Genomic DNA, 57,671 nt, shown 5'->3' on the forward strand with positions numbered 1-57,671 from the left:
CCGACCCGCTTCCTCGTGCAGGAGCGCGTCGCCGATCAGTTCCTCGACGGCTTCGTCGCCGCCTCGAAGACGATCAAGGTCGGCAACGGTCTCGAAGCCGGCGTCGACATGGGGCCGCTTGCCAACGAGCGGCGCATCCCGGCGATCGAAAGCCTGGTTGCCGACGCGGTCGAGCATGGTGCCCGATTGGCGACCGGCGGCCATCGCATCGGCAACCGCGGCTACTTCTTCGAGCCGACGGTTCTGGCGGACGTGCCGCTTTCCGCCCGGATCATGAACAACGAGCCGTTCGGCCCGGTCTCGATCATCAATCGCTTCCATGATCTCGACGAGGCGATCAACGAGGCCAATCGCCTGCCCTTCGGTCTTGCGGCCTATGCCTTTACCGGATCGGAGCGCAGCGCCCATAGGCTGGCAAGCGAGGTCGAAAGCGGAATGATTTCGATCAACCATCTGGGTCTGGCGCTCCCCGAAGTCCCCTTCGGCGGCATCAAGGATTCCGGCTACGGCACCGAGGGCGGATCCGAAGCGATCGAGGCCTATCTGGAAACACGCTTCGTCACGCGAAAGAGCGTCTGACACCGGCCGCAGGCAACTGCCTCGCGACCGAGAAGCAACAGGGGACGGCGCCCGATGGCGCCGTCCCCTGCTTAAAATGCGTTGCTGATCCAGTCCTCATGCCCATGACGGACGCGAACGACGAGGATGTCGCCGTCCGCCTCGACCCGGTAGACGACCAGATGCGCCTTGAACGGATGGATGCGCATCGGCGGCGACAGCTCCGTGCGTTCGCGCGCCATGCGCGGGTTGGCGGCAATCAAGGCGAATACGGCGAAGAGTTCATCGTGATATCGCCGCGCCTGGGCGGAGCCGAAAAGGCGCACCCCATCTGCGGCGATCGCGATGATGTCTTCTTCTGCCGCGACGGAAAGCCGAAACGCCATTATCCGCGCGGCACTTCAGCGCGCGTAAGCGCCGCGGAAAAGAGCTCGTCCTTGGAGCGGGACCCGACGCCGCTCTTCAGACCGTCGTCGACAAAGCGTTGCATCACCGCAACCTTGTCATTTCGCTCCTGATCCCTGCGGATGAGGTCGCGCACATAATCGCTGGCGTTGGCATAACGGCCCGTGCGCGTTTGCGCTTCCACCCAATCCTTCATCGGGTCGGGCAAGGATACGTTCATCGTCGCCATGTCGGTCTCCATTTCCTGCGGGCAAGCATGGCATACTTTGGCAAAGTTTGTCAAATCAGCAAGCCCAGGCTGCCGGTTTTCGCCCCGCACAGCCCCGCATCCTGCTACGCTCGTGCAGACCATCGTGCGGTGCATCGGAGGCGCCGGTCCGGTCTGATCGCCAAGGCGGTTGACTATCGGCATGCCAGCCTTTCTGAATGCCGTCGGCACTACTAAACGTCGGATTGCAATCAGGCCGCAAGAATGACTGAGACGCTTCATCGAAATGCAATGGCAGCAACGGGGTCCGCCCTTTCCGAGCCGGAAAAGAACGTCATCATCGGCGGCGTTCTTCTCTCCATGCTTCTGGCCGCGCTCGACCAGACGATCGTGGCGCCGGCGATGCCGACCATCGGCAAGGCGCTGGGACATAGCGACTACCTGCCCTGGGTCGTGACCGGCTACCTCCTGACCGCGACGGCCATGGCGCCGCTTTACGGCAAGATCTCGGATATCTACGGACGGCGGCCGACGATCTTTGCAGCCATCATCATCTTCCTTGCGGGATCGCTGATCAGCGCGCTGGCACCCAACATGCTGACGTTGATCGTCGGCCGCGCCGTCCAGGGCCTGGGTGGCGGCGGCCTGTTCGCACTGGCGCAGACCGTCATCGGCGACCTCGTTCCGCCCAAGGAACGGGCGCGCTACGCCGCCTGGATATCGGGAACCTGGGCGGTCGCGAGCATCGCCGGGCCGCTGCTCGGCGGCACCTTCGCCGAGCATCTGCACTGGTCGCTGATCTTCTGGATCAACATCCCGCTGGGGCTGGTGGCGATGGCGATCATCAACAAGCCCCTGAGGAAGCTGCCGACCGTCGCCCGCGCGCATCGTATCGACGGGGCCGGAGCCCTATTGCTCGTCGCTGCGACTTCGCTATTGCTGCTTGCGCTCAACTGGGGCGGCAGCCGCTACCCATGGCTTTCCGCCGTCATACTCGGCTTGCTTGGCGTTTCCGTCGTGCTCTGGTTCGCCTTTGCCATGCGGCTGCGCAGGGCAAGCGAACCGCTGATCTCGCTGGAAGTGCTTGCCAATCCCATAGTGCGCTACGGAACGCTCGCGATGTTTCTGGCGCAGGGCGCCAATGTCGGGCTCTCGGTCTATATCCCCGTCTATGCGCAAACGTTCCATGGCCTGTCGGCCAGCAGTTCGGGCGTGGTGATGCTCGGCCTGCTGCTTGGGACCGTCTGTGGAGCGACGACCAGCGGGCGGACGATACCGCGCATCGTTCACTATAAGAGCATGGCGCTGGTCGGCGGCGCGCTGGCCTTCCTTTGCCTGGCGGCCCTTGCTGCTCTCGCCGGTCGGACCTCGCTCGTCGTCCTCGAAATGCTGACATTCGCCGCCGGTTTCGGCTCGGGCATGACCTTTCCGGTGGCGACGATTTCGGTCCAGAACGCCGTCGCCCAGGCGCATCTTGGCGTCGCAACCGGTGTTCTGACGTTCCTGCGATCGCTCGGTGGCGCCCTCGGCGTCGCGGCATTCGGCGCGATCGCTCTTGGCAACGGACTGCCGCTTGCTGGCGAAGGGGTGGGACCGCTCGGCACGACGGTTACGTCGGCCGTGCCCTTCACCTATATCTTCATCGCGAGCGCCGCAGCGATGGCGGCGGCGCTCGTCTTCTTTCATCTCATGCCGGAAAAACCACTGCGAGGCCGTGACGAAAATCCTGTCGCCGCAGTCGTCGAATAGCTGGCCGCGCCGGCGCCGGCGCGGTCATGAACGGCATGCGGTTCGCGGGCTCAGAACTCCGCCTTCAACGACGCGTAGAAGGTACGTCCCGGGCCGGGCTGCTGCACCAGGCTCAAGGGATCGACATAATAGGCGTCGGTCAGGTTCTCGATGCGGAAGGCCGCCGTCAGGGTCTCGTTGATCCGGTACTCGGCGAACGCGTCCACCAGCGTATAGGGCTTCCAGTCGATCAGCGAGATGAACTGGGAAGCGCCCTGCGCGGTCACGTCGCCATGACCGATCGCGCGCGATCCTGTGCGAGAAATCCGCCCGCCAACCGTCAAGGCGTCGTCGAGGAATGTCTGCGACAGCGTCAGCGCGACCGTGTATTCCGGCGGCACCTGGTTGGTGGCGTAGTCGGCATAGAGCGACTTGTGTCCGCAAGTGGTCGCTGTTCGGCAGAACTCGACGTCGGTGTAGTAGTTGGCGGCGAGCTCGGCGGTAAAGCCGCCGCGTTCATAACGACCGGACAGTTCTATGCCCTGGAAGTGCGCGCCGGCAATGTTGTGAATGCGCATGCCGGAGATCCCGCGCGGATCGGTATACCATTCGCGCGAGATGTAGTTGTCGACATTCCAGTCGAAGAAGCCGAGCTTCATCATCGCCTGGTCGTCGGCCGAAAATACGCCTTCGCGCCTCAGGTTGGTGCCCACCTCCCAATTGCTCGACCGTTCCGGCCGCAGGTTGGAATTGACGTTCATGGTGAAGGCCGAAACGCCCTCGAAGATGCTCGGCGAGCGCAGTGCGTTCGAGTAGTTCACATAAAATTGAGTGCCGTCGAAAGGCTCCAACGTCACGCCCACCGAGGGGCTGAAGCCGCCGTCGCTGAGGGCCGTGTCGTAGGTGTAGCCCGGTCGGGCCTGTTCGGGGGCATTTCGATCCTCGGTCCAGTAGTGCTGGTAGCGCAGGCCACCATTGATCGTCAGCCAATCGGTGGCTTTCCAGGCAGCCTTGGTGAAGGCCGCCGCCTCCTGCCGCGTGCCATCGCGAAGGTCGAGCCAGGTCTCCAGTTCCGGTGTGAACTTGCTCGGTCGCGTATCCTCGCTCAGGAACGACAGGCCGTAGGTGAGGTCGAGCCCGCCGTAGTCGGTCGACAAGACCGACGTGTTTGCGACATCGGCGCCCCACATGAAGGTGTCGGAGCCGGTGCGGAAATCGGCCGGCAGGCCGAAATCTCCGGGCTGCGGATAGAGCACGCCGCTCCGCCGGGGATTGCGCAGCTCCAGCCGCGTGGCCCAGAGATTGGCCGTGAGATCGATGAGGTCGTTGTCGTCAGGCTTCCAGCCGTATCGAAGCGTGCCGGCATCGACCTTCGTTCCCGCCGTCTGGCCCTGCTGCATCGCCTGACCCCGATCCGAGGTCAGGCGCGACGCCAGGAGGTCGCCGGCCTCGCTGCGAAAACCATTGTAGCCGAACTGCAGGCTGTGACCGTTCTCGAAGCGAACGGTGCCCTTGGCGAGATAGGACTTTGTCTGGAGCTGGGTGTTCAGCACCTCCTCGCCGGCGCGGTAGTTGGCGATGCCAATATTGTCGATATAGTCTTTCCAGCCCCGGGCGGGCGGCAGGCATACGCCGCTCTCATAGCAGAAGGGTCGCGGTCCCATGCTGACCGGTACTGCCGAGGGTCCGTTGGTGCCCGCGTGATAGTTGCCCTGCCGGCGATAGGCGTAACCGGCAAGGAGGTCGACGTTTTGTTCCTGCATCGCACCGACGATGCTGCCCGAGCCGCTGGTCGGATCGAAGAACGAGGGGCGGTCCATTCCGTCGCTTTTTGCCGTTGCGACCGGAGGCGCCCAGGTGCCCCCCGGCCAGGCATAGCCCGCCGTGGTGCCGGCCGGCGGCGGCGTGGATGTGTTGGTGCCAAAGCCGCCTTTGACCCGAAGGCCGAATGTGTGCCCCTCCTTCACGATGTCGCCGGCGTCCAGCGTGCGCATCGCCACCGTGCCGGCGATACCGCTCGATGCGACGTCCGAACCCTTGGTGATATCGACGCCCCCCAGGAAATCCGGATCGACGAAGGTCCGGTTGGAGATGCCCTGATAGCCCTGATAGACCGTGGCCGAATTGGCGGCTCCGTCGACGGTGACGGCAACGCGGCCCATACCCTGCATGCCGCGGATGTTGACGTCGACGGCGCCGGCGCCGTTGCGCGCTTCGCCGGAAAGCACGCCCGGCGTGCCGCGGAAAATGTCGGCTGGGCTCGATCCGCGGAAGCGGTCGATGTTTTCTTGCGAGATGTAGGCGGTCGGCGCAGCCGTTTCATAGGGCGCATCCACCGGATTGATGATGCCGCCGCCGGCGACGATCGGCGCAAGCATCGTCTCGCCGTTGGCCGCACCGACCGCGTGCGCACCGGAAACGCGCTCGGTGATCGTGACGGTCCCGCCGTTCAGGCTATAGGAGAGGCCGCTGCCGGACAAAAGCTGCGAGAGCGCCTCTGCCGGGGGGATCGGTCCGCTGACGGCAGGCGCGGATTTCCCCTGGGTCAGCGATGCCGAATAGGCAAGTCTCAGCCCCGACTGCCGCGCAAATGCCGTAAGCGCCGCGGTCAGGGACTGCGCCGGTATGTCGAAGGTGGTGGCGCCGGAACGGGCAGACCGTTCCTGTTGTGCCAGAGCCGGCATTGCCGTTTGAAGTGAACCGACCGCCGTGGTTGCGACCACGACCGCGCCAAGAAGTTTGTTTCGCCCCGTTTGTCTGGACATCTGATCCCTATTCCCATGCTTTGAGCGAGGGATCGTTCTTCCTGCTGGCAGGACACACCCCTCAAAAGCCGAGACGAGGCGTCACCCAAAAACCCGCAACGATGTTCGAAAAAAAAATGAAACCGGCTAGACCGCCGAGATCAATGTCACGAAGCGCGTCATGCGCGTGACCCGGATCGGCAGGCCGGACGCAAGTGCTGAAAGCGAGGCGTCAGGGGTTCTGAGATCCAGCACCGCGCTGACCAGCGTCGACTTCAAGCGGTCGTGGCTGAAGACGATCCAGCCGCCGTGATAGCGGCTAAGGGCAGCGACGACGTCGCCGAGCCTGCGGTTTTCGGCGACATACATGCCGGACTGCCATGCGAGTGCGATTGCCGGATCCTGCACGACAGGGTTACCGATGGCGCCGTCACTCCCGACCGACACGCGCTCTCCCTCGGCGATCGTAACGCCCATGAGGTCCCCGCCTGCCATTGGCGATACGCGAACGGAATGGCGGGTGACAGCAATGCCGAGCGAACCATCGGCGGCATTGGCGTCCACGTCGAAGGCGGTTCCAAGGGCCTTGACGATGGTTTCACCTGAGGCAACCTGAAAGGGTCGTGCGTCCGCCGCCACGTCGAAGAATGCCTGGCCTTCCTTCAGAACCACCCGGCGCGCCCGTTCGTCGAAATCCACGTCCATCGCAGTGCGCGCGTTGAGGACCACCCGTGACCCGTCGGGCAGGTCGATCGAACGCGTCTCTGCCGTGGTGGTCGCATAGTCGGAGCCGAGGATGCGCAGCCAGGGGCGCGAAGCGGCAAGCCCGCCTCCCAGAACAGCGATGCCGAACGCGCCGGTCAGAAGACGGCGGCGCGAAAGGAGCGCGGTGTCGCGGCCGGGATAGACGAGACCGGTTTGGCGATCGCGGCGCAGGTGTGCCGCATCGTCCCACAAGGCTTCCGCTTCGATCGCCGCCGCCTCGTGCTCCGCACTTTGTCCGCGCCACGCATCATAGGCGCGTTGATCCTCGCTGGTCGCCTCGCCGGAATGCAGCCGGACGACCCAGGCGAGCGCCGCGTCGGAGATGTCCCTTGCGGGACATTGCGTTGTCGCTGATGCCGGTTTCATCGCCGCCCCTTGTCAGACATGGTCCAGCTCGCGCCGCACGTCGCGGCAATGGCTCAGGGCACGCAGCATGTGCTTTTCGACCATGCTGACCGAGATACCCAGCGTTTCGGCTATTTCGCGGTGCGAAAGGCCCTCGACCTTGTTCATGATGAAGGCCGTTCGGCAGGCCACCGGCAACTCGTTCAAGAGAACGGAAAGGGCTGCGACCTTGTCGCGAAATTCCAGCCGCAACGCAAAATCGTCCGACGATGACAGACGGTCTGCCTGGTCCAATTCGACCCGGCGCGACCACTCCCGCTCGAGCTTGATGCGAAAGTCGATCGCCGCATTTCGCGCTGCCCTGAACAGGTAGGAACGCGGGTGCTCGACGCTGCGGCGGTCTACCCTCACCATGCGCAGATAGGCGTTCTGCACAACTTCCTCACCGTCATCCCGATTGCCGATCAGGCGCGATGCATAGCGCACCACCTCCTTGTGGTGACGTCTGAAGAGCAGACCGAGCCAGTGATTGAGAGAGCTTGCCATCAGCCACCCTTCCTAGCGAAGCGCGCCACGGCGGTCTTGGGGGTGGATTTCTTCAGGCATGATGCAAACTTCGCGGGAAAAGCTGCGGCTCGTCCGATGCGGCACGCTAATACTTGTCTCTTATACTCATGTTTTAGAGCCCGACAAGCGCCTTTGCGCGAAAACGCGGGGATTGGATCGCCGGCACCGAACCCCGGATGGCTCCGGGCAGTCGGTACCGGCGGCATTTATTGCTGATCAGAAGAAAATCGATCCAGGCTCTGTTTCAAACGGCCTGTTCGAAGTCTGTCGAAACGGCAACCGTGCGCCACTGGGCAAGAAGATCGCGATCCGAAGCGTGCTTGGCCTCGATCGCAGCCACCGTGTCGCTGCCAAGCGGAAGCCGGACCGGCGGCTGCTCCGCATCGACGAACGCGATCAGTACGTTCGCAAGCGTGTCGGGGTTGCCCGGCTGGTTGTGGCTGATCTCCTTCGCCTTGCTGCGAACGGCACCTGCGGTCTCCGCATAGTCGCTGATCTCGATCGGGCTGACGCTCAGTGACGTCGAGTCGAGAAAATCCGTGCGGAAATAACCGGGCTCGATCGCCGTCGCGTAGATTCCGAGGGGCGCGAGTTCCGCCGCCAAAGCCTCGGTCAGTCCCTCGACGGCAAACTTCGTCGAGCAGTAAACGCCGAAACCAGGTCCGCTGCGGTAGCCGCCGACGGATGAGAAGTTGAGGATCCGCCCATGGCGTTGGCGACGCATGTGCGGCAGCACCGCGCGGGTCACGGCCAGAAGTCCGAAGACGTTGGTCCGATAGAGCGCTTCAATCTCGGGACCTGTCGCTTCCTCGACCGCGCCCAGGAGACCGTAGCCGGCGTTGTTGACCAGGATGTCGATGCGCCCGAAGCGCGCGATCGCCTGGCCCACAGCCTGATGCGCCTGGGCCTCGTCAGTGACGTCGAGCGCGACGGCCAGGAGATTGGGATGATCCCCGAAGCGGTCCGCGATCGCCCTGGGATTGCGCGCCGTCGCGACCACCTGATCACCCTTCGCCAGGGCCTTTTCAACGATAAGAGCACCAAATCCACGGGATGCGCCAGTGATGAACCACGTATGCATGTGAACCTCCGGTTTGTTTCGCCGCTCCATCGTCGGCGGCTGGGAAGGTTGTACTGCGAGACGTCTGCTGAGATAATCGACTGAATTCTTGTTGAGTTGTTGAGTCGTATTCATCAATGCGAACCATATCGCCGTCCGACCTGTCGCCTTTCCTTGCGCTCGCCCGCCACCAGAGCTTCCGCCGTGCCGCCGACGAGATCGGCTGCACGCCGTCCGCACTCAGCCACGCCTTGAAGGCGCTTGAGGAGCGCCTGGACCTTAGGCTCTTCAACCGGACCACCCGCAGCGTTGCGCTGACCGAGGCGGGAGAACTTCTGCTCGCCCGCGTGGCGCCCGCCTTCCGCGACATCGAGGACGCCCTTGACGATCTCAACAATTTCCGGGGAGCGCCGATCGGACGGTTGAGGTTCAACACGGCGCGCGCTTCGGCAAAAATGGTTCTCCTGCCAATCGTTGCGCGGTTTCTCGAAAGTCATCCGAAGGTCAACATCGAGATCGTCGTCGATAACGACCTTGTCGACATGGTGTCGGAGGGTTTCGATGCGGGTGTTCGCTTTGGCGAGATCGTCGCGCAGGACATGATCGCCGTCCCGATCGGTCCGCGCCAGCGTACCGCGATCGTGGCAACACCTTCCTTCTTCGAGCGCCACGCAAGGCCGACCGCTCCCGAGCATCTGAAGGCGCTGTCCTGCATCGGACTGCGCTTCGGCAGCGGAAGGCTCTATGCCTGGGAGTTCGAGCGCGGCGGTGTCGAAGTTCAGGTCGAGGTGACCGGTGCCCTGATCGTCGATGACCAGGACATGATGGTCGACGCGGCCCTTCTCGGCGCGGGGATCGGCTTTGCCTTCGAGGACCAGGTGCGCGCGTTCATCGACGAGGGCAAGCTGGTCCGCGTCCTTGAAGACTGGTGCCCCTATTATGGTGGCTTCTATCTCTATTATCCGAGCCGACGCCAGATGCCGGCGGCGCTCAGGGCATTCGTCGATTTCGCCAGGGTCTGGGACAAGTCAACGCCTTGAGCCGGAACAGCGCAAGCGATCGTCGAGCCCGCTCGCTGCCCCCCGCCTTTCCGCGTAATGTCCGTGCAACCTCGCGTTTACAATCGTCTCGGCAAGGTTTTACTGACATCGGTCTATGCCGCCTCAATAAAGCGTCAGCCGAACGGCGTTGCCGGTCCAACAACAGGTGCGGATAGTGTGGAAGCTCTGGCCACGGTCTCTCAAGCAACGTCTCATTGCACACTTGCTGGTTCTGCAGCTGGCGGTGCTTCTTGCGTTCGGCCTATCCTTCGTCACGCTGCTCGTCGTCGCTGACGAAGGCGGCGCGCTCGTCAGTCCCGCCCCGGTCGAGACGGCGTTCCGCGCGGTCAAGCGGAGTGCCAGCGGCAAGCTCGAACTCGCTGACACCGCGGAACTGGCACGCGTTCGTCGCGAGCAACCGCATTTCTGGTTCATCGCGCGCAGCGACGGGGGCGAGATCGTTCAGTCCGGCGACGTACCGGACATCTACCGCGGCATGACCGTGGCCCTCGACCGAATGACCTATTCGGACATCCGCGACGACGGCCCGCCATCGAACTATCTCGCCGTCATCCGGCGCATGACAAACGAGGAAGGCAGCTTCACCGTATTCGGACAGGGAACGCTTCTGAGCCAACCTTCGCTCATCCTCTCGTTCTCACGCCTGTTCGTCGCGCCGATGCTGGTGCTGCTCGCGCTCGTCACGATCTTCGCGGTGCCCCGCATCGTCAACCGGGCGATCCGGGGCATCTCCGATCTCGCCCGCGAAACGGATGAGATCAACATTACGCACCGGAGCCACCGGCTGGCCGAAACGGCGGTTCCGAGCGAGGTCCGCCCGCTCGTGCGCGGCATCAACAGCGCCCTTCACCGGCTCGATCAATCCTATGGCCAACATCAGCGCTTCATTCTCGACGCCGCCCATGAGCTGCGGACGCCTGTGGCCATTCTTCAGGCGCGGCTCGACTTGCTCGCCTCAGGGCCGGAGCGCGACCGGTTGATCTCCGACTGCGAGAGGATTTCAGCGCTTGCCGAGCAGTTGCTCGATCTGCAACGGCTGGAAGCCGACGCCAGGCCCTTCACCGCCGTGGACCTCGTCGCGCTCTGCCGCAACGTCGCTGCCGACCTTGCTCCGCTCGCCATCGACGAAGGCTACGACCTGTCGTTCGAGCAAAACACCGAGCAGTCGCTGATACAGGGCGACGCAGTCTCGCTCGAACGGGCGGTTACCAATCTCGTCCAGAACGCGATCGAGCATGCCGGAAACCAGGGCGTGATCCTCGTACGGGTCGAGCCGGACGGCGTGATCGAAGTCAGCGACGACGGCCCGGGCATCCCGGAGGGGGAACGCGAGCGCGTCTTCGAGGCATTTTACCGCCTCAAGCCGCGCGAACGTGGCGCTGGTCTCGGCCTCAATCTCGTTCTGCAGATCGCGCAGCGACACAAAGGCCGCGTGAGCATCCTGACCTCACAGAGCGGCGGTGCCTGCTTCCGGCTGGCCTTTCAGAACGGACGCATCTGAGCTGCAATCCGTAGTACCCCCAACAGGCAAGTGTGAGCGTAGTCCGAGTACCAGCCGCCCGGAAAGCGGCCGAAATGGGCCCTTTCGGCGGAAAAAAATCGATCCGGGATCTATTTCGGCGGTTGGAAAGCAAAATTTAACCATACTTCTCCATCTTTTGTCCATCAGTCGTCAAGAAGGGGACAATCCAGAAATCGCGCAGCGGCGTTCGCTCGCCGGGCTGAGAGCCTTTGTGAGATTTTCTGGCTTGATTTGCGTTGTTGAGTAAGATCATTCGCCCACAGTCTTTGCACCGTCTGTTGCGCCCATTGCTGATCACTTGCTGCGGCACCGCTCTCGTCGGCGCGGCTGCGTGGTCGCTTGTCGGCATGGCCGCGATCGGCAGTTCCTACGCGCATGGTTCCGGCCGCCTGCTGCCGAAGCCGCAGCTGCATTTGGCCGAGACGACCAAAGAGCGCGCCTGGGACAAGCACGCCAGAACCAACCAGGCGACGCGGCTCGTGGCCGCCGCCGCGGCGCAGCCCGTCATGGTCGCAAGCCTCGCTCCCAGCGAGGCGAGGTTCGGGCACGATGCCCTGTTCCCGATAGATGCGGAAACGATCGGCAAGAGCGCCCGGATTGCAGCCGCGGTGAAAAAGGCTGTTCTCTCGTCCGAGAAAGTCGCGAGCATCCCCGTTCCCGCTACCCAGGTTCACCATCAGATCGCCACGGTAAAGCTCCCGGCGCCAGAACGCTTCGCGCCGGTGGCGTCTGTTGCCATTGCCAAGAACCCGGTCCAGCTCGCCTACGCCACCCCCTCACAGAGCCACGTGGAAGGCAGCGCCTTTTCGGCTCTGTTGACGGCGCCGTCCGAGGACGATCTCGCGGAACAACCGGACCAGGACCAGGCTGAAGACACGGCCGCCCTGCCGAGCCATGAGGACACGCCCTCGGTCGGTCCCATGCCGCAATTCCGCCCCCGCACCGCGCAAGCGGAAAAGCCGCCCGCCGAAGACGAAAAGCCTGCGACCAAGCAGGCGGAAGACGCAGCGGTGAAAAAGGAAGAAGAGACAGCCAAGGCAGACGCGGACGAAGCGCCGAAGAAGCAGAAACTTGCCTATGCACGGCCGGAAGATCCGACAGAGAACAGTGCCGGCACCGGTTTCGGCCAGGCGTTGCGTAACATGTTTGGCGGCGGAGCGAAGGCCGGCAACGGCGTCGCCGTCTACGACATCACCGCTGCCAAGGTCTATATGCCTGACGGCAGTGTGCTCGAGGCGCATTCCGGTATCGGCAAGATGGCCGACAACCCGCGCTACGTCGACGTCAAAATGACCGGACCGACCCCGCCGCACACCTACAATCTCAGGATGCGCGAAACGCGTTTCCACGGGGTCGAGGCAATCCGCATGCTGCCGGTCGACGGAAGGAACAAGCACGGCCGCGACGGTTTCCTGACGCATAGCTACCTGCTGCGCGGCAAGCGCGCGGAATCCCATGGCTGCGTCGCCTTCGCCGACTATCCGCGTTTCCTGACCGCCTTCAAGCAGGGCAAGGTCAAGCAGATCGTCGTGGTGCCGAGCGGCGGACGCGCGGCCGGCATGCGCCTGGCACAGAACGGCCGGAACTCCTGAGCGGAGCCGGCCAACGGTCGGAATGCAGGCAGCGGACGGTAAAGGTCTTTCGCTGACGAGGAACGGGCACTAAGATCCGGCCCTCGACAGGAGCGAGAACGAAGAGGACCGGGAGCCCGTCATGTGCCGAAACATCAAACCCCTGTTCAATTTCGAGCCGCCGGCGACGAACGCCGAGATCCATGACGCTGCGCTGCAGTTCGTGCGCAAGTTAAGCGGAACGAACAAGCCGTCCAAGCGGAACGAAGCGGCGTTCGAGCACGCGGTCAATTCGATTGCGGCATGCGCGCAAGAACTGCTCGATGCGCTCGAGACGTCACAGCCCCCACGCAACCGGGAAGAAGAAGCAGCCAAGGCGCGCGCTCGGTCCGCCCTCCGCTTCGCCTGACGGCGGCAAGAGGCTGGCCGCGCGCTCAGCCTAAATCGCAAATACCGTTGCCCGCCGCAGCGTCACGTAACCGGTGTCGCCGGCCCTCACGATCCGCTCCGGCTCCAGGTCCAACTCCAGCGGCACGCCACGCTCGGTCGTCGCGACCACCCGGCGGCCGCCAGGGCGATCCATCACCCGGCTGATATTGGCCGCGATACCCGGGCCTCCCGCCGCCCAGTCGAGATCGACCGGCCGGGCGTAAAGCTCGGCCTTGCCGTCGGCGATCCCTGCGGCATCGATGACCGCGCCATCGGCATAGGCCCGACCATCGCGCACCTCGGCGGGAAGCATGTTGGCATCGCCGAGGAACTTCATGACGAAGGCCGATTTCGGCTCGCGGCAGACCTCCTCCGGCGTCCCCTGTTGAACGATATGGCCATCCTTCAGGATCACCACGCGGTCGGCGAGATCGAGCGCCTCTTCCTGGTCGTGCGTGACGAAGAGCGTGGTGATGCCGAGCTCACTATGGATTTCGCGCAGCCAGCGTCGCAGCTCACGCCGGACATTGGCATCAAGCGCGCCGAAAGGCTCGTCCAGCAGCAGCACCTTTGGATCGACGGCAAGCGCGCGGGCAAGTGCGACGCGCTGGCGCTGACCGCCGGAGATCTGCGCCGGAAACCGTTCGCCGAGCCGTTCGAGGCGAACCAGGCGCAACAGTTCCGCGACCCGCGCATGGATGGCCGCCTTGTCGCGCTTGACCTTCGAGACCTCCATGCCGAAGGCGATGTTCTGCGCCACGGTCATATGCGGGAAAAGCGCGTAGTGCTGGAACACGAAGCCGACGCCGCGATCGCGCACAGGGATGTCGGTTGCATCCTGGTCGCCGAAATAGATGTGACCGCCATCGGCGAATTCGAGGCCGGCAACCATGCGCAATATCGTCGTCTTGCCAGAACCGGAGGGCCCAAGCAGCGCGACGAGCTCGCCGCTTTCGATCTCCAGGGAGACGTCCTTGACGGCACGGAAGGTTTGGAAAGTCTTGACGACGTGGTCAAGGCGGATCTTCATGATGCATTCTCCGCGGAATTGGCAACTGGGCGGACGCGGCCCGCCCCTTGGCGCTCCAGAGCGACCTTGGCGATGATGGTGAAGACGGCGATGAGCGCCAGAATGGACGCCGACGCAAAAGCGCCAGCCGCCTGATAGTCGTGATAGAGCAGCTCGATATGGAGCGGCAGGGTGTTGGTCTGGCCACGGATGTTACCAGAGACGACCGAAACCGCGCCGAACTCGCCCATCACGCGCGCATTACAAAGGACGACGCCGTAGAGCAGCGCCCACTTGATGTTGGGCAACGTCACCGAAAAGAAGGTGCGGAAGCCGGAAGCGCCGAGGGAAACGGCCGCCTCTTCGAGATCGCGCCCCTGGGCCTGCATCAGCGGAATGAGCTCCCGGGCGACAAACGGCGCGGTGACGAACATCGAGGCGAGCACGATGCCTGGAATGGCAAACAGGATCTTGGTGCCATAGGCATCAAGTGTCGGACCAAACAGGCCCTGCAGCCCGTAGACGAAGAGATAGGCAACACCCGCGACGATCGGTGAAACCGAGAACGGGATCTCGATCACCACCAGCAGGAAGCCCTTGCCGCGGAAATCGAATTTGGTGATCGCCCAGGCGGCGGCGACGCCGAAGGCGGTGTTGATGGGTACGGCGATCAGCGCCGCAAGCACGGTCAGCATGATCGCATGGCGCGTGTCGGGATGCAGGATCGTGTCGCGATAGACCTGCCAGCCTTTGGCAAAGGCTTCGACACCGATGATCAGCAGCGGCGCGAGAATGAGGAACGCGCCGATGATCAGCACGACGCCGATAAGGGCGCGGCGGAACACGGGGCCGTCACCGACCCGCGGCAGCGTGCGTACGGTCTTTTTGAAACTCATGGTCAAGACCTCCGCGTGTAGCGCAGCGCCCGCGCCTGCAGCCAGTTGGTTACCGCGAGCATGAGGAAGGCCGTGAGCAGCAGGACGGACGCGATCGCCGCCGCTGCCTGATAGTCGTATTCCTCAAGCCGGATGAAGATCAGCAGCGCGGTGATCTCGGTCGACATCGGCTGGTTGCCGGCGATGAAGATGATCGCGCCGAATTCGCCGAGCGAGCGGGCGAAGGACAAAGAGACGCCGGCGAGAAGCGCCGGTGTCAGTAGCGGCAGAATGACCTTGCGGAAGATTGCGAGGTCCGAGCCGCCAAGCGACTGGGCTGCCTCCTCCAGCGCCGGATCGAGATCCTCCAGTACCGGTTGCACCGTGCGCACGATGAAGGGCAGCGAGGTGAAGCACATGGCGATCATGATGCCGATAGGCGTATAGGCAACCTTGATGCCGTAGTCTTCGAGGATTGAGCCAAACACGCCGTTGGTCGTGAAAAGTGCGGTCAGCGAAATGCCGGCAACGGCCGTCGGCAAGGCAAACGGCAGGTCGACCATGGCATCGACGATGCGGCGCCCCGGAAAGCGGTAGCGCACCAGCACCCAGGCGAGCGCCAGGCCGAAGAAGAGATTGAAGAGCGTCGCGCCAAGGGCGGCCGTCACGGTGACGCGATAGCTTGCGAGTGCCCGCGGCGACGAGACGATCTGCCAGTAGTCGAGAGGGCCGAGGCTTGCGGCCTTGAACACGAGGGCTGCCAGCGGCAGAACGACGATCAGGCTCACATAGAGCAGCGTCACCCCCAGCGACAGGCGTAACCCGGGCAGGACATTGCGTCTCAAGCGTTCATTTCCTTGTCATGTCATGGTGAAACCCGGCAGACGGTTCGTCTGCCGGGCTGACTGAATGCGAGTTTAAAGAGCGATCAGCGGCTGCCGTAGAGCTTGTCCAGAATGCCGTCGGAAGCGAAGTGCTCTGCCTGGATCTTGCTCCAGCCGCCAAAGACGTCGTCGACATTGACGAGGCGAATGTCGGGGAACTGCGCCTTGAATTCCCCGGCGACCTTTTCGTTGCGGACGCGGTGGCCGAACTCGGCGGCGATGCGCTGGCCTTCCTCGGTATAGAGGAAATCGAGATAGGTCTTGGCGAGCGCCTGAGTGCCGTGCTTCTCGGCGACCTTGTCGACGACCGCGACCGGGAACTCGGCGAGCAGGCTGACCGACGGGATGACGGCCTCGACCTTGTCGGCGCCATACTGTTTGGCGATGCTGCGGGTCTCTGCCTCGAAGGTGATCAGGACGTCGCCGGTTTCGCGCTCGACGAAGGTGGTCGTCGAGGCGCGGCCGCCGGTGTCGAACACCGGAACGTTGTCGAAGATCTTGGTAATGTAGGCTTCGATCTTCGCCTCGTCGCCTTCATAGGCCTCCTTGGCCCAGGCATAGGCCGCCAGATAGGTGTAGCGCGCATTGCCCGACGTTTTCGGATTGGGGAAGACAGCGTGAACATCGTCACGGGCGAGATCGGACCAGTCCTTGATGTTCTTCGGGTTGCCCTTGCGCACCAGGAAGGACGGGAAGGAATAGAAAGGCGAGGCATTGTTCGGGAACGCCTTCGCCCAATCCTTGGAGACAAAGCCGTTTTTGGCCAGGAACTCGATATCGGTGGTCTGGTTGAAGGTGACGACGTCGGCTTCCAGGCCTTCGAGGATCGAGCGGGCCTGCTTCGACGTGCCGGCATGCGACTGGTCGATGGTCACGCCCGGATGCTGTTTGATGAAGGCCTCGTTCTCGGCAACGAAGAGCTCGCGGGAAACGTCGTAGGAGGCGTTGAGAAGCTTCGTCGGCTCCTGTGCCAGCGCAGGGGTCACAAAGTGCGCGACAAGGGTGGCGCCGAGAATGAGGAGGCGTTTCATGCGGTTCTCCGGTGTTGATGCTGACCCAGAACCTATCGGCAGGCGTGTGGGAGCGCGAGGGAACGCGGACCCTGGTTGTGCCAAGCCTTAGAAATTTCGTCTCGTTTCCGCTCAGTTTCGCGGAGTTTTTGCCTCAGCTTTCCCAAGGCAACCAATAGCTTACAGTCAGGGCTTATTCAGCACGCGCCACACGTCGATATGGTCGGCCCGTTGACGATAGAACACGAGGTATGGGTACCTCTTCAGACCGACACTTCGCCAATGAGGGAGCGCCAGTTCGTAGGCAAAGCGCAACGAACCGGATTCCGGACGCGCAACAATCAACGCGTAGGCAGCCTGAAACGCGTCGCCAAAAGCGTGAGCGACGTCAGCCCCAGCCTACGTTGCATAACACTCGATCGCCGCCTCGACGTCGCTGCTGGCCGGTTGACGCGAAATGACCGGCTTGTTGCTCACTTGGCCGATCGACCACGAACCCGGTCACGCAAATCGGCGAAGTAGCCAGCGTCGGTCGGGTCGGCTTGTGCGGAAGAGGCACCATCGAGCAATAGCCGACGCAGATTGAGCCAGTCCTGATCCCGGCGGATCAACTCCCGGATAGACTCGCTGCTCGTACCATAACCTCGCCGGGCGACCTGCTCGTCGACGAAGCTTTTGAGAGAGTCCGGGAGGGAAATGTTCATGGTGTTCATGGGTGGCAGAATAGCGCATTCGGCAAAAACTGGCATGAATGGTGATCTTTAACACCAGAGCCGATCGCCTTACGCGGGGAACCTCTCGGCCGCAGCAATATGACAATCGGGGACTAGATACATCCTTGGCGCTTTGACTAGATAGGCGTTCAAGGCAGGGTTGGCGATTCGATGACGATATACTTCAAGGCAGGAATTTCCGATGAAATGGCGCTCGGGATGATCGAGCGTTGTTTCTCCGATGCGAACGACTATGACGGCTATCTCGACATTTTTGCCGACTACACCGAAAAGACCGTCTCGTGGAGCAAGGGCAGATCCGTCGAGGAGTTCAAGGACCAGATCACCGAGGCGCTGCGCGCGGCCTGGGAAGCTTCGCCCTTCTGGCAGGTCTATGAGCGCCGCGAAGAGCGGGACGACGCCGGCACCAACGAAATTCGAAGGGCAGCGATCGCCCTGACCCGCACCTATGGCGGCGTGGTCGTGATCACGCTCAGCCTGCTTGGAAGGCGCAGCAGCGCAAATGACCTCGAGCTGGTGTTCGTCTGCTTCCAGGAAGATGCGCAACGCCGGAATTTCCGCGTGCGTTATGACGGGAAGTTCATTCCGTCCTTGAACGCCTGACGCCCACCCCGGCGCTATGGAGACGAAGGGCGATGACAACCGAATATGATGCCGATGACGCCTTCGCCCTGATCGTTGCAAGTTTCCGCAAGGTGACCGGCAAGGAGCTGGTCGACCATCCGTTCGACGGCCGCTGGCTTTACGAGAACGCACCCTTTGCGCTTTTGGCGCACGACCGGTCGGAGGCCCCGCGTTTCTTCTACGCGAACAAAACCGCCCAGGCCTGCTTCGGCTACAGTTGGCAGGAGTTCATCGGCATGCCGTCGCGCCTCTCGGCCGAGGCGCCGAACCGTGAGGAACGGCAGCGTCTTTTAGACAGTGTCTCCACCAAGGGCTTCATCGACAACTATCGTGGGCTTCGGATCGCAAAATCCGGACGCCGTTTCTGGATCGAGAACGCCATCGTGTGGCAGTTGGTGCGCGCCAACGGCGAACATGCCGGCCAGGCCGCCATGTTCCATAGCTGGAAGGATCTGTGAGCGCGCCGTCCAAGGCGGAGGTCGCGCCCTGCCAGCTTCTTCTCAATTCAACAACCGGACGAGCGCCAGAGCGACGCCGGGTGACAGCGTGATGATCACCAGCCTGATGAGGTCGGCGATCACGAATGGCATCACGCCACGATAGGTCTCAACGATCGGAACGTCGGTCGCCAGCTTGTTGATGATAAACACGTTGAGGCCGATCGGCGGGGCGGAAAGGCCGATGCCGACGACGATGAGCACGAGAATGCCGAACCAGATGGCAACGTCCTCGGTCGGCATGCCCAAGTCCAGCGTCAGGATGATCGGAATGAAGACCGGCAACGTCAGCAGGATCATCGCCAGTTCATCCATGACGGCGCCGAGCACCAAATAGGTGACGAGCATTCCGCAAATGACGACATAGGGCGGTAGACCCGACTGTCCGACCATTGAGGCCAGCGTCGCCGGCATCTGCGTCAGCGCCAGAAACGCGCCAAAGACCTCGGCGCCGAGCAGGATCAGGAAGATCATCCCGCTCGTTTCAGCCGTCTGCAGCAGGGCGTTTTTCAGGGCGCCAAGGCTCAGGGTCCGTTGCAGCAGCCCCACCAGCAGCGTTACGGCGGCACCCACCGCGGCACCTTCCGTCGGTGTGAACACTTCGCCATAGATGCCGCCGACCACCGTGACGGCAACCGCCGCCGCGGGCACGATCGCAAAGTCCGCAGCCAGCAGCAGCAGGCCGAATATCGCCAGCAATACGCCCCCTACCGTCCCGAGCGAGCCGAGCAGCCAGCCGATCGCGCCACCGGCAAAGATGATCAGCCCTACGGGCCTCGCCCAGAAAGGACGGGGGGTTCGAACCGCCTCGGTCGCCGTGACCGGCGGCGCGAGATCGGGTTTGCGCCGGACGACGACGGCGATCGCGATCAGATAGAAGGCGGCCGCCAGCAGCCCCGGCACCAGGGCGGCCTGAAACAGCTTGGCGATGTTCTGCTCGGCGGTGATCGCATAGATCACCAGGATGACGGATGGGGGAATGAGGATGCCGAGCGTGCCACCAGCGGCAATCGTCCCGGTGCCAAGACCGACATCGACGCGCGCCCGGCGCAGTTCCGGCAGGGCCGCACGCCCGAAGGTCGCCGTGGTTGCGACCGACGAGCCGCAGATCGCGCCGAATCCGGTGCAGGCGGCGATGACCGCCATTGGCATTCCGCCCTTGAACCGTCCGAAGCCTCGCTCGGCGACGCGAAAGAGCGTTGCGGCGATGCCCGATTGCTCGGCAAGCGCGCCCATCAGGATGAAGAGCGGTATGACCGAAAGCGTGTAGCTGGCAAACTGGCTGTAGGTGTTGGTCTGCAGATAGTAGACCAGCGCATGCGGGCCAGAGAGATAGGCATAACCGGCAGCGCCCACCGCAAGCATGGCAAGGGCGATCGGCATCCGGATGGCAATCAAGAGCAGCATGGCTGCGAATCCGACGAAGGCAATGGCAAAACCGCTCATCGGCCGCCTCCGATTTTCAAGAGGGAAACGGAAACTCCGATGATGGCTGCGAGCGCCGCCAGCGCCGCACAGGTCAGATAGACTGGCCAGATCGGCCAGGGCAGCTGGATCAGCGTCGTCCCGTATCCCCTCGCCTCCAGGCCACCGGTAAACAGACCCCAAGCAAAAAACGCCAGGCAGCCGGCCAAAAGCAGGTCCCAAAGGCCGTCGATGACCCGCGTGACGCGTGCGGGGAGAGCCAACGTGAAGGTATCGACGGCAATATGGCCGTTGCGGGCCTGTGTGTATGCGAGAAAGGAGAAGGCGGCGACGCCGACCGCCACCTCCACCAGCTCGTAGTCGGCCGGCACCGGCCGATTGAACAGCCATCGGCCCAGCACGCTGACGGTGACCAATCCCGCCGCAAGGCAAAGAAGCGTGCCGCCGATCAGTGCCAAACCGGCCGCGAGGCGTTCGACTTCCCTGCGGCGCGGCACCCTCACCGCGTCCTCGTATCCTACGTCTTCCATTGTTGAGGCCTCGAGCTGTTGGTTCATGCAGCGGCGCGTTCAGGCGCCACGTTCAGGCGAGTACGGCCGGCAGTGCGCTCAGGCGCTCGAATATTTCTGCACAAGCGCCTGCGCCGTGGCGATCAGCGCCTTGCCGTCGAGGTCCTTGGCCTTCATGTCCTCGATCCACTTGTCGTGGACGGGTCTGGTTGCCTCCACCCACTTCGCCTTTTCGTCCTCGCTGATCGTGCTGATTGTTCCTTCTCCGGATGTCTCGATTGCCGCGCGCACTTCGGCACCGACGCTGTCCCACATCTCGCCGGCCTTCTTGGCGAAGGCCATGCCGCTGTTGGCGTCCAGCACGGCCTTGAGGTCGGCCGGCAACCCGTCGTACTTGCCCTTGTTCATCGCCAGGAAGAAAGTTGCGGTATAGAGCGTCGGCGAGCCCGGGATTTCGGTATGGAACTTGGTGAGCTCGTTCACCTTGATCGAGGGAACCACTTCCCACGGGAGCACGCAGCCGTCGATCGACCGCTGGGCCAGTGCTTCGGGCACCTGCGGAATGGGCATGCCGACCGGCGTCGCCCCCAGTGCCGCCAGCGCCTCACCGGCAAGGCGCGTCGGATTGCGAAGCTTCAGCCCGGCGAGGTCCGCTCCGGTCTTCACTTCCTTATTGGTGTGGATCAGGCCCTGATCATGCGCCCAGAAGCACAAGAGCTGGGTATCGCCAGTTTCCTTCAGTACGTGCGTCTGGCCATATTCCTGGCAGGCTTGCGCGTTGACGGTCGCCTCCTTGGCGGCGACGAATGGCAGTTCGAACACTTCCGTGGACGGGAAACGTCCGGGCGTGTTGCCGGGCAAGGTCCAGACGATATCGACGACGCCGTTCGACGCCTGATCGTAGAGCTGCGGCGGCTTTCCGCCGAGTTGCATGGCTGGGAAGATGTCGACCTTCAGCGCACCGCCGCTTTGTTCTGCCAGCAATTTCGCCCATGGCGTCAACAGCCGCTGATGAACGTTGGATGCCGGCGGCAGGAAATGGTGCAGCTTCAGCGTGACTGTTTCCTGGGCGCGCGCCGCACCGATTTTCAGAACGAAGGGCGCTGCAAGCAGAGCGCCGCCGGTCTTCATCAAATTCCGTCTGCTCAGTTTCATAGGTTCCTCCCTGTCGACCCCACATTCACGCGCGGCGAACATCGCATGCACGCACCTGATCCTTCACGGCCATCCGGCGGGCAGATCTCCCTGGTCGCTTGAAACTTCCCTTTGCTCCTCATCGGAAAGCTTCAATCCATTAACATGTTAAGTTTATTTTGAACCGACTGTCAAGCGACGGCATCGGGCGACAAAACGGCATGGCGGATCACCCGGACACGTCCTCGTGAACGGGCCCGCTCGAGCCTTCCCGTAAGGATTTAAACCAGTAACGCGCCAGGAGATGGGATCAGAGCGTGAGCGTCTGCACAGTCCCCGCATATTCGCAGTCGAGCTTCCAATCGGCGCCATCCTGCCGGACGTGGAGAAAAGTCGCACCGTCGCCGGGAGCCGGCCGGGTCGCGTCGACGATGCAGTGATAGCGCTTGGCCTTGTAGTCGAACTCGAACGTCTCCTGCTCGACGATATCCTGGTCGATCCCGTTTGCAAAAGGATAAGGCGCATACATTGCCGCGGTGTGGATCGAATGCACGGTCGTGATCGGCGTGCCGTCCATTTCCGTCAGAAGCGCCGTTGCAATGCAGCCCCGGTGTTCATCACCGGAGAGGAGCACGACATGCTTGATCTTTCCGGCGGCGATGGCGCCGAGAACATCACGCAGACTGTTCGGATAGCCATCCCAGCCATCGGAACGCAGCGCACTCAGGTTGTCCGGGCTGAGGCTGGCATCGCGCTGGATCGCCCGGCGATGACGCGGGAGAAACATCGATGGCGACGCTATGAACTTCGGGCCATTTTTTAAAAGCCACGTCTCCAGGTCGCTCATCGTCTCGCCGACGCCCGTCTTGAACAGGGTCGCATTGGCAAGCCCGGCGCCGATCTTGCGGTGCGTCCTTTCGCTGCGCGTGTCGAGCAGGAAGAAATGGAAGCCCTCGTAGTCGAACGTCTTCAGCTTGGGATCCACTCCACGCTGGTATTTCTCGAAGGCCGCGAAACCCTCCTTCTTCAGCTTGGCATTCGTATCGATATCGTTCGGAGAGGCAAGCGGCTCCCAGTTGTCGTCGATCTCATGGTCGTCGAGCAGCATGAACGACGGTATGCGGCGCAGGACCTCGCGCACGCTGCGTTCCTGCAACCAAGCTTCGTAAGGGAGGCGATACCTGTCATCGCTCGCGGCCGGATCGTAGAGCCCTGCGGTCGGATCCACATAGACCTGATCGCCGACGAGGAGCGCGAACTTCGGCTGGATACCCACCCCCGCCCCTATTCTGTCAGCGACCTCGGCATAGGAGCGATAGGCAACCTTCCTGTCGATGAACCCGGCCGGGTACTGGCACGAAGCCAGGATGAAGCTGGTGCCGGCGGGCGAAGGCTGAACAGGAGGAGCGAGCGGGGAATCGTAGGGGATAACGCCGTCCATCATTGCCCGGTCCTGCTCGACCAGATTTTCCAGAACCGACGCTCCCATAAGGAAGTTGAGGTTCATCGAGGAACTTGCAGGCGTCGCCGTCTGCGGAGCGGCGCCGACCGTCAGGTTGGTCGTCGGGGTCGTGTCCTTGTAGACGAGGCGGTTCGGCGAAAATTTCACAGCCTTGCCCGGATTGATGTCGGGCTGCGGCGCATCCATCATCCGCGAGGCGGCCTGCGAGATCCGCTCGAAACGCTGATAGGGAAGTACCTCCAGCACCCTCTCCGGGTTCTCGTTCGACTCGCGAAGCAGCGCCCGATAGACGACGCCATTCTTGGCGAGCGCGTAGTATGTCTCCTCAATGAACGGCGGCAGAAGCTTGTCTTCCGCGTAGGCAAGCAAGACGAGCAACGCGTTTCCCGGGAAGTTCGGATCATACCCCGGCATTGATGTTGGGAGCGGCGCCTTGAACGCATCCCAGTGGTTGTCGCGCAACGCCGGGGACCAGTAGACCATCATGTGGCTGACGATGTAAGGCAGATCCCAGGGCTGGCCATCCGGGCGCTGGATGTCGTCGCCGTTTACCAGCACGCGCAGCATGATCACGCCCTCGGTCTGGCGGATCGACGGCAGCGTGCCAAGGCGAATGGTCAGCTCGCCGTTCTCCTCGGTAATGATCGGCCCGATCCAGGGCGGGTAGGCCGTCATCTCGGTGTCTGCGGCCACAGGCTGGCGTTGGATGTTCTGGTCGAGGAAAGCTTCGATCTTCTGCAAGGTCGCATGCCGGGTCGTCCCGATAAGGGCGTCCTGGTGACCGGCGCCAGGGTTGAGATAGGGTTCCAGGTAGACACGACCTGCATCGTCGAAGACGCGGCGCATGCGGTCGACGGTGGCAGGATCCGTGAGACCGTTGCCCGATCCATGGACGCTGAAGGTGGGGAACTTCCACTTATCCTGCAGGACTTCTCGTGACACCAGTCGGTTTTGCCCCCGGAAGTCGGTGAGCATGGCATTACGCACGAAATGCACCGTCGTGGAGACCGTATTGAGGCTGAGCGCGCCGAAATGCTCGTTGATGAAGCGCAGCATTTCAGGCTCCATGTTGGCGACGTTGAAGTCGCGTCCGTAGAGCGCGTCCATCCGGTGCCGGGTTCTTGTCCACGGCGTCCGCTTCCATGGCCAGATCGGATTTTCCACGTCGAACTCCTCGACCGGGTAAGGAAGCGTCGAAAGCACGCGGTCCCAAAGGTCATCGGCGAGCGTCGGCTTATCCGGATTGAAGCTGTAGCTATCGGGCAGGAAGCCGAGAAGGTAACGCACCGCATAGGCGCGGAAGATGTTGGCAGGCGTAAAGACCACCAGCGGACCGACCTGCGTGAAGGCCACCCGGTCGACGAGGTCCTGGATCTTACCCTCCAGTGTGGCGATGCTGAAAACCATCGTGCCCATGCAATGGGCGATGACGTCGAGTTTCGGCACACCGGTCTGTGTGGCGATCGTCCGCAACACCAAGGGCACGTCTTCCTTGCCGATTTCGTCGAAGCTCCAGGCCGCACTTGCGGTCGGGTGCGCCGGGCTGGTTCTGAGGTCGGCGATCCAGACATCACGCCCCGTCTTCCAGAAATGGCTGGCGAAGTTGGGATTGACGGCGTGATGGGCAAAGGTCGTCCCGCCGGCGCTGTATCCGTGGATCATCACCAGCGGCCGCTTCGTCGTGCCCGGATAGGGATAGCGGGTTAGCAGTACTTTCCCGACAACCGGCGGGCCGCCGAGTTGAGGCTTGCTCGTTCCGACGACGAGCGTCTGTCGTTGCGCCGCGACCGTGCCGCCGCCCTTGATCTTCAACTGCGCCGGCGGGCGGAAATCCACCACGTCGTTTGCCGGGTCCTTGTCTTTATCGGGTGCACGGAAACTCCAGATATGCATTCCCAAAAGCAGCCGGAGAAAATACCCGAGGAAAGTCAGGAGCGCTCCGATCGCGGCGACGCCGTCGCGCTGTTCCGTGATGCGCACGAGCGGCACGCCGATGCGGGCGAGATAGTCGAGGTCGAGCGTCAGCACGCGCCCGCCGGACGCTGCCTGCAACCCCGGAAATTGCTCCAGCGCGACTTCCATGAGCTGACGCCAGGGATTGGAACGCCGATCATAGGTGAAGCGCTTGGTGCCGACGATACGATCGCCCGCAAGCGAGATGCCACCGGTGATCGGGTCCGGCGCGCCGACCTTCAGATCATAGACGAAGGCGCGGATCTCGCCGGACCGGCTGGCGATGGCAAGACCTGAGCGGACGCGCTCGAAAAAGCCGGGCCCACCGTCGCCGTCGACGATCGCCTGATAGCTGTCGCGCAGGCCTCGGTTGAGCACCCATGCCTTGCCGGCACGCCAGATCCTGCCGCCGACCCACGTCGACTGGCGCTCGAGGACCCGCAGGCTGCCGGTCAGGGGCGCCGTAAAGACGGCGATCGCCTGGAGCTTCTGCTCCTTCAGGCCGGCGGGCGCCCATGTCTGATGGAGATTGTCCCACTGATCCGCCGGAAAAATTCGGATCATGCTACGGGCCAACGGCACGGAGGCGTCGGTCGCGACCTCAAGGGTTCCATCGCCACCATTGCTTGGCGCCAAATCGGCCAGCGCCTTCGGCTCGAAACGCAGTGTGAGCTCGACAACTCGCGTTTCAGAGGTCGTACCGGGCGCTGAAAACCTGACCCGGCCGGCAAGGCGCTCGATGATCTCGGCATCGGTATCAGGGGCAGATGCAGCGGCATCGGTTTCACGAAACACCGGGCGGGCCAAAGCTAGGCCGGGCGCAGCAGGGGCTGGGGCGACATAATTCCAGGCGGCCGCGAGTGTCTCCGAGGCGCGCAGGGCCACTGCCGCTATGGTGAGCGCCGGATTGGTGCCAAGCGCCGTCGGGATAATCGAGCCGTCGAGGACCACGAGGCCATTATGGAAGTCGTTCGGAAGCTCCGATTTGAAAACACGCCCCAGATGATCGACGACGCCCGTCGCGCCGGTGTTGCCCATCACGCAGCCACCGAGCGGATGCACGGTCGTGAGCGGACCGCGCTTGTTTTGCAGCAGCCAGTTCAGGCTGGCCGGCAGGAGCTTCCAGACGGGATTGGCGATGACGCGCCCGCCCGTATTCTTCGCCAGCCGCGCCAGCGCCTCAACCTCGGTGTCGAAGATCGGCAGGGACGGCAGATCGTCCCAGCGCATCCGCGCCGTGCCGTCATCGCTGTCGGAAGCCGTTTCATCCAGTTCCATACGACCGGCGGCGCCGTCATCGGCCATGACGGCATAGACGGCGGAATGTTCGATCCTGCCGGTCGGCGCCACATAGGCGTCGTCGTCCGGAAAGCCCCGCGTATGCGTCGACCAGTCGAACCGGTCGAGCCCGTGAAGCGTGTTGAGCGTTGCAAAGATCTCGGTGAAGGCGAGGCGCAAGCCAGCTGGAACGGAGAGTTCCTCGATCAGAACACCTGTCGTTTTTCGAAGATCGAGCACGCCGGTGATGGTGGGTCCGATCGCACGCTTGGAGGGCTGCACGGCCTCGTCCGAGACGGTATTGACCGGATTTGACGTGGCATAATCGGTCACCAGCATGTCGCCATTGGTCGAGCAATGGTTGCCGAAATGCACGGAGAGGCTGAGGCCTTTGGCCTGTGAGCGCTTCAGGATTTCGAACGAGCCGAGCGTGCCCGCCGCCAGCACGACCTTGCCTGCGCGCACCTGCAGCACGTCGCCGTCGCGTGCGCGCAGGGCCGCGTCGGTGTAGACGCAATCGACGATCCAGTTGCCGCCGTCCGGCTTGACGCTGAGCACGGTCGCGCCGCTGAAGATCTCTGCCTCGTTGCGCAGCGCCGTCACGAGCAGGTTGACGTCGAGCGAGTTCTTTGCGCCGAAATTGCAGCCCGTCGCGCAGTCGCCGCAGCGCACGCATTTATTGAGCCTGACATTTCCCGAGCTCACCGTGTCGGTCATCGCGACCGTAATCGCTGCCTCGCGAAAACCCGTCGACGCGATGCTGCGGAAGGACTTGTGTTTCTGGGGAATGCCGTCGGGATGTTTCGAGATGCTGTTCGGGACGCCGTTTGCGGTGCCGCCCAGAAGCTCGCCCGCACGATCATAATACTGCCGCCAGGTCGTCAGGTCCTTGAGGTCGTCGGGCCAGCGCGTGTGAAACACGCTCTCGTCGGGAACTTCCATGACGCCGGCATTGATCAGCGAACCGCCGCCGACGCCGTTTGCGACCACCGTGACGACCTCCGGGCCGATCCGCACGTCGACCAGCCCTTCCTTGTTGCGATCGCGGCGGATATGGCGAGGCAGTTCGGCAAGACCTGTTGGAAACGCGCCCGGCAGATACTCCTTGCCCCGCTCGAGCACCCCGACCTTGATCGGAGCGCCTCTCTTCGTGCGGCCGGCCATGGTGGCGGCAGCGATTGCGCCGCCATAGCCACTGCCGACGACCAGAACATCAAAGTGGAGCGCCGCCGGCGTCTTCCGAACCCGGTCGACCAGCCTTTCGAAACCCTGGGAAATCCACGCGGTGTGCGAGGTGTTGTCGAAGTCAATGCTGGCCATGGCCGCCTCCGGGACGTCGGTCTCGGGCACGGTGCGGGTATCCGTAGCTCCAATCGGACATAACGCTCTCCATAAGATGCGTCTGACGCCTGAACTCGGTGTGCGAGCCGCGATGGCTCATGTCTTTCGGTGATCCCCAACAGGGGGCATCGACATCCGGGAAGAATGCAAAAATCCGAAACGTGTGCGGTTTCCGCCAAAGCCGATCGATCGAAGTCGGCTAGCCCTCTTAGCGATTGCTAAATAATATGCGAGAGTCAGCAAATCGGCGAGGGATAAATGCACTTCTGCGCGAAGATGGCCCCTGTTTCGCGCATTTCGTGATCAATCACCGCGCGAAGGAAACATGGAGACGATCGCAAAATCGCTCGAAGGGTTTTTGCCGCTGAACTTGCTTGGCCGGCTTCACGGCTCTCACGGAGAGCGGCCGTCGGCGGTAGAGTTTCCGGCCGCCGTGATCTTTGTCGACGTCTCGCGCTACACGGCCCTCGTCGAGCAACTGGCGCGGCGCGGCAAGGAAGGGCTGGTGCAGATCCCGAAGCTGCTCGGTATTTCCTACGCGCGCTGCGCCGACCATGTCTGCGACCGGGGCGGCGAAGTCCTCCTCTTTGCGGGTGACTCGCTTCTGGCCTATTGGCCCGCCGACGAAACGGGTCTGGCGCGCGCGGTCAAGAGTGCGGCCGAGTGCGCCGAAGCGATCTGCAAGGAGAGCCGCAAGCAGCGAAATCCGGGTGCAGGCGAAATCGGACCTACCCTACATATCGGCATCGGCGCCGGGCAGCTCTGGGCGGCCGCCATCGGCGGCCAGCCGGTCTGGAACCTTGTGGCTGGGGGCGATGCCGTCGTTCAGGCCGCAAGTGCGCAGACACTTGCCCATCGCTGGGAAGTCGTTCTGTCACCAGAGGCGGCAAATGCCCTGACCGATGGCGAGGCAAATGCGCGCGCGCCCGCCGCTGCTCCAGCGCATCCGCACATCGCGCACGAATGGCTCGTCGCATTCCTGCCGATGCAGCTTCAGGAGTTGCTTGGCCCCTCGCCGACGATGATGGGCATCGAACCCGCATCCCCCAACGCCTTAGCCGAAGGCAATGTCCATCGCGATGCACGGCTGGACACGCTTGCGGAGATCAGACCAGTGTCCGTCATTTTCGTCCGAATAATCGGTCTGCAACATCAAGATGCCCAAGCGCTCGTCCGACACCAGAACCTCTGCGCAACGCTTCAGGCGATTTCGCACCGCTACGGCGGTCCTCCGGGCGAACTCCTCTTCGACGACAAGGGGCTCGTTTACCTCTGCGCTTTCGGGACACGCGGGACGTTTCACCGCGACGACCCGGCCCGCGCCGTGGATGCCGCCCGCGCCATCGGTCGCCATATCACGGAGATGGGGCTTGCCGTCTCGGTCGGCGTGGCGACGGGCGAGGCCCTGTTTCGAGTCGTCGGCAGCACGCGCCGCAGACAGCTGATGGTTCTCGGCACGCCGGTCAATCGCGCCGCGCGCCTCGTCACGACCGTCTCCAATGATGTGCTGTGCGATGCGCCGACCGAAAGGGCAAGCCGGGCGTCCTTCGATTTCGAGCAACGCGGAACCGTCCAGCTGGCGGGACTTGGCGACGTGGCGCCGGTCTTTCGGCCTCTTGAGCCGAAGTCGCGGGCCCTGTCTGCGGCAACGCTGATTGGCCGAGAGCGGGAACTCGCTTTCCTGCAGCATGCTTTCGAGGAGACGCGCGGCGGTTCGAGCCGTCTTGTCGTCATCCTGGGCGAACCCGGCATCGGCAAGAGCAGGCTGGCTGCCACCTTTACCGACAATCTTCACGCCGCGGGAGTGGCGATTGCCGTGACGCTCGCCGAACGGGACGACCGGCGAAGCTCGCTTCTGGCCTGGCGACGCGTTCTTGAAACGCTTTTGGGATTGCCCGCCGAAAGCGATGGCCTCGTCCTGCTCGAAAGCATTACCGCGCGCATCCGCACGGCGCCGTGGATCGCAGACCGCCTGCCCCTTCTTAACGACCTGCTGGCGATCGAGATCGAGCAGAACGAGGGAACGCGCCACCTGGAAGGTGCCCACCGCGCCGATGCGACCATGCGCCTCCTCGGCGATATCCTCGGCGTCTTGGCGCCACGGCCGTTCGCCCTCGTACTCGAAGACAGCCAGTGGCTGGATTCCGCCTCCTGGCGGCTGGTCGAATGGGTGCTCGGTTCTGTGCCTTCGCTGCTGCTCGTGCTCTGCGTGCGCTCCGAAGAGGTGCCTGAGGATCTGAAGCAATTGCGACGACGGGTCGAGGCGGCAGGCGAAGCCGGGACCGAGACAGAGGAGCCGGCCCGGCGCTACCGCATCCTCGAACTCGAAGAGCTCGACGACGGCACTGTTTGCGAACTCGTTTCGCGCACTCTTGGCGAGGTTCCGCCACAACAGGAACTCGCGCGCAGGGTCGCCGCCCTTGCCGGAGGCAATCCCTTCTTTGCCGAGGAGATCGCGCTGACGCTGAAGAGCGAAGGCTTGATCGCCGTGCGCGATGGCCTCTGGCGCTCGATCCGCCCCCTTGAGGACCTCCAGTATTTCGAGGGAGTCGAGCGCGTCATCCGAGAGCGAGTGGATCGCCTCGACTCGACATCGCAGGACGTGATCAAAGCGGCGGCCGTCATAGGACGCTCGTTCACCTTTGCCGAGCTGGAGGCATTGCTGAACGAAGAGCTGAATGCGGAAGGGCTCGGCTCCGCCGTCGAAAGGCTGGTCGATGCCCATCTGGTGCGCCGGCTCGGCCAAGCCGGAAGCTACGAATTCCGTCACGACCAGACGCGCGATGTGGTCTACGGATCGATGCCGGGCGACCTGCGCAGCCGCCTCCACGCATCGCTCGCCCACTGGCTGGAGCGCAGCCGCATTGAAGCAATGGGTGGAGATCTAGCGGTTCTCGTTCAGCATTTCGAGGCGGCGGACAACAAGGAGAAGGTCGTGAAATACGCGGACCTGGCGGCCGCGAGGGCTTTGCAGGTCGGCGCCTTCCGCGAGGTCGAGTTCTTTCTCGGCATTTGCATGGCGCACGAGCCGAAGCCGCAGGACTGGACGCCCGAACAGCGACTGCAGGCGGTTCGCTGGCGGCGCAAACTTGCCGAAGCGCACTACAGTCGCGGCGACATTCACGCGCAGGGCATTGCCGTCAGGAATGCGCTGAAAGCGGCCGGCCAACCGGTTCCCGTCTCTTCGTCTGCGACGCTAGTACGGCTTGCCGCTCGCAGCTTGCGGCTTGCGGCGCAGCAGATGCTGCCGGAAACAGCGAAGCTTGCCCGCCGCGAGGACCGGCTGTCCTGGGAGAGGGAAATGGCGCGGTGCCTGAACCAGGCAGCGCTGGTTGACTACTTCGAGCTGCGCTTCACCCGTGGAATGTGCAATCTCGTTGGCGCGGTGGCGCGCGCCGAACGGACCGGACGGACGATCGAAATGGCCGTCGCCGCCTCGCAGCTCGGCTGCGGCTTCGGGATGATGGGCTGGCGCTCCGGATGCCGCTATTTCATGGAAAGGGCGGAGCGGATCGCGACCGAGCTTTCAGACACCGCGATCCATGCGCATGTCTGCAATCTCGACGCGCTCTGGCAGCTCGGGCGCGGAGAATGGGCGGGGGTGGACGCAAGGCTGGAACAGGGCCAGCAGTTCTGCCTTCGAGCCGGCGACCAATTGCGGTGGTGCAATGCCCAGGGCATGCGCTTCTGGTCGCTCTATTACCGTGGCGAGCAGGCCGCGCTCGAACCAACGGCGACCGCCCTGCTCTCGCGCGCGCAGAATGCCGGCAATATCCAGCAGGAAATCTGGGCGTTGCGGTGCAAGGCGTTGTGCGTGCTTCACACGGATCAGCCGCGCGAGGCCGTCGACATTCTCCGGCTGATCGGCTCAGCGATGCTCGGGTCGGTCGATCTGGCCGCGCAGATCTCGGCGAAGGGTGCGCTGGCGCTGGCGCTCGCGCGCACGGGGCGGCATGCGGAGAGTGTCCAGGCGGCCGCCGAAACCTTGCAACTGGTCAAATTGATGCGCCGGCCTTCGTCCCACAGCACTTTGGTCGGCATCTCCGGCGCCGCCGAGGTTTTCCTGCGGGGCCGCGAGGCCGGCCTCGCACACGCTTACGACGAATGGCCGCGCTGGGAGGCCCAAGCGCTACGCGAACTCAAACGTTATGCCCGAGCCTTTCCGATCGGCGTGCCTCAACTCGCGCTGTGGTCGGGCGTATCGCTCTGGCTGGAGGGCAAGGAGGCCGGCGCAATGTCGGTGTGGAAGGATGGCATGGCGGCCGCGCAACACCTCAGTCTTCGGCGCGACCAGGCCATGATCGCCGCCGAGCTGCGTCGCAGGCGGGACCGGCTTTAGGGGCTAACTAATCGGCGCAACTCGCGAGACTATCGTTTCCAAGCCCGCCCAGCCGTTCGGTGAGAAGCGTTTTAAGGCCAGGCTGCCCGACAAGCGACGCCGCGAGGGATGCCGGCACCCAGCGCATCGCGCGCGCGCCCTTTTCCGGAAAGTCGGGCGCCATGGACACAACGGCGATCAGGTGAACCTGGACGTGATAGACGGCGGTCTTGCCGACCTTGCTGTAGGTGTAGCCGCCGATTTCGTCGTTTAACGCCGTTCCGATAACACCGGCCTCTTCGAACGCTTCCCGGACGGCAGCGCCAGGGGTGTCTTCACCATACTCCAGGTGCCCCTTGGGAATGCCCCAGAGCCCGGTGGTGCGGCCGCAAATGAGCAGCACCTCGAACCGGTCCCCGCCGCTTTCCTTGCGAATGCAGATCGCACCAGCCTGGTCGATGACGACCGGCTCTGCGTCGGAAGCGGCTATCGCGTCAGATGACAGACGTGACACAGCGGGTGTTTGCATCATCGCTCTCACGTTGAACTGACTGGAAGCCAAGGGAAGGTCAGGCGGCTATGTGACGGTTTTATGACGATTCATAGTGAAATTCAACAGCATGCTAATGCAATTGAAAGGCCGGCAAGATGGCCGGCCGCGGGGCAGTATTTTCAGCCTCGCCAAGCCTGATGACGGCCCACAAATCGCGGGCCGTCATCACATCAAAGCTTAATCAGAACGGCGAATCCGGGAAGTAGAAGTCCTTCGCATTGTCCTTGGTCACGAGCGTTGCATCGATCGTGTAGACGCCGCGCACCGGAACCTGGCCGTAGAAGTTGGCGACGGTCATTTCGAGCGCCGTGCCGACCATTGCCGGCGGATAGAGCACGTCGACCGGGATCATCTTGTCGCCGTCCATGACCTTCTTGATCATTTCCTTCGAGCCTGCGCCGGCGACGACATACTGGATGTCGGTGCGCTTGGCCTGCTCGATCGCCTGCAGCACGCCGACGGCCATGTCGTCGTCCTGGCACCAGACAACATCGATCTTCGGGTACTTGGTCAGGTAGTCCTGCATGACCTTGAAGGCATCGTCGCGGTTCCAGTTGCCGTACTGGCGGTCGAGAACCTTGACCTTCGAGCCTTCGATACCCTTGTCGAAGCCGTCCTGGCGCTGCTGGTCGATCGGGATCGGCAGGCCGCGGATGACGACGACTTCAGCTTCCGGCGTCGTTGCCTTGATGTACTCGCCAGCGACCTGGCCAAGCGCCGGATTGTTGCCGGCAACGTAGAGGTCACGCACCGAGTTGTCGTTGACACTCGGGGCACGGTCGACGAGAGCGACGAAGGTCCCCTTGCCCTTCACTTCCTTGATGGCGTTGACCAGTGGATCCGGATCGGTCGGCAGGATGACGAGCGCGTCGATGCCTTGCGTCTCAAGATCCTGCACGGCGTTGGCCTGGCTTGCCGGATCGGGTGAGGTCTTGACGATGACGTTCAGGCCGGGATTACGCTCCATCAGGATCTTGGCGACCCGTTCGGCATGGAACACCACGCCGGCCGTCCAGCCATGGTCGGCCGCCGGGATCGAGACGCCGATGGTTACTTTCTTTTCCTCTTGCGCGTGAGACACGCCGGCAAAGGCGGTCATCGCGGCAAGGGTCAGGCCGAATAGCTTCTTGTGCATTAAGTTCCTCCCAAATTTCAGGTCAGCCTGTTCAAGGCCGGGAGACCTGTAGGCCCGGCCGTCTCACGACTTCCGCACCAGCGAACGCTGGACGAGCATCGCAATGATGATGATCGCGCCCTGGATGGCACCGATCAGATATTCGCTGATGAAGTTGGAGAGCAGCATGATGTTGCCGACCAACTCGAGGATGAACGCGCCGCAGATCGTGCCCCAGACGCGCCCTGCGCCGCCCTTCAGCGCCGTGCCGCCGACGACGACGGCGGTGATCGCCTGCAGCTCCCACAAAATGCCCGTCGTGGCCGAGGTCGAGCCGAGGCGCGGCACATAGAGGAGAACAGCGACCGCAACGCAGAGCCCTTGAATGACGAAGGCGATGGTGCGCACGCGATTGACGGAGATGCCCGAATAGCGGGCAACGTCGCGGTTGGAACCGACAGCAACGACGTGGCGACCGTAGCGCGTGCGGTAGAGGACAAAGGCAGCAACAGCAGTCACCGCAAGGATGACGACGATCGGAACCGGCACGCCGGCGATCGTGCCGAAATAGGCTGGCCGGTACATTTCCTGCAGCTCAGGCTCCTTGAGCGTGATCGCTCCGCCCTGCGAGAGCCAGGTCGTCAGCCCGCGATAGATGCCCATGGTGCCGAGTGTCGCGATGAAGGGCTCGATCTTGCCGACGGTGGTGATCAGGCCGTTGGTGAGGCCGCAAAGCGCACCGGCGACGATGGCAAAGAGGATTGCCGCCAGGAGCATGAGAACCGGATCGGCAATGACGCCGGAGTTCATGAACAGGATCATCAGGCTGGCGATGAACGCGACCATGGCGCCCACGGAGAGGTCGAGATCTCCGGACGAAATCACGAAGGTCGCGCCAACCGCGATGATCGCAATGAAGGCGCTTCGGGTGGCGACATTGGCGAGGTTGGTGATGCTGATGAAATTGGGATTGACCAGCGCGCCGACCAAGAGAAGCAACGCCAGCGCAACGAATGGCGCCACTGCCCTCAGATCAATGTCACGCCAGCTGCGGCGGCGGATGGCTTCCTGGCTGCCTTCCTGGTTCACGCTCATGTCCAATCGAACCTCCCCCATCTGTCGGGAATCTTGTTGTTGTTGCCGTCGGCCGCGCCGCTGATGCGGCTCAAGCCGCCGTCTTTTTCTTCAGGCCTGCGGCGTAACGCATGATCTCCTGTTCGGAGATCTCGTCGCCTTCGAGAATGCCGGCGATATGGCCTTCCCGCATGACCGCGACGCGACTGCAAAGGCCAATGATCTCCGGCATCTCGGAGGAGACGACGATGATCGAGCGGCCATCCCGGGCGAGCGCCGAAATGAAGTGATAGATCTGCTGCTTGGTGCCGACGTCGATGCCCCGCGTCGGCTCATCGATGATGATGATGCTGGGGTCGGTTTCCATGACCTTGGCGAGAAGCAGCTTCTGCTGATTGCCGCCGGACATGCGCCCGGCTACGATCCTGTCGTCCCGCACGCGAATGTCGAAGCGACGCCGCGCCTTGACCAGGGCCGCCTCTTCGCTGCCGGGATCGAGATAGCCGAGGCGGCTGTGGCGGCCGAGCGATTGCAGCGTCAGGTTCGCCATCATGCCGGCATTGAGCAGGAGCCCCTTGGCCTTGCGGTCCTTGGTCATATAGGCAAGGCCAGCCTTGTTGGCCGCATGCACGTCGCCGGATGGCACCGGCTCGCCACGCACCAGCACCTCGCCGGCCGTGCGCGCGCGCAAGCCGACGATCGCCTCCATCAGCTCCGTCCGGCCTGAGCCGATCATGCCGGAAAAGCCGAGGACTTCGCCGCGGCGCACCTCGAAGCTCGCGTCGCGGACATAGCCGGTCGATACCGCATCGACGCGCAGAACCACGTCTTCGTCGACATCCGGCTCGTTCTTTGCGGGATAAAGGCTCGACAGTTCGCGCCCGACCATCAGCTGGGCGATCGCCTCGCCGTCGAGAATGGAGGTCGGCGACGTCTTGATCCACTGGCCGTCGCGCAGCACCGTCACGCGGTCGGTCAGTTCCATCACCTCGTCGAGCTTGTGCGACACGAAGACGAAGCTCGTTCCCTTGTCGCGCAGCTTGCGCACCAGCCGGAACAGGAAGTTCGTCTCCTCGCGCGACAGCACAGCCGTCGGCTCGTCCATGAACACGACGCGCGCATCGCGGCTGATGGCCTTGGCGATCTCGACCATCTGCTTTTCGGCAATCGAGAGCGATCCGATCATCGCGCTCTCATCGACATGCGAACCGAGGAGATCGAGCACACGACGGGTCTCGGCGCGCATGAACTTGCGGTCGAGCACGCCGAAACGGGTTACCTCGCGGCCGAGAAACAGGCTCTCGGTAACGGTCAGATGTTCGGCAAGATTGAATTCCTGGTGGATGATGACGATGCCGAGCGCTTCCGCAGCGCCATTGGCCGGCAGCTTCGTCGACTTCCCGTCAAGCAGGATCTCGCCCGATGTCGGCTGCTCGAAGCCCGACAGGATCTTCACCAGCGTGGATTTTCCAGCCCCGTTCTCGCCCATGAGCGCATGGATTTCGCCCTGGCGAAGCTCGAAATCGACGCTGAACAGGACCTGCACGCCGCTGAACGATTTGCTGATGCGGCGCGCCGACAGCACGACGGGAGCCCCGTCGACATGCTCCGTGGTCATTATCCCCTCCCTGCGGCCTCCACCGCTATTTCAATGATGTAAACCTTTACACTCGCCGATGTAAAGGTTTACATCGTGATTGCTCGACAATTTTTTTGGCTTCTTCGTTTGACCGTCGGGCGAACCTGTGTAACGTCCTCGCAGCAAATCCCGAGGCCAAGTGTGTCCAATTCCCAGCCCGCAACCATTGAAGACGTCGCACGGATCGCCGAAGTGTCGATCGCGACCGTATCGCGGGCCATTCACATGCCGGAAAAGGTAGCCAAATCGACGCGCCTCAAGGTAAACCAGGCGATCGCGATTACCGGCTACACGCCCAATGCGATGGCGCGCAGCCTGCGGCTCGGGCGGTCGAACATGATCCTCGTTGTCGCACCGGATATCGGTGATCCGAACTTTTCCAGCATTCTTGTGGGTCTCGAAAACGAAGCGCGCGCGCATGGTTACGGCGTCCTGATCGGCCATACGCAGAACGACGCCCAGCGTGGCCTGGAATATTTGAAGTTCTTCAATTCCAACCAGGCGGCGGGCATGATCCTGTTTACGGGCATCCTTCCCTTCGGCCATCAGACGCTAACGGCGCGGCTGCCGCCGACCGTCGGCGTTTTCGAGCCGGTCTTTAACGGCGGCATCCCCTATGTCGGGGTCGATGACGTCGAGGGCGCTCGCAAAGTCGTCGATCTCCTGATTTCCGATGGGCACCGGCGCATCGCCTTCATCGGCGATTCCAACACCCGCCTTGCCTATGGTCGCCGGCGACAGGGATATGAAGCGGGGCTTGCAGCGGCCGATATTGCCATCAATCGCCGTCTGATCATGGAAGGCGACGGCACGGTGGAAAGCGGCAGGCTGGCGCTCGAACAACTCTTCATGCGTGACGACCTGCCGACCGCCTTCATGTGCGTCAACGACCAGACCGCGCTTGGCGTGACGCTTGGCCTGCGCGCCCGCGGCTACGACATCCCTGACGATTTTTCCGTCACCGGCTTCGATGATGTCCCGCAGGCGAGTTTCATGACGCCTTCGCTGACGACCATCCGCCAGCCTCGAACCGCCATCGGCAAACACGCGATGGCGCTGCTTTTGGAGTTGCTTTCAGACCGCGCGCCCTCCGAAACCGAAATCCTGCTGCGGCCTGACCTCGTCATCCGCAACTCCGTTGGTCCCCCGCCGGCACGGCGATGACGCGACATTCGCAGCCCTTCTGGAAACTCCTGCCCGTGCTTGAACCTGTGACACGGTGATGGAACCGTTTGCTCTCAAGTCGGTTCTCCCACTGTGAAGTCAAAGGAGCAACGAAGATGGATCACACTGGTCACGTACGCCTTGCAGCCACGGAACTGACACCGGCGATTTTGGAAGGGGCAACGGTTTACGGAGCGGACGACGATAAGGTCGGCACGGTCGACCACGTCCACGGCGTCGGCACAGCGAGCACCGTCGTCATCGACGTCGGCGGGTTTTTGGGCATCGGCGCAAAACCCGTTGCCGTGCCGCTTGCCGATCTCGATTTCATGCGTGACGAAGACGGCGACGTCCACGCCGTGACGACGTGGACCAAGGATCAACTCAAGGAAATGCCCGAGCATTACGACTCGTAGCTTGTCCGACATAAAGGCCTGAGGCTTCCAGCACCCAGGCTCACATCGGGATTGCGGCGGCGGCCAAAACATATCCGGCCGCCGCATACGGCTGAACATCCCGTCTCGCTGCGCCATCACTCCTGGAGCGAATGCCAGCCATTCCCCATCACCCAAGGACTGCAGTTTCAGTTTCGGCCGGGATCGGCGCCACATCCTTCGCCCTTCGCGGCAAGCCTTGCCTGATGTTCCTTGCCCCAAGTCGACAGGACCGTGACCGCCTCGTTCAGGGTCTTGCCGAACTCCGTCACCGAATACTCGACCCTTTGAACGGCGGCCGGAAAAACCTCGCGGCGAACCAGACGATCGGCTTCCATTTCGCGAAGTTGTTGTGCCAGGACCTTTTCGCTGATCCCCGGCAGAAGACGTCGCAATTCGCCGAAGCGACGCGGTTCGATGTTGACCTCCCACAATATCAGGGTCTTCCATTTGCCGCCGATCGCGTTCAGCGCCGATGCGAAGCCACAATCGTCCTGCTGCAACCGTTTCACGCGCCCCGCTCCCTACTTTCGAGTTACCGCTTACTTTAAAGTGCGTAATTTACAGGCTCCGAAAACCGCTCCTATTAGACGGCAGCTTTCAACCGGAGTTGTCGTTCATGACCAATATAGGTGTTGCCGGCGGCGGGCGCATTGGCCCCGCGCGCGCCCGGATATTTCTGAAGCCTGGCACGTTTGCGGCAAGATATCTGTCGCGTGAACGCGCGGCCCTGGCCAGGTCCGTGCCATGACCACAAGCGATCGCCTGAAAGACAATGGACGGCCGCAGACCCTAGAGTGCGCCGGAAAGCGAACGGCAAGCTGTGCCTGCGGTGGCCTGAAGATTACCGTGAACGGACCCCCTGCCCGTGTCTACGCCTGCGCCTGTCTGGAATGCCAACGCGCAACGGGATCGGGCTTCGGCTATCGCGCCCGATTTTCCAGAGCGTCCGTCATCGGCATCGAAGGGGAACGCCGGGTGTGGCGACGCGGCAGCGACGCCGGCCCCTGGGTGGACCAGACCTTCTGCCCGAAATGCGGAACGCTGGTCTACATGGAGGCGGAGGCGCTGACGGACGCGGTCATGATCTCCGCGGGCTGCTTTGCCGACCCGGACTTCCCGCCGCCCGCCGCCGTGTTCTGGGCCTCGCGCCGACATACCTGGTACGACCTGACGGAAGGCATCGAGACATTTGGATAGGTGGCCGATTTCCCCTCAGACGCAACATGTCGCAATCCACCGCGGCGAGGGCCACGGCGCAACATTAGGGAGCTTGTCCGCTCATCGTGTCTCGGTATCCGCCCGTCGGGCCACGAGGCCCAGGTCCTTGGCCCCGAGCCTGCCGATGGCCGACAGGATGCGGTAGCCTCCGACGACGGTCTCCCGCTCAGCGGTGGCGAGCTTCACCTGCGCCTTCACCACGTCGGCCTGGGCTTCCAGTACGTTGAGTAGCGTGCGCTGGCCGATCGCTTGTTCTGCCATCATGCCGTCCTTGGCCATTTTTGCCGCCTTGACGGCGGCCCGGTTGGCGGACGCGGTTGCGAGCGCTCCCTGGTATTGCGCCCAGGCAGAGGCCGCCTTCGACTGAACTTCGGCGTGCTGAACGTCGACGGTGAAGTTCGATTTCCCGAGGTCCTCCTTCGAGCGCCGTACCTCGGCCGCCGCCTTTCCTCCCTGATAGATGGGTACCTTGAGCTCGTTGCCCGCCTTTTGCTCCGTCGCCGATCCGTCGAACGCCATTGCGTCGATCGCGCTCACGCGCTCACCTCTGCCAATCCCGATCGCCCCCTTCACGGTCGGCAGGAGCTTTCCCTCGCTGACGGCAACATTGAACATGGCGCCTTCGGCGAGGTGCCGTTTCGCCAGAAGAGCGGGATGCTGCTTGGCGGCAATCGCCAGCGCCTTATCGATGTTGGCGGGCAGCATTTTCACGGGAACTTTTCCACCGGTTAAATTGCCCGGTTCGTCGCCGATGACCTGCCTGTAGGTCGCTTGGGCACGCTTGGCTTCGGCATGGGCGAGGCTCAGTTCCGCCTGCGCCGCAGCGCGGCGCGCCTCGGCCTGAGCGATGTTTGTTCGGGTCCGTTCGCCTGCTTGGTGGCGGGCGATCTCGGATCGCGTGAGCTCCTTGAGGAAATCCAGATCCTGTTTGCGTAGCACGACGATGCGGCGCGTCAGCACCACGTCCATATATGCCTCGGTCGCCTCGAACAGGATGTTCTGCTCGGTGTTGCGGGTGTTTTCCTCGGCGGCGCGCTGTCGCGCCTTATTGACCTCGACATTGTTGGTCGTCTGCAGGCCGTCGAAGAGGGTCTGATCGAGAACGATACCAAACGTGCCGCGATTGGTCGCCGCACTGGAATTGTACCCGATCCCGCTGCGCCAGGTGATTTTCGGATGCATCGCCGACCGTGCGATGTCGATGTCGTACGCGCTCGCGCGCACTCCGGCCCGCGCTGCATTGAGCGTCGGGTTGTTGTGGTAGGCCTTCGCCAAGGCACTTGAAAGCGGCTCGGCATGAGCCTCAGCCATGGCAATCGGAGCAATCATTGCAACCAGGGTCACCAGTATTCGTTTCATCGAACAGGAATCTCCGTTGGGAACCCGGATGGCTCGCAAGCGAGATAATCCGGATCGAGGGCACGGAGACGCTCGGCGGACGGCGTCAAGGGACGGCCAACGGCCGAACAGCACTTGGCCGGCGCCATGGCAGAAGTACAGCGGCCCAAATTTGGTACCGATGGATCCGCCGTCACGAAAAAAGTCGTGCCGTCGCGAATCCTTTTCCGGGTTCCGCGCCTCTTGTGACTGAGACGATGGGTCTCGGTTTGCACCGGAGGTGTTGCATGGCATTTTTTCGCAAGAATATAGGTAAGGGGCAGCAGATCGTGCGGATTGGCCTTGGGGTTGGCGCGGCTGTGATGGCATACAGTTTCCTGAGCGGGTGGATCGCCCTCTTGGTGGGCGTATCGGCCCTCACCTTCGTCCTCACCGGCCTCATCGGCTATTGCCCGGCCTGCGCCGTTGCCGGGATCCATGATCGGATCAAGCCATGAACACAAAGGCGGTGACGACTGAAACTTTCGAAGCCGCCCGCCACGGCGATCGCAATGCGATCGTCCGGCTGCTCGAGCGTGCGCAGCCGGATATTCGCCGATATGCCCGAGCAACCTGCCGGACCGCCGATGTCGACGATGCGACACAAGAAACGCTTTGGCTTCTGTCGCGCCATGTCGGCGCGATCCGGGCACTCGCGACCCTGTCGAACTGGTTGTTCAGCGTGGTGCGGCGGGAGTGCCTGAGGCTCGCCCGACGTACCGGCATGATCGCCGCCGTAGACGAGGACGCACTTGAAACAAGTCTGGTGCAGCGGCCCGAACATGTGTTGCGGCTTGATCTGGCAGCGGCCTTCGAGGCTCTGCCGCCGCACTATCGCGACGTGGCTCTGATGCGCGACCTCCAGGAGATGACGATCGACGAGATCGCCGCGGCTCTCGATCTTTCGCGACAGGCAGTGAAAGCGCGGCTGCACCGTGCACGCCTGCTGTTGCGCGAATATTTGGCGGAGTGAGCGAGCCGAAGAGATTGTGCGCGAGCGGCTTCAAGGAACAATGGCGCGGCTATCACGAAAACGCGGATTCCTTCGCAGTTTTCGGAAACGCCAGATCGACGACCAAACCGCCGTTCGCTGCTTCTCCGAGCGCCACGGAGCCGTTGTGTGCCGTCATAATCTGGGCAACGATGGCCAGTCCCATGCCTGTTCCCTCACTCGCGCTGGTATTGCCCCGCACAAACGGCCTCAGCATTTTCTCGCGCTCCGCGGCCGGGATTCCTGGGCCCTCATCGCTGACCCGCACGATCCGGGCTTGCAGAACCTCGACTACAAGCACTTCCGTTCCGCGTGCGTGTCGCATCGCATTGATGATCAAGTTGTCCAAGGCCAGGCGAATGGCCGGTTCGGAACCGGGGACAATGACCCGCCCCTCTGCTTTGAACTCGATGTCCATGCCCTGCTTCATCACGGATGGCACATGCTCGGCAATGGCCGCGCGCGCGATGGCTGCGAGATCTACCTTGGTGAAGGTCAGCGCCTGGCCTGACAAACGCGCCAACTGCAACGATGTCGTGACGATTGATGCAAGCCGCGCCGTGTCGCGAACAAGGATCTCCCGCACGTCCGGGTCCTGAACAAGGTCGAGCTTCAACCGCAATTTGGTCAGCGGCGTCCGCAATTCGTGGGATGCGTTGGCAAGAAAGTTTCGCTGCGCTTCGAACGCGTTGTCGATACAACCGAGCGCCGTGTTGAACGCGGCAACCATCGGCTTCAGTTCTATCGGAGTGTCGCGATCCGATATCCGGCGACCATTGGGAAGCCCGTCGATCTGCTCGGCTGAATCGACAACCCTTCTTACAGGGGTTGCGATCGTGCGCTTGACAGCAACGACAGCGATCGTGGCCGTGGCAACAAGAACAATACCCAGAAGATGGTAAAGCCCCTGCGGCCAAATTTCGCGCAGGACCACGAGCAGCGTTTCAGCATTCGAAAATGTCACTCCGCCGACCACAACCAGTTTGGGTGGATCCTCCGCGTTCAGTTTTCGGAGCCCGAGAAACTGCTGCTGGCCCGCCATGTAAGAAAACTCAGAGGAGAATACCTGGGGAGAGGTCGTATCGATGATGTGTTGGACCGATGCCGGCACGGCACCGTGTATGATGGCTTGGGTTCCGTCACTGACAAAGTACCAGAATTCGGACTGCTCTTCGGAAAGCCTGATAATCTTTTCCGCAATTACGCCTTCGACCTCGAGCACAAACTTGCCGGTGTGATCGTAGCTCACACCATCCTGGAGAAGTTCGACGACACTTTCGACTGCGATTTTTTTCCTGCTCTGCCCATCCGTCAACAGGAACACCGCGACGGTGAGGACGGTGCTGATCACCATCATCAGCGCCATGCCCAAGATGAGCACAATGGCCACCGGAAACGCGATTGAATTCGGACGCCTCATTACTCTTGCACCAGCATGTAGCCGATGCCGCGAATGGTCCGGATCGTTGCGCTGCAATTGCCCTCGCGCAGACGCTTGCGTAGCCGCGAGACATGGGAATCGAGCACGTTGGACTCGATCTCCTCGTCGATATTATAGACGGCAGCTTCAAGATTGTCGCGCTGCACGACGCGCCCTGCCCGCCGGATCAACGCTTCCAGAACGGCGAGTTCGCGTCTCGGAACGCTCAGCGCGTTCGCACCGATCATGGCGGATCGATTGATGAGATCAAACGATAGATTGCCGAATTGCGTGCAGCCGGTCTCGTCCAGGCTGTAGCGACGAAGAACCGCGCGCGCCCGTGCAATAAGCTCCATGGGCTCGAATGGTTTGCCGACATATTCGTCTGCGCCCTTGTCGAGCGCAGACACGATATCGGTCGGATCGTCCAATGCCGTCAGAACGAGCGTTGCCGGCCTCGGGCGGAGTTGCCGCAGCGTCGGCAGCAGCGACAGGCCGTCACCATCAGGTAGGTTGCGGTCGATGACCACGAGATCGAACTTGAAGGCAAGCAGTGCCGCCTCGGCATCCGCAAGCGTTTCGAATACATCCGCAACGCCGATCGCGGCTTCCAGCATGGTCTTGAGCGAAGACGCCAGCTCACGATCATCTTCTACGATCAGAATTCGCATGTTGCCTGCCAGTGTCGACTAGAATTGAGTTTTGAAGATGCGAATATTCATGAAGGAAACAAAAGAGGATTCTAAACAACGCGACGTAAGTCAGGTCGCAATCATCCTAATCGAAACAGCCCTCGCTAAAACATCCGTCATCCCTGCGGAATTACTCGTAAGAATACACGGGAGGATCGTAATCGCGTCCTCTACGGCGTTCATCGGACATATCAAGACGTTGTACGCAATTAGCATAAGCATCGGTTCCCGGCACGAATCCGTACTCGGCACAACGGTTTCTGTATTCTACCGTTTCGCATCCCGCCAGCACGATCAGCAGGCCCGCTGCAATGAAAAGACGCATAAAATGACCTCGGTTTATTTCTCGTTTTGTCGATACCTGGATCCCATTGCCACCTTGCGACAATGTTACGAGACACAAGCGTAGTCCGCCTCAGCGGCTGCCAATGGAAGGGATTGTTTTTTCGGCAGAAACGGCTGTTCCGGTTGCCGCGACGGCGAGCTTGCCTCCCCTGTCCGTCCAGGACGGCGGCGCTCCGATGGAGGCGCCGATCATGCCGACCACACCCGGCGCACGCCCGAAGTCCTCACAGATCGCAGAACCGGGTTTCCCACCAAGCGACGTGCGAATGTCATAAACGGACGGCAAGTACAGATCGAAATCTCCAGGTTCTTTGCCGGCGACGACCATTCTTGAGAAATCCTTGCCGAAAGCCGCGGCCAGGTCATAGGCGTCACCAACCTGCGAAACGCGCGCTTCACTCGTAAACGAGTTCGCGCCCTTCGACCAAACGATCGCCGCCGTTTGTTTGCCGGTTCGATCGACGGCCTCCGCTTCGACGGCCAGCCCGCCGAGCCCGAAGGGCAGTCGTGGTATGCCGACCGGCAAGGCAAGCGAACTGCCGATGGAAATCGCCTTGGCGGCACCAGCGACGGACGGCTCGGTCGGGACAATGTCCGTAACAACCGTTCGGACCGTCAGATCTGCGGGCGTACCGAACGGGACGATCCGATATTTTTCGCTCATGGTGATGCAGATCGCGCGGTCAATCGCGTTCGTTACCAGCAGGCGGTCCTTCTGCTTCTCGACACGCTGCAGAGCAGGCGGGGTCAGAGACGTCGGCGCGATGCTCACCGTTTTGACGTCCTTCAGGCCATCCTTGCTGAAATAGACTCTCTTCTTCTCGAACTTCCCCTTCGGAGCACTGAGGTTGCTGTAGGAGGTAAGCGTTCCTGCTTCCTTCAAGGGAACGGTCGTACATCCCCCAAGAGTGAGCATGATCGGCACTATTCTTGCGATTCCCCGACCCCCTGCCACGCCCCTTCTATGGCTGTTCGTCTTCTCATTGCATGTCATTCGCCCAGAACCCTCGTTGTCAAAGACGAGCGCCGATTGGGGTCCTGCACCTTGTGAAAACATTACGAATTCAGCTCAAACGCGCTGACTACCATTTGAATTCAATATCCGGGAAAAATCAGGTCTCTTGCAGCGTAATGTTCCTGCAAAAGAACAATAGGACAAGGATGTACGGTGATTTTACTCGGAGCACATTGATGTACCTTTTTATGTTTTTTAGCGCGATAATCGTATTCAGCATTCTGTTCCTGAGCGCATACTCCATTTACTCGCAGCTCAGCGACGCCAACGATATTTTATAGGCTTGTACGTCTGCGCTGAGCGCGGGAAACAAAAAAGGTCGACAAAAGAGTGCTTTGTCGACCTTTCCTCAAGTACCCGCGCATCGGCCGAGCAGACTACTTTCTGGTGGCACTTGCCGGTGGCTGCGTGGCCGCCTTCAACCCACCTTCCTGCAAATCCGCCTCATCGGCCAGAATGGCGGTCGCCTCAGCAAGCAGAACGTCCTTTGCGTTCTTGCGGGCGTTTTCCATTGCGATATCGGCACTCAGGCTGCGTTCGTCCGCATTCAATCCATCGTCCTCACCGGTATCCTCGCCATCGCTTCCCTGAGCTCGAGCCTTAAGACGATTTTCGCGATCCTTCATTTCCTTGCGACGTTCGGCTTCGTTGAGGGAGACAACGCCTTTTTCGCGTTGCGCCTTGATGTCGGCGATGTCTTCGAGGAGGCGCTGGAAATCGGGGTCGCTTGCAATGCGCGCATTATGGCGGTCCTGCAGTGCCGGCAGCAGCGCCGTGACGGTATCGGCCGGCATATAATCCGCAGGCTTGATCTCTGACCACGGCAGGGCGTTATCATAGCTCGTTTCGCCAAAGCGCGTCGGGTCGGAAAGCCCCGGCAGACTGATATCGGGCGTTACGCCATGCAGCTGCGTAGTGCCGCCATTGACCCGGAAGAACTGGGCGATCGTCACCTTGAGTTCGCCAAACGCAGGCTTGCTGTTGCGGACCATCTGGTCGAGGTCGACGACGGTTTGAACCGTGCCCTTGCCGAAGCTGGGCTCGCCGATGACGACACCGCGGCCGTAGTCCTGGATGGCCGCAGCAAAAATCTCAGAGGCCGAAGCCGAGCCGCGATTGATCAAAACACCGACGGGTCCTGACCAGAGAGGCTCAGGAAACTCCGAGCTTGTCACCACGACCTTGCCGTCGCCACTGCGTTGCTGAACGACCGGTCCGGAGCCGATGAACAGGCCGGTCAGGGCAATCGCCTGGTCCAGCGAACCGCCGCCATTGTTGCGAACGTCGATCAGAACGCTGTCGACCTGTTCCTGCTTCAGCTCTTCGAGAAGCTTTGCGACGTCGCGGCTCGCGCTGCGATAATCCTGCTCTCTTTTGCGCCGGGCTTCGAAATCCTCATAGAAGGCCGGAAGAGTGATCACCCCGATCTTGCGGGTGGTATCGCCCGCCTTCACAGACAGAACGCTCTTCTGCGCCGCCTGCTTTTCGAGGCTGATCTTGTCGCGCACGAGGGTGACGATGCGATGGGCGGCGTCTGCTCCCGCATCGGCCGGCAGAACGTCGAGGCGCACGACCGACCCCTTCTTCCCGCGGATCAACTGCACGACTTCATCGATGCGCGTGCCGACCACTTCCTTTATCGGGCCGTCGTGACCCTGCCCAACGCCGGTGATGCGGTCTCCGACCGCAAGCTTGCCGGACAGCTGCGCCGGCCCACCAGGCACGAGCTCGCGGATCGTCGTGTAGTCGTCGCGCTCCTGCAGCACCGCGCCGATTCCAACCAGCGAGAGCTTCATGGCGATATCGAAGTCGGCCGAAGCCCGGGCGCCAAAGTAATCCGTGTGCGGATCGACCGACGTCGTGTAGGCGTTCATGAACGACTGGAAGACGTCGTCACTCTTGTACTTGGAGGCACGCTCGAGCGCGTTTGCATAGCGCTTGTCGAGCGTTTCGCGAATGGCCGCATCAGTCTTGCCACTGAGCTTCAAGCGTAGCCAGTCGCTTTTCACACGCTTGCGCCACAGCTCGTTGCTCTCGGCTTCCGACTGCGGCCAGGGCGCCTTCTCGCGCGACAGGGAATAATCTTCCTGCTTCGTGAAATCGAAGTCCTGCTTCAGCAGTTCGCGCGCGTAGTTCATGCGGTCGACGACACGCTTTCCATAGACGTTGAAGATCGCAAACGGGATCTTCAGGTCCTTCTTCTTGATGGCGTCGTCGATCTCGTTGCGGTCAGGTTTGAAACTGTCGATGTCGGCCTGCAGGAAGAGCCCACGATCCGGATCGAGGGACTCGATGAAGCTGTCCATGATCTTGGCCGACAAGGCGTCATCTAGCGGAACGGGCTTGTAGCTGTAGCGCGTCAGAAATTTTGCGCTCAACTGTGCGGCCTGTGCCTGCTGCTTCAGCGGCTCCAGAACAGGAGGCGAGGCAACGTCGGCATAGGCGGACGGCGCGATTGCAAGAAATGCACCAAGGAAGACGTATGAAATGCGCATTCAGCGTTGACCCAATTCTTAATGCCGAGTGTCGAAGAGGGATCTAGGTGAAGCAATTATGGCTTTTTGGCAACCGGATTGATCCGACGCCGAGGCCGGCCTTACGTCAAGGCAGGCATCCGCCCGGGACTAATGGAGCGAGCCTGCCGCCCGGAATTCGCCCGGCGCCATCCCGTAAGCGCCCGTGAAAAGTCGGTAAAACCTTGCAAGACTATCGAATCCGCAGGCATAGGCGACCTCGGTGACGGGCAAGGCGGGCCGCTCGACGAGAAGCCGCCGCGCCTGCGAAGTCCGCATCGATGCCAGCGTGCGAGCGAAGGTCAATTCCGCGTGTTCGAACAGTACATGCAGCTGGCGCACGGAAATACCGAGCTCGAGCGCGACCTTTGCCGGCGTCAGTTTCTGCTGGTATTTGTCGCGCGCCATGATCTCTTCGGCGGCATAGCGCAGGCCCGAACGAAGGGCCGCACGCACTTCGGGCATGCCGGGTTTCAGTCTGTCGAGAATGGTCACCGGGTGGGCGGCATGTTCACTGATCCAGCGGCCGTGAATGCGCTTGATCGGCAGCGCATTGAGATAGTTCCAGCGCTCGCGTCCTGCCCGGCTGACGATGATCAGGTCGGCCTCTTCCAGCACCTTCAGATGCTGCATGACGGTACAGCGATCCATGTCTGAAAAGGCGGCGCAGAGCATGTCGGTGGTCTGCGCCTGGGCCAATGCTCAGAAAACCGAGACTTCTTCCCGCTTGCTTGACATGTTATGGTTTTACAACATATTGCAGCCAGATGCGACGGAGACCGCGCCGGTAAGATCGGATTGAGAGCTTTTCGGGAGCAATCGAACCGAGCCGGTTGGCTGGACGTCGCCGACCGGAGTTCAGCGTTGCAACGATGCCCCCACGCAAGTTGCCCAAAAAGGGAGATCATTGAGAATGTTGCCTAAGATCGTTTCAATTGATGAGTGGCAAGCCGCGCTCGAACAACAGATTGCCAGGGAGAAAGCCCTCACCCGCGCACGCGATGACTTGAGCGCCGAGCGACGGCGCTTGCCGATGGTCAGGATCGACAAGGACTATTCGTTCGAAGGCCCCACGGGCACGTTAAGCCTTGCCGACCTCTTCGATGGTCGGCGGCAACTGATCGTCTATCACTTCATGTTCGCGCCCGGATGGAAGGCGGGCTGCGACGGCTGTTCCTGGGTCGTGGACGCGATGACCCACCCGGCGCATCTCAACGCACGCGATACGTCCATCGTGCTGATCTCGCGCGCGCCGCTCGAGAAGCTGCAGAAATATCAGGCCCGGATGCAGTGGCAGCACCCGGTCTGGTACTCGTCCATGGCGAGCGACTTCAACCACGACATGGGGGCCACGGTCGCCGACCCGGGTGACCCGACCAGGACCAGCGAGCGTCATGGCGTCAGCGTTTTCCTCAGGGACGGCGACGATATCTACCGCACCTATTTCAACGGTGCGCGTGGCGTGGAGTATCTCGGCAGCATGTGGACTTATCTGGACCTGACGCCCTACGGTCGCCAGGAAACATGGGAAGTGTCTCCCGCGGGATGGCCACAGACCGAACCCTACGTTTGGAACCGGCGCCACGACGAATACGGGACCGAACCGGCCTTCTGATTTTCCCCGGCGGCGAGCATGGAATTGTCGTGCTGCCGTTCCTACGTCTTGTCTTGCCGATCGTCCGACCTTCGTCATTGCTGCGGGCCGGAACAGGGCTCGGGCGCGATGCTGAAGGAATATCGCCGGCCCTGGCTGGAGCGCCGAATTTGTGGATGGATCGCGCCTTGAAGAGGGGCGCTGTTGGGGGCCGTCAATCGATGGGAAACGAGACTCAAATCGGCAAGGAAGGTCCGGCGCCGAGAGGCAAGAGGTTTTGGCGGCGGCGCGGCGTTCGGATTGCATCGATCGCGCTTGCCGCCTTGCTTTTCCTGCTGGTCGCGCCGCTTGCGGCTATTCTCTATCCGACGCTGAAGAGCTATCCCCGAAGCGACTTTCCGGCCGCGACCTTGCAACTGGAGCGCAACAGGCAGGACCTTGCCCATCTGCGGCGCCTGATCGAGGTCGACCGCAGCTTCTCGCCGACCGCCCAGGTCGCGTTTGCCGCCGCCCTCGAAGTGATCGAACAACGGGCCGGTGATCTCGACCGCGCCGGTCTGGCGATCGCGGCTGCAAAAGCGGTCGCGCTCGCCGACAATGGGCACACCAGCGTGGTCGGCCTCGTCGGCGGCCACAGCTTCAATGCGGTTCCCATCCGGCTTGGCTGGTTTGCCGACGGCCTGTTTGTGATCGCCACGACAGGCGAGCAATCGCACCTTTTGGGCGGAGAGATCCTTGAGGTAAATGGAAGAGCGACGGAGGCCTTTGTCGATGCGCTTCGGCCCTATTTCGGCGGCCCCGCCAATCTCGCCAAGGAATTCGTCCCGAATGTCGCGATTTCGCCGGAATTGCTCCATGCCGCCGGCCTTGCCAAAAGCCCGCAGGAAAGCGCCTATTTCATCCGTCGCGAGGATGGAAGCGCTGCGCAGATCGCTCTTGTCGCCACGTCCGGTGCGCCGGAACCCTTGAACGCCCATGTCTGGCCACGACGCGATTTCAGTCCCTTGTCACAGACCGGTCGCGGCGCCGGGTGGCGGCACGTGCTCGACGATGTCACGCTACCGGCCTATCTCACGCGCCCCGACGCCAATGTCTGGCACCACTATCCCTTGCCCGATCTTCTCTACATCCAGATCAACCGCATCAGGGATGCGACGCCGGAGGGCCTGTCGCAGGGGCTCGCCAAGGTGCTGGACGAAGCTGAGAAAAAACCGATACGCAATGCAGTCGTCGACCTGCGGTTCAACAATGGCGGCAATTACGAACTGACCGCCGATTTCTCGCGAAGGCTCCCGGCCATCCTGCCGCCGGAGGGACGGCTGTTTGTGCTGACCAGCGCGAACACGTTTTCGGCCGCGATCAGCACGGCGGCGCGACTGAAGTACTTCGGCGGCCCGCGCACGGTACTTGTCGGCGAGCCGATAGGAGACCGGCTGCAGTTTTGGGGCGAAGGCGGCCGCACGGCTCTGCCGAACTCGAAGATCACCATCCGTTACTCGACGGCCTATCACGACTGGGAACACGGTTGCAGCCTGTCGGAGATCAGGACCTGTTTCCTGCTGAATTACGTCTACGACGTCCCGGCAGGTCCCCTTCAGCCAGACGTCGCGCGCTCCACTAACTTTGCCGACTATGCCGCTGGCACCGACCCGGCAATGGCCGCCGTCATGAAGATACTCATGGTGGGCAATGCCGATTGAGAAGCAGCTTGTGGGGAGGCAGGGCCGCGGCCGTACGCCGCCGTGGCCGCTGACATCCGTTGGCTCGGCCATTCCCGGCGGCGAATGATCTGCGGCGACGCTTTACATCTTCTCGCCCGGCAGTTCGCTGGCCTGCTTGACCCAATCCATGAACTGCGCCTCGTCGAGTTCGTCCGTCTCATAGATGTCGAGATAACGAACATCCGGCTGTTTTGACGTGCCGGGAGGTAAGGGGCTGAATTGCGCCCCGCGGAAGAAAGCGACCTTCACGTATTTCGTCATGCAATGAAAACTGAGGAACCAGACATCCTTTTCCACGCCATAAAAGGGAGAGTTCCACTTGACCGCTTTTTCGACGCCGGGAACGGTCTTGACGACCAGCCGGTCCAGCCGCTTGCCTAGATCGCTTTTCCACCCCGGCATCGCAGCGATGTACTGCTGCACCGGCGCATTTCCGTAGCCCTTTGCGATCTGCGGATTGCCGCCGGTTAGAAGGACGACGCCATCGGCCGATTTTGTCGGCGGCGTCTTGCGTCCGATCTTTGAGCGTGGCGCAAGGGAAGCGGCTTTCGGTGCGTTCTTTCCGACTTTCTTCTCAGACATCCCGGACCTCGACTGTTCCGTCAGTTCGTTCAGGGTCGGATCCACCGTGATGGGCGCGGAGCCCCATACCAAATGGCTAAGCACGATACATAGCCATCCAGCTATGCATCGGTCAAGAATAAACCTCCGGTGTCAGCTGCATTGCGGGCCGCAACTCGATCAGAAAGCCGCTTCGCCAAGTATTGGCCATCGGCACGGCATCCCTCCACAGCCGTAGGGTCATGGCATGCAAACGGTCCGGATCCCCTTGCGATCCCGACCTGTGCAGCAGCGGCTCTCGTGACTTGCCATCATTCGGGATCTCGAGCGTGCTCTCCACCAACACCTTGACCGCCGGACAACACCCATGCCCAAACGGCTGTAGACCTGCTGAACTGAAAAGACGCTCTGCCGACACGACTGCGCGCGCTGTTGCAGCCTGCTCCGGTCGATTTGCCACGTGGGCCCAAGGCCACGGCCGCGATCCCTTGTCACCAGCAAGCGCCTCTACCCGGCATGTGCCGAACTGGCCGTCGCGGCCCGAACCGAATAGCGAAAGAGCGAAAGCACCCGCAACATAGGCACCCCAAGGTGCGTACTTGTAGGTGGCCTCTGCGCCCGATAGGCCTGCAGCCAAGCCCTGGAGTTTCCCTTTCCAGGTTGTCCGCTGCTTGAGGAAGATATCGATGAAGGCAATGGTTCTCTGCTCCAGCCCGCGGCGCGATGGAAACTCCACGACGATGGCGAAAGCGGTGGCCGATGGTTTGCTTGAGGCGGGCCATCAGGTTGAGACCGTTCATGTCGACGACGTCCTGTCGGCGCTGCTTAGAGACTGTCGCCAATGTCGTATGCCCGATGGCGAATGCGCGATCGACGACGGTTTCCGGCGGGCGTTCTTTGGTTCCTACCTTCCCGCTGACGGCTTTGTCGCCGCAAGCCCGATCTACTGGTATGGCGTCTCTGCGCAGTTGAAGGCGTTCTTCGATCGAATGTTCTGCTACGTCGCCGCGTCGCATCCACAATCGGCGTCCGTTGTCGCGCAGATGACTGGAAAACGGATCGGCCTCGTCCTCAGCTCAGAAGAGACCTACCCCACCGTTTCGTCCAGCCCGCAGCATCAGTTCCAGGAATTCAGCCGCTATACGCGTTCGACCTTCGTCGGCGTCGTTCATGGCCATGGCAACGCACGCACAGATATTTGCCGCGATCCGAGTGACCCGATCGGACGGGCACGCGTGTTCGGTCGGAATTTCTTCAGCGCTCACACCTCCGACTACCAGATCGACACGCCGCGATCAGGTCGCGTCTGGGCGTGAGCCGTCTTGCGTGCGCGCAATATCTTTCGGCTAGGCCAGGCGGACCTTCCGCCGCCTGGCCGCCTTTGCCTCGCTCGCGGCCGCATCGTATTGCTCCCTGAAGTAATCAAGCTCCGGAAAGTTCCGCTCCGCCCATCGGTCGAGGCTGATGAGCGTTTCGCTGAGAGACAGGCCGACCGAGCTCAGACTGTACTCGACATGGGGCGGGTTCGTCTGGTGATCGTGACGCTGCACCAACCCGTTGCGCTCGAGGTCCTTCAACGTCTGGGTCAGCATCTTTTGCGAAATGCCCTCGATCTTGCGCAGCAACGCGCCATTGCGCATCGGGCCCGCCGCGAGCGCCGACATGATGAGGATCGCCCATTTCGTCGATATCAGTTCGAGCGCATGCCGAGCCGAGCAGGATGCGTCGAACACGTCGGGATTGCTCGCAGGCGGGGCTCCAGCTTGCGGGGGCAGTTTCATCATCACCTCAAGGACATGCCGTTGCGGCCGCCGCTCTTCACGCCTCACAGGTAGTGCGCGTGATCGCGCCCCACAAGTTGCGAGTAGCACAGCCGAAGGCATGAGGGCGCGCCGGGCTACGCCCAGGGCGCACCGGCCGCCCATTCCGCTCGGATGGCCTCAATAAAAAGGCGGACCTTTGGAGAAACGTGCTTTCGTGTCGGATAGACGACGCAAACAGGCGGCTCGTCGCGTTCGAATTCTTCGAGCAGGGGGACAAGCCTGCCTTCCCTGATGTCGCGGCCCACCAGGAAGGCGCCGAGTTGCGCAAGGCCCGTTCCGGCGAGGCAAGCGTCGCGAATGGCCTCGGTGTTTCCGAGACGCAAGTTTCCCTGAACACCGACGTCCCGGTCTCCGCCGCCGACCCTGTAATGCCACGGTACCGGTCCGCCTGCGTGCTTGAACCCGATCCTGTCGTGGCGCGTCAGTTCGTCGATGGTGCGCGGCGTTCCGCGCCGCTTTAAATACTCCGGCGCAGCGCAGGTTATGAGCCGATGAGAGGCCAGGACCCGCCGCACGAGGCGACTGTCGGTGGGCCCGCCGATACGAACGGCAACGTCGATGCCGTCGCCGACGATGTCGCGATACTCATCCGAAAACGAAACCTCCGCTTCCACCTCGGGCCAACGGTTCAGGAAGCGCTGGAGAACGGGCAGAATGTGCAGCCTACCGAGGGCGATCGGCACATCGATGCGAAGGCGCCCTCTTGGGGCCTGGTGCCGTTGTGCCAAGGCGAACTCCGCGTCGTCCACTTCTGACAGGATCCTGATCGCATGCTCGTAGAAGAGCTGGCCCTCCTCGGTGAGGCTGACGCTACGCGTTGTTCTATGGATCAGCCGCGTTGCCATATTGTCTTCAAGACGTGCGACACATTTCCCGACCGCGGAACGGGAGAGGCCGAGCCGTTCCGCCGCCAGGGTGAAGCTCTGGTCATCGGCGACACGAACAAAGGCGCGCACATCGCCGAGATGGTCCAGCATCGCAAGATCCTATTGGGGACGATTCGTCCCTTTTGTTTCCATAAGGCCGAAGTTTATCTGAATATCGGAAACAGTAAAGAATGCCTTGCAACGTCCCGGCAACGGGACATGAAGGATTGGCTGGGCGCCACAACGTGCCTCGCCCCAGAACGAAAGAGGCAATTAGATGAAACTCCGGGAAGAAACCGACGGACTCCAAAGGAAGGGAGGCCCTGACCGGGAGAATTGGCTACCGGTCTATGCCGCCGGCCTGTCGACCTTTTGCGTCGTGACGACGGAGATGCTGCCCGTTGGGTTAATGACGCCGATCGCAGACGACCTTCAAACGTCGATGGGGACCGCCGGTTTGACGCTCTCGCTGCCGGCGTTGCTTGCCGCGCTCTTTGCGCCCACCGTGGTACTCTTGGCCGGCAGGATCGACAGAAGGCGCATCCTGACCACCCTTCTCTTGCTGCTGGTTGTTGCAAACATCATTTCGGCGCTGGCCAGTACGATCGGTTTGCTCCTGGCGGCGCGTATCATTGTCGGCCTTTGCATGGGCGGCATCTGGGCCGTTGCCGGAGGCCTTGCGCTACGGCTGGTTCCGGGCCGATCGATCGGTGTCGCAACGGCGATCATTTTCGGCGGCGTTGCAGCAGCTTCGGTTCTTGGCGTTCCGGTCGGAGCCATGATCGGTGACGCGGCGGGCTGGCGCTTCGCGTTTGCCGCGATGGCGGTCTTTTGTGCGATCGTGCTTGTGGTCAATCTCTGCGCGTTGCCTGCGCTGCCCGTCCACCAGTCCGTCCGGCTCAGCCAGTTTGGCCATCAGCTCTTGAACCGCCGGATCCAGCTTGGTTTGGCGATCACGTTCCTGTTCGTTGCGGGGCATTTCATGGCCTACACCTTCATACGTCCGCTCCTGGAAGTTGTTTCGGGCATCGGCACACAATGGGTCGGGCTCATGCTGTTTGCCTATGGAGCCGCTGGTATTGGCGGAAACTTTGTTGCTGGCCCTGGGGCCGCCAGGCGTACCGGCGCGACCTTGCTGTGCATTGCCGGTGCCCTTGCTGCTGTCCTCTTCGGCTTTGCTCTCTTCGGAAACTCCGCTCTTGGCGGTGCGGTCGTCCTCATCTTGTGGGGCATCGCCTATGGTGGCGTCTCGGTCTCATTGCAAACCTGGATGATGAAGTCGGCACCCTCCGACATCGAAGTCGCAACGGCGCTGTTCGTCGCAATCTTTAATATCGCCATTGCCGCCGGATCCTTTGCCGGCGGTTGTATTGTCGATCAGTTCGATCTCGGCACCAACCTGCTCGTAGCGGGCATCCTGCCTTCCCTCGGAATTCTGCTCGGATTGAAAGCGCAACGTCTGGCCACTGCTAAGGTTGACTGATCATCGGACATATATCGAGCGGATCGCACTTACCATCTGTGCGCAACCGGATGGACCGGGACGGCTTTCGTCCCGGCTCCGGCGGATCAGGAACAATCGCTTGAGGAAATTCCTACTCCGGCCGGGAGGAGAGCAGCAAAATCATTCCGCAATACTACATAAAATACATAGACTAAATGTGTATAAGCCGAGGTTTCTCACGCATGATGCTGGCAACAACGCGTGCGCCGGACCCGTTCCGCCCACAACGAATGACAACGCTGGCCAGCCCAGATTTCGACGGAGGATCTCATGTCCAGTTCCATTTTCGGCCAGGCCTATCGCCGCCGCAGCGTGCTGAAATCGCTCGCCGCTGCCGGCGCCCTGCCCTTCATCGCCCCGCTTGCCTCCTCGACGGCCCTTGCGTCCGGCAACAAATATGCCGGCCGCACGGTCAATCTTCTGATCATCCAGCCGCATGTCGTCACCGGCAAGAAAATTGCCGAGGATTTCGAAAGGCTGACCGGAGCCAAGGTCAACGTCACGGCGGTGCCCTACGACCAGGTCAGCGTCAAGGCGACGCTGGACGTGCAGTCGGGCGCCAACCAGTTCGACGTCATCGACTATTTCTATACCTACAAGGGCCAGCTCGCCGAAGATGGCGTGATCGAGGACGTGACCGATCTCATCGAGCGCGACAAGGCCGAGATCCAGCCGGAAGACTTCATCCAGACCATCTACGACCAGTACACGCTGCATGACGGCCGTCGCTATGGCTTGCCCTATGACGGCGACAGCCATCTGTTGTTCTATAACCGCGAGCTGTTTGATCGCTACGGCCTGAAGGCGCCGGCAACCTGGGACGAATACAACGAGAACGCCAGGGTGATCACCGAGGCGGAAAAGAAGAACGGCATCTATGGTGCTGCGGTTCTGGGCGCGAAGATCCCGGTCATCATTCTTTCCACCTATGCCAACCGGCTCACCGGCTTCGGCGGCAACTTCTTGAAGGCGGACGGCACCTCGGCGCTCGACAGCACCGAGGCCGTCGAAGCCCTGAAGTCGCTGCTTGCGTCGGCTCCCCATGCGCTGCCGACCCCACTTGAAACCCGCTTCGAAGAAGGGCTGCCCGCGTTTCTCAACGGCAAGGCTGCACAGATCGACTTCTGGACCGATCTCGGCGGCTATGCACAGGACCCCAAGGGCTCGAAGATCGTCGACAAGTGGGGGGTGACGCGCATTCCCGTCGCCGGCAGCAACAAAACACCCCGCCTCGCCTTCAATGCCGGCTTCGGTTTTGCGATCACCAGCGGATCGAAAAACAAGGACGTCGCCTGGGACCTGATCAAGCTTGCGACCGGCAAGGACTACCACCAGGAGCTTCTGGCGCTCACCGGCTCGGGCATCGACCCGGACCGCCAGTCTGGCTTGAAATCTAAGAATTTCAGAGACTTCCAGCCGTTGGTGCAACCGCTGCTCGATGATGGCGCATTGGAAAACAGCCTGGCCTGGCCGACCGCCGTCTATGCGCCAAAACTCGAAAATGCGCTGACCGACGAACTGGCCCTGGCGCTCGCCGGCACCAAAAGCGCGGAACAGGCGATCGCCGATGCCCACCAGGCCTGGACCGAAATCATCGAGACCAACGGCTGATTGCTTGCGGGGTGGCGCTTCCTCCCGGCGCCGCCCCGCCACTTTTTTTGAAACGAGGCAAAAGACCATGAGCGCAAGATCCTTGCCGAAACGCAGGCTCGGCCGAACCGATTTCGACATCACGCCCGTTGGCTTCGGCGCCTGGGCCATCGGTGGCCCCGATTGGGGCTGGGGATGGGGAAGTCAGGACGATACCCGGTCGATCGCCGCCATCCGTCATGCGGTCGAGCGCGGCATCAACTGGATCGACACGGCGCCCGTCTATGGCCTCGGCCATTCCGAACAGATCGTGCGCGAGGCGCTTTCGACCATCCCACGCTCCCAACGTCCGTTGATCTTCACCAAGGCCGGGCTGATCTGGGACCCGGACAACCGCAACGCCCTTCCCGCCCGCATCGGCAATGCCCAATCCATTCGCCGCGA

General features: G+C 62.2%; 49 protein-coding genes and 2 pseudogenes (1 of these 51 running past the window's edge). 20 read left to right on the plus strand and 31 right to left on the minus strand.

The annotated features are described in order from the left end of the window. Positions 1–579: aldehyde dehydrogenase family protein (locus tag BLU15_RS30950; protein ID WP_143034298.1), on the plus strand; the 579-nt coding region annotated here is incomplete at its 5' end. Between the two features lie 71 nt (positions 580–650). Here the strand turns inward: BLU15_RS30950 and BLU15_RS30955 are convergent. Further along, a complete protein-coding gene (locus BLU15_RS30955; protein ID WP_034798189.1) occupies positions 651–944 on the minus strand; it encodes a type II toxin-antitoxin system RelE/ParE family toxin in 294 nt (97 codons plus the stop codon). Beyond that, positions 944–1,192: a type II toxin-antitoxin system ParD family antitoxin gene (locus tag BLU15_RS30960; RefSeq protein WP_034798187.1), complete on the minus strand. Its 249-nt coding sequence runs from the start codon at positions 1,190–1,192 to the stop codon at positions 944–946. The genes BLU15_RS30955 and BLU15_RS30960 overlap by 1 nt, the downstream gene beginning before the upstream one ends. A gap of 243 nt (positions 1,193–1,435) precedes the next feature. On the opposite strand from BLU15_RS30960, the gene BLU15_RS30965 reads away from it, so the two are divergent. Continuing rightward, on the plus strand, positions 1,436–2,920 hold the full coding sequence (locus BLU15_RS30965) for an MDR family MFS transporter (protein ID WP_090300719.1): 1,485 nt from the start codon (positions 1,436–1,438) through the stop codon (positions 2,918–2,920). Between the two features lie 50 nt (positions 2,921–2,970). Here the strand turns inward: BLU15_RS30965 and BLU15_RS30970 are convergent, their stop codons facing one another. The 4 genes from BLU15_RS30970 to BLU15_RS30985 all read right to left on the minus strand — a co-directional run bounded on the left by BLU15_RS30970 (position 2,971) and on the right by BLU15_RS30985 (position 8,401). Continuing rightward, on the minus strand, positions 2,971–5,664 hold the full coding sequence (locus BLU15_RS30970) for a TonB-dependent receptor (protein ID WP_090300721.1): 2,694 nt from the start codon (positions 5,662–5,664) through the stop codon (positions 2,971–2,973). 126 nt (positions 5,665–5,790) lie between these two features. Further along, positions 5,791–6,774, minus strand: a complete 984-nt coding sequence (locus BLU15_RS30975; RefSeq protein WP_090300723.1) for a FecR family protein — start codon at positions 6,772–6,774, stop codon at positions 5,791–5,793. A gap of 12 nt (positions 6,775–6,786) precedes the next feature. Then, complete coding sequence (locus tag BLU15_RS30980) at positions 6,787–7,299, minus strand: sigma-70 family RNA polymerase sigma factor (RefSeq protein WP_060530493.1); 513 nt, start codon at positions 7,297–7,299, stop codon at positions 6,787–6,789. A gap of 265 nt (positions 7,300–7,564) precedes the next feature. Next, positions 7,565–8,401, minus strand: a complete 837-nt coding sequence (locus tag BLU15_RS30985) for an oxidoreductase (RefSeq protein WP_060607830.1) — start codon at positions 8,399–8,401, stop codon at positions 7,565–7,567. A 116-nt stretch (positions 8,402–8,517) separates the two neighbouring features. On the opposite strand from BLU15_RS30985, the gene BLU15_RS30990 reads away from it, so the two are divergent. The 4 genes from BLU15_RS30990 (at position 8,518) to BLU15_RS31005 (ending at position 12,943) form a co-directional block, all read left to right on the plus strand. Further along, entirely contained in the window at positions 8,518–9,420 is a 903-nt protein-coding gene (locus tag BLU15_RS30990; RefSeq protein ID WP_060607827.1) for a LysR family transcriptional regulator, read from the plus strand. 244 nt (positions 9,421–9,664) lie between these two features. After that, positions 9,665–10,942 (plus strand): sensor histidine kinase, encoded by a 1,278-nt coding sequence (locus tag BLU15_RS30995; protein ID WP_244546864.1) that lies wholly within the window; start codon positions 9,665–9,667, stop codon positions 10,940–10,942. A 260-nt stretch (positions 10,943–11,202) separates the two neighbouring features. After that, complete coding sequence (locus BLU15_RS31000; protein WP_234824504.1) at positions 11,203–12,555, plus strand: DUF2778 domain-containing protein; 1,353 nt, start codon at positions 11,203–11,205, stop codon at positions 12,553–12,555. Positions 12,556–12,676: 121 nt separating this feature from the next. Then, positions 12,677–12,943 carry a DUF2277 domain-containing protein gene (locus tag BLU15_RS31005; protein ID WP_090300725.1) on the plus strand — a complete coding sequence of 89 codons (267 nt, stop codon included), beginning with the start codon at positions 12,677–12,679 and terminating at the stop codon, positions 12,941–12,943. Between the two features lie 30 nt (positions 12,944–12,973). On the opposite strand, the gene BLU15_RS31010 is transcribed toward BLU15_RS31005, so the two are convergent. The 6 genes and pseudogenes from BLU15_RS31010 to BLU15_RS31035 all read right to left on the minus strand — a co-directional run bounded on the left by BLU15_RS31010 (position 12,974) and on the right by BLU15_RS31035 (position 17,490). After that, on the minus strand, positions 12,974–13,993 hold the full coding sequence (locus BLU15_RS31010; protein ID WP_060607817.1) for a sulfate/molybdate ABC transporter ATP-binding protein: 1,020 nt from the start codon (positions 13,991–13,993) through the stop codon (positions 12,974–12,976). Next, on the minus strand, positions 13,990–14,868 hold the full coding sequence (cysW, locus tag BLU15_RS31015; protein WP_060607813.1) for a sulfate ABC transporter permease subunit CysW: 879 nt from the start codon (positions 14,866–14,868) through the stop codon (positions 13,990–13,992). Before cysW ends, BLU15_RS31010 begins: the two co-directional genes overlap by 4 nt. A gap of 2 nt (positions 14,869–14,870) precedes the next feature. Further along, positions 14,871–15,692, minus strand: coding sequence for a sulfate ABC transporter permease subunit CysT (gene cysT, locus BLU15_RS31020; protein ID WP_060607811.1), 822 nt, complete (start codon positions 15,690–15,692; stop codon positions 14,871–14,873). An 83-nt stretch (positions 15,693–15,775) separates the two neighbouring features. Beyond that, positions 15,776–16,762: a thiosulfate ABC transporter substrate-binding protein CysP gene (cysP, locus tag BLU15_RS31025; RefSeq protein ID WP_060530496.1), complete on the minus strand. Its 987-nt coding sequence runs from the start codon at positions 16,760–16,762 to the stop codon at positions 15,776–15,778. A gap of 165 nt (positions 16,763–16,927) precedes the next feature. Further along, a pseudogene (locus BLU15_RS31030) lies at positions 16,928–17,218 on the minus strand (type II toxin-antitoxin system RelE/ParE family toxin). Then, positions 17,215–17,490 (minus strand): ribbon-helix-helix domain-containing protein, encoded by a 276-nt coding sequence (locus BLU15_RS31035; RefSeq protein ID WP_060530497.1) that lies wholly within the window; start codon positions 17,488–17,490, stop codon positions 17,215–17,217. The pseudogene BLU15_RS31030 and the gene BLU15_RS31035 overlap by 4 nt, the downstream one beginning before the upstream one ends. 135 nt (positions 17,491–17,625) lie before the next feature. Between BLU15_RS31035 and BLU15_RS31040 the strand changes: the two genes are divergently transcribed. Together BLU15_RS31040 and BLU15_RS31045 are read left to right on the plus strand one after the other, a co-directional pair. Further along, positions 17,626–18,078: a hypothetical protein gene (locus BLU15_RS31040; protein ID WP_034798155.1), complete on the plus strand. Its 453-nt coding sequence runs from the start codon at positions 17,626–17,628 to the stop codon at positions 18,076–18,078. A gap of 32 nt (positions 18,079–18,110) precedes the next feature. After that, complete coding sequence (locus tag BLU15_RS31045; protein WP_090300727.1) at positions 18,111–18,557, plus strand: MEKHLA domain-containing protein; 447 nt, start codon at positions 18,111–18,113, stop codon at positions 18,555–18,557. Between the two features lie 42 nt (positions 18,558–18,599). Here BLU15_RS31045 and BLU15_RS31050 read toward each other — a convergent pair whose 3' ends face one another. The 4 genes from BLU15_RS31050 to BLU15_RS31065 form a co-directional block, all read right to left on the minus strand. Further along, positions 18,600–20,042 carry a TRAP transporter large permease gene (locus BLU15_RS31050; protein WP_034798150.1) on the minus strand — a complete coding sequence of 481 codons (1,443 nt, stop codon included), beginning with the start codon at positions 20,040–20,042 and terminating at the stop codon, positions 18,600–18,602. Then, positions 20,039–20,578 carry a TRAP transporter small permease gene (locus tag BLU15_RS31055; RefSeq protein WP_051659401.1) on the minus strand — a complete coding sequence of 180 codons (540 nt, stop codon included), beginning with the start codon at positions 20,576–20,578 and terminating at the stop codon, positions 20,039–20,041. The genes BLU15_RS31050 and BLU15_RS31055 overlap by 4 nt, the downstream gene beginning before the upstream one ends. 51 nt (positions 20,579–20,629) lie before the next feature. Then, on the minus strand, positions 20,630–21,685 hold the full coding sequence (locus BLU15_RS31060; RefSeq protein WP_034798149.1) for a TRAP transporter substrate-binding protein: 1,056 nt from the start codon (positions 21,683–21,685) through the stop codon (positions 20,630–20,632). A 289-nt stretch (positions 21,686–21,974) separates the two neighbouring features. Beyond that, positions 21,975–27,677 (minus strand): alpha/beta fold hydrolase, encoded by a 5,703-nt coding sequence (locus BLU15_RS31065; RefSeq protein ID WP_090300728.1) that lies wholly within the window; start codon positions 27,675–27,677, stop codon positions 21,975–21,977. Between the two features lie 346 nt (positions 27,678–28,023). Here BLU15_RS31065 and BLU15_RS31070 point away from each other — a divergent pair, with 346 nt between their 5' ends. After that, positions 28,024–32,037, plus strand: a complete 4,014-nt coding sequence (locus BLU15_RS31070) for an AAA family ATPase (protein ID WP_090300730.1) — start codon at positions 28,024–28,026, stop codon at positions 32,035–32,037. Positions 32,038–32,044: 7 nt separating this feature from the next. On the opposite strand, the gene BLU15_RS31075 is transcribed toward BLU15_RS31070, so the two are convergent. The 4 genes from BLU15_RS31075 to BLU15_RS31090 form a co-directional block, all read right to left on the minus strand. Continuing rightward, positions 32,045–32,545 carry an NUDIX hydrolase gene (locus BLU15_RS31075; protein WP_090300732.1) on the minus strand — a complete coding sequence of 167 codons (501 nt, stop codon included), beginning with the start codon at positions 32,543–32,545 and terminating at the stop codon, positions 32,045–32,047. Positions 32,546–32,750: 205 nt separating this feature from the next. Further along, positions 32,751–33,704 (minus strand): substrate-binding domain-containing protein, encoded by a 954-nt coding sequence (locus BLU15_RS31080; protein WP_034798145.1) that lies wholly within the window; start codon positions 33,702–33,704, stop codon positions 32,751–32,753. A 63-nt stretch (positions 33,705–33,767) separates the two neighbouring features. Beyond that, positions 33,768–34,778 (minus strand): ABC transporter permease, encoded by a 1,011-nt coding sequence (locus tag BLU15_RS31085; RefSeq protein WP_034798144.1) that lies wholly within the window; start codon positions 34,776–34,778, stop codon positions 33,768–33,770. A gap of 70 nt (positions 34,779–34,848) precedes the next feature. Further along, positions 34,849–36,375 (minus strand): sugar ABC transporter ATP-binding protein, encoded by a 1,527-nt coding sequence (locus BLU15_RS31090; RefSeq protein ID WP_034798142.1) that lies wholly within the window; start codon positions 36,373–36,375, stop codon positions 34,849–34,851. Between the two features lie 162 nt (positions 36,376–36,537). Between BLU15_RS31090 and BLU15_RS31095 the strand changes: the two genes are divergently transcribed. Continuing rightward, positions 36,538–37,560 carry a LacI family DNA-binding transcriptional regulator gene (locus BLU15_RS31095; protein ID WP_090300734.1) on the plus strand — a complete coding sequence of 341 codons (1,023 nt, stop codon included), beginning with the start codon at positions 36,538–36,540 and terminating at the stop codon, positions 37,558–37,560. 116 nt (positions 37,561–37,676) lie between these two features. Continuing rightward, entirely contained in the window at positions 37,677–37,976 is a 300-nt protein-coding gene (locus BLU15_RS31100; protein WP_034798138.1) for a PRC-barrel domain-containing protein, read from the plus strand. A gap of 167 nt (positions 37,977–38,143) precedes the next feature. Here the strand turns inward: BLU15_RS31100 and BLU15_RS31105 are convergent, their stop codons facing one another. After that, entirely contained in the window at positions 38,144–38,506 is a 363-nt protein-coding gene (locus BLU15_RS31105) for a winged helix-turn-helix transcriptional regulator (RefSeq protein WP_034798136.1), read from the minus strand. A gap of 337 nt (positions 38,507–38,843) precedes the next feature. Between BLU15_RS31105 and BLU15_RS31110 the strand changes: the two genes are divergently transcribed. Beyond that, entirely contained in the window at positions 38,844–39,194 is a 351-nt protein-coding gene (locus BLU15_RS31110) for a GFA family protein (protein ID WP_244546865.1), read from the plus strand. A gap of 81 nt (positions 39,195–39,275) precedes the next feature. On the opposite strand, the gene BLU15_RS31115 is transcribed toward BLU15_RS31110, so the two are convergent. Further along, the gene (locus tag BLU15_RS31115; protein ID WP_089045805.1) at positions 39,276–40,922 is read right to left on the minus strand and encodes a TolC family outer membrane protein; all 1,647 of its coding nucleotides are present in this window, start codon (positions 40,920–40,922) and stop codon (positions 39,276–39,278) included. Here BLU15_RS31115 and BLU15_RS31120 point away from each other — a divergent pair. Together BLU15_RS31120 and BLU15_RS31125 are read left to right on the plus strand one after the other, a co-directional pair. Further along, complete coding sequence (locus tag BLU15_RS31120; RefSeq protein WP_034798134.1) at positions 40,841–41,050, plus strand: YgaP family membrane protein; 210 nt, start codon at positions 40,841–40,843, stop codon at positions 41,048–41,050. The genes BLU15_RS31115 and BLU15_RS31120 overlap by 82 nt on opposite strands. Next, positions 41,047–41,565 carry an RNA polymerase sigma factor gene (locus tag BLU15_RS31125; RefSeq protein WP_090300737.1) on the plus strand — a complete coding sequence of 173 codons (519 nt, stop codon included), beginning with the start codon at positions 41,047–41,049 and terminating at the stop codon, positions 41,563–41,565. The genes BLU15_RS31120 and BLU15_RS31125 overlap by 4 nt, the downstream gene beginning before the upstream one ends. A gap of 52 nt (positions 41,566–41,617) precedes the next feature. Here the strand turns inward: BLU15_RS31125 and BLU15_RS31130 are convergent, their stop codons facing one another. The 6 genes and pseudogenes from BLU15_RS31130 to BLU15_RS40305 form a co-directional block, all read right to left on the minus strand. Next, positions 41,618–43,003: a sensor histidine kinase gene (locus tag BLU15_RS31130; protein WP_090300739.1), complete on the minus strand. Its 1,386-nt coding sequence runs from the start codon at positions 43,001–43,003 to the stop codon at positions 41,618–41,620. Next, positions 43,003–43,674, minus strand: coding sequence for a response regulator transcription factor (locus BLU15_RS31135; RefSeq protein WP_034798131.1), 672 nt, complete (start codon positions 43,672–43,674; stop codon positions 43,003–43,005). The genes BLU15_RS31130 and BLU15_RS31135 overlap by 1 nt, the downstream gene beginning before the upstream one ends. Before the next feature lie 436 nt (positions 43,675–44,110). Then, positions 44,111–45,034, minus strand: a complete 924-nt coding sequence (locus tag BLU15_RS31145; RefSeq protein ID WP_090300743.1) for a DUF3313 domain-containing protein — start codon at positions 45,032–45,034, stop codon at positions 44,111–44,113. Between the two features lie 398 nt (positions 45,035–45,432). Further along, on the minus strand, positions 45,433–47,550 hold the full coding sequence (locus tag BLU15_RS31150) for a carboxy terminal-processing peptidase (protein WP_034798128.1): 2,118 nt from the start codon (positions 47,548–47,550) through the stop codon (positions 45,433–45,435). 129 nt (positions 47,551–47,679) lie between these two features. Next, a complete protein-coding gene (locus tag BLU15_RS40300; protein WP_370689674.1) occupies positions 47,680–48,033 on the minus strand; it encodes a helix-turn-helix transcriptional regulator in 354 nt (117 codons plus the stop codon). Between the two features lie 6 nt (positions 48,034–48,039). After that, a pseudogene (locus tag BLU15_RS40305) lies at positions 48,040–48,267 on the minus strand (ArsR/SmtB family transcription factor); the annotation flags it as partial. A gap of 214 nt (positions 48,268–48,481) precedes the next feature. Between BLU15_RS40305 and BLU15_RS31160 the strand changes: the two are divergent. Then, positions 48,482–49,183: a DUF899 domain-containing protein gene (locus BLU15_RS31160; protein WP_090300745.1), complete on the plus strand. Its 702-nt coding sequence runs from the start codon at positions 48,482–48,484 to the stop codon at positions 49,181–49,183. A gap of 200 nt (positions 49,184–49,383) precedes the next feature. After that, positions 49,384–50,862, plus strand: a complete 1,479-nt coding sequence (locus BLU15_RS31165) for a S41 family peptidase (protein ID WP_090300747.1) — start codon at positions 49,384–49,386, stop codon at positions 50,860–50,862. 102 nt (positions 50,863–50,964) lie between these two features. On the opposite strand, the gene BLU15_RS31170 is transcribed toward BLU15_RS31165, so the two are convergent. After that, on the minus strand, positions 50,965–51,465 hold the full coding sequence (locus tag BLU15_RS31170) for a DUF1801 domain-containing protein (protein WP_060643687.1): 501 nt from the start codon (positions 51,463–51,465) through the stop codon (positions 50,965–50,967). Positions 51,466–52,130: 665 nt separating this feature from the next. Between BLU15_RS31170 and BLU15_RS31175 the strand changes: the two genes are divergently transcribed. Continuing rightward, positions 52,131–52,760, plus strand: coding sequence for a flavodoxin family protein (locus BLU15_RS31175; RefSeq protein ID WP_090300749.1), 630 nt, complete (start codon positions 52,131–52,133; stop codon positions 52,758–52,760). A 30-nt stretch (positions 52,761–52,790) separates the two neighbouring features. On the opposite strand, the gene BLU15_RS31180 is transcribed toward BLU15_RS31175, so the two are convergent. Together BLU15_RS31180 and BLU15_RS31185 are read right to left on the minus strand one after the other, a co-directional pair. Beyond that, entirely contained in the window at positions 52,791–53,225 is a 435-nt protein-coding gene (locus BLU15_RS31180; protein WP_051659405.1) for a winged helix-turn-helix transcriptional regulator, read from the minus strand. Between the two features lie 116 nt (positions 53,226–53,341). After that, a complete protein-coding gene (locus BLU15_RS31185) occupies positions 53,342–54,244 on the minus strand; it encodes a LysR family transcriptional regulator (RefSeq protein WP_060520301.1) in 903 nt (300 codons plus the stop codon). A 166-nt stretch (positions 54,245–54,410) separates the two neighbouring features. On the opposite strand from BLU15_RS31185, the gene BLU15_RS31190 reads away from it, so the two are divergent. The 3 genes from BLU15_RS31190 to BLU15_RS31200 all read left to right on the plus strand — a co-directional run. Then, positions 54,411–55,616, plus strand: a complete 1,206-nt coding sequence (locus BLU15_RS31190; protein WP_090300751.1) for an MFS transporter — start codon at positions 54,411–54,413, stop codon at positions 55,614–55,616. A gap of 291 nt (positions 55,617–55,907) precedes the next feature. Beyond that, the gene (locus BLU15_RS31195; RefSeq protein WP_090300753.1) at positions 55,908–57,248 is read left to right on the plus strand and encodes an ABC transporter substrate-binding protein; all 1,341 of its coding nucleotides are present in this window, start codon (positions 55,908–55,910) and stop codon (positions 57,246–57,248) included. 67 nt (positions 57,249–57,315) lie between these two features. Then, on the plus strand, positions 57,316–57,671 hold the 5' end (the start) of the coding sequence (locus tag BLU15_RS31200) for an aldo/keto reductase (RefSeq protein WP_034798112.1). 676 nt of this gene lie beyond the right edge of the window; only the first 356 of its 1,032 coding nucleotides appear in the window; the start codon lies at positions 57,316–57,318; the stop codon falls past the right edge of the window.

This window comes from Ensifer sp. YR511, assembly GCF_900103045.1.
In the GTDB taxonomy this organism is placed as follows: Bacteria; Pseudomonadota; Alphaproteobacteria; order Rhizobiales; family Rhizobiaceae; genus Ensifer; species Ensifer adhaerens.

Bases quoted from the DNA above. Each gene is read 5' to 3' on its own strand.
- BLU15_RS31150 (WP_034798128.1), bottom strand. From the start codon at position 47,550: ATGCGCATTTCATACGTCTTCCTTGGTGCATTTCTTGCAATCGCGCCG.
- BLU15_RS30990 (WP_060607827.1), top strand. From the start codon at position 8,518: ATGCGAACCATATCGCCGTCCGACCTGTCGCCTTTCCTTGCGCTCGCC.
- BLU15_RS31125 (WP_090300737.1), top strand. From the start codon at position 41,047: ATGAACACAAAGGCGGTGACGACTGAAACTTTCGAAGCCGCCCGCCAC.
- BLU15_RS31145 (WP_090300743.1), bottom strand. From the start codon at position 45,034: ATGACATGCAATGAGAAGACGAACAGCCATAGAAGGGGCGTGGCAGGG.
- BLU15_RS31135 (WP_034798131.1), bottom strand. From the start codon at position 43,674: ATGCGAATTCTGATCGTAGAAGATGATCGTGAGCTGGCGTCTTCGCTC.
- BLU15_RS31100 (WP_034798138.1), top strand. From the start codon at position 37,677: ATGGATCACACTGGTCACGTACGCCTTGCAGCCACGGAACTGACACCG.
- BLU15_RS31195 (WP_090300753.1), top strand. From the start codon at position 55,908: ATGTCCAGTTCCATTTTCGGCCAGGCCTATCGCCGCCGCAGCGTGCTG.
- BLU15_RS30985 (WP_060607830.1), bottom strand. From the start codon at position 8,401: ATGCATACGTGGTTCATCACTGGCGCATCCCGTGGATTTGGTGCTCTT.
- BLU15_RS31175 (WP_090300749.1), top strand. From the start codon at position 52,131: ATGAAGGCAATGGTTCTCTGCTCCAGCCCGCGGCGCGATGGAAACTCC.
- BLU15_RS31065 (WP_090300728.1), bottom strand. From the start codon at position 27,677: ATGGCCAGCATTGACTTCGACAACACCTCGCACACCGCGTGGATTTCC.
- BLU15_RS31060 (WP_034798149.1), bottom strand. From the start codon at position 21,685: ATGAAACTGAGCAGACGGAATTTGATGAAGACCGGCGGCGCTCTGCTT.
- BLU15_RS31180 (WP_051659405.1), bottom strand. From the start codon at position 53,225: ATGAAACTGCCCCCGCAAGCTGGAGCCCCGCCTGCGAGCAATCCCGAC.
- BLU15_RS30980 (WP_060530493.1), bottom strand. From the start codon at position 7,299: ATGGCAAGCTCTCTCAATCACTGGCTCGGTCTGCTCTTCAGACGTCAC.
- cysP (WP_060530496.1), bottom strand. From the start codon at position 16,762: ATGAAACGCCTCCTCATTCTCGGCGCCACCCTTGTCGCGCACTTTGTG.
- BLU15_RS31165 (WP_090300747.1), top strand. From the start codon at position 49,384: ATGGGAAACGAGACTCAAATCGGCAAGGAAGGTCCGGCGCCGAGAGGC.
- BLU15_RS31040 (WP_034798155.1), top strand. From the start codon at position 17,626: ATGACGATATACTTCAAGGCAGGAATTTCCGATGAAATGGCGCTCGGG.
- BLU15_RS30975 (WP_090300723.1), bottom strand. From the start codon at position 6,774: ATGAAACCGGCATCAGCGACAACGCAATGTCCCGCAAGGGACATCTCC.
- BLU15_RS31080 (WP_034798145.1), bottom strand. From the start codon at position 33,704: ATGCACAAGAAGCTATTCGGCCTGACCCTTGCCGCGATGACCGCCTTT.
- BLU15_RS31185 (WP_060520301.1), bottom strand. From the start codon at position 54,244: ATGCTGGACCATCTCGGCGATGTGCGCGCCTTTGTTCGTGTCGCCGAT.
- BLU15_RS31045 (WP_090300727.1), top strand. From the start codon at position 18,111: ATGACAACCGAATATGATGCCGATGACGCCTTCGCCCTGATCGTTGCA.
- BLU15_RS31090 (WP_034798142.1), bottom strand. From the start codon at position 36,375: ATGACCACGGAGCATGTCGACGGGGCTCCCGTCGTGCTGTCGGCGCGC.
- BLU15_RS31085 (WP_034798144.1), bottom strand. From the start codon at position 34,778: ATGAGCGTGAACCAGGAAGGCAGCCAGGAAGCCATCCGCCGCCGCAGC.
- BLU15_RS31115 (WP_089045805.1), bottom strand. From the start codon at position 40,922: ATGCCATCACAGCCGCGCCAACCCCAAGGCCAATCCGCACGATCTGCT.
- BLU15_RS30960 (WP_034798187.1), bottom strand. From the start codon at position 1,192: ATGGCGACGATGAACGTATCCTTGCCCGACCCGATGAAGGATTGGGTG.
- BLU15_RS31005 (WP_090300725.1), top strand. From the start codon at position 12,677: ATGTGCCGAAACATCAAACCCCTGTTCAATTTCGAGCCGCCGGCGACG.
- cysW (WP_060607813.1), bottom strand. From the start codon at position 14,868: ATGAGTTTCAAAAAGACCGTACGCACGCTGCCGCGGGTCGGTGACGGC.
- BLU15_RS40300 (WP_370689674.1), bottom strand. From the start codon at position 48,033: ATGCCCGAAGTGCGTGCGGCCCTTCGTTCGGGCCTGCGCTATGCCGCC.
- BLU15_RS31170 (WP_060643687.1), bottom strand. From the start codon at position 51,465: ATGTCTGAGAAGAAAGTCGGAAAGAACGCACCGAAAGCCGCTTCCCTT.
- BLU15_RS31050 (WP_034798150.1), bottom strand. From the start codon at position 20,042: ATGAGCGGTTTTGCCATTGCCTTCGTCGGATTCGCAGCCATGCTGCTC.
- BLU15_RS31190 (WP_090300751.1), top strand. From the start codon at position 54,411: ATGAAACTCCGGGAAGAAACCGACGGACTCCAAAGGAAGGGAGGCCCT.
- BLU15_RS31070 (WP_090300730.1), top strand. From the start codon at position 28,024: ATGGAGACGATCGCAAAATCGCTCGAAGGGTTTTTGCCGCTGAACTTG.
- BLU15_RS31160 (WP_090300745.1), top strand. From the start codon at position 48,482: ATGTTGCCTAAGATCGTTTCAATTGATGAGTGGCAAGCCGCGCTCGAA.
- BLU15_RS31010 (WP_060607817.1), bottom strand. From the start codon at position 13,993: ATGAAGATCCGCCTTGACCACGTCGTCAAGACTTTCCAAACCTTCCGT.
- BLU15_RS30970 (WP_090300721.1), bottom strand. From the start codon at position 5,664: ATGTCCAGACAAACGGGGCGAAACAAACTTCTTGGCGCGGTCGTGGTC.
- BLU15_RS30955 (WP_034798189.1), bottom strand. From the start codon at position 944: ATGGCGTTTCGGCTTTCCGTCGCGGCAGAAGAAGACATCATCGCGATC.
- BLU15_RS31035 (WP_060530497.1), bottom strand. From the start codon at position 17,490: ATGCCAGTTTTTGCCGAATGCGCTATTCTGCCACCCATGAACACCATG.
- BLU15_RS31075 (WP_090300732.1), bottom strand. From the start codon at position 32,545: ATGCAAACACCCGCTGTGTCACGTCTGTCATCTGACGCGATAGCCGCT.
- BLU15_RS31120 (WP_034798134.1), top strand. From the start codon at position 40,841: ATGGCATTTTTTCGCAAGAATATAGGTAAGGGGCAGCAGATCGTGCGG.
- BLU15_RS30965 (WP_090300719.1), top strand. From the start codon at position 1,436: ATGACTGAGACGCTTCATCGAAATGCAATGGCAGCAACGGGGTCCGCC.
- BLU15_RS31130 (WP_090300739.1), bottom strand. From the start codon at position 43,003: ATGAGGCGTCCGAATTCAATCGCGTTTCCGGTGGCCATTGTGCTCATC.
- BLU15_RS31055 (WP_051659401.1), bottom strand. From the start codon at position 20,578: ATGAACCAACAGCTCGAGGCCTCAACAATGGAAGACGTAGGATACGAG.